Below are 57,317 nucleotides of genomic sequence, written 5' to 3' on the forward strand. Positions count from 1 at the left end.
GTCGAGGTCCTTGCCCAGGGTGAGCAGCTGGTCCAGGCGGCCGCCCGGGGAGATCTCCGTGGTGAGGTCGTCGTTGAGGAAGACGGGCGTCTGCTGCTCGCCCGGGCCGGTCTCAGCCGTCATGTGGACCGTGGAGATCAGCGGCCACAGAACCGTCGTCCGTGTCCGGGTGTCCGCCTCATCGGGCTGCCACGGCAGGAACGTCCGCTGGATTCCGAGCACCTGCTCGTACGGTTCCGCGGCGGTCTCGCCGGACAGGGAGACGCCGAACTGGTAGACGCCGTCCTGGCCGAGGTCCAGCTTGTCGACCGGTACGGAGATGGTGAACGGCTGGGCGACGCCCGGAGTGAGCCTCGAGAACTTCTCGACGTACTTGCCGCCGATCTCCGTCCCGTCGGCTCCCGGTACGTAGTCGGTGCGTGCGGCGACGTCGTCGATCCCCGAGCGGGTGGTCAGCAGCTGTCCCACCCGCAGGTCCACGTGGGCGTCGGTGACGGCCCGCTTGCCCTTGTTGAGCACTGTGCCGGACACGGTCAGCGTGTCGCCGTCCGTGGGGGCGCTGGGGGTGAGCGTGTCGACGGAGACGACCACCGGGTCCGACCCGGCGGCGTACGCGGGCTGTCCGGCGGGGAGCTGGAGGAGACCGGCCAGCAGGGGCGCTCCCGTGAGCAGCACTCCGGCCCGCCGGAACCACCGGCGTGCGGGAGAGGTAGTCAGCCTCGGGAAGTCTGCCGCCTCGGCCACGCGTTCGCCCGTCCCTAGTCGTCAGTGGTCGTCGGAATGTGCGTCCACGCATGGTAACGATGCGCGCTGAGGGGAAGTGCCGCGGACTGCTCCACAAGATCGTGGAACACCGTCCGGCTGTCCTCTATGTGCCTGTATTGATGGAGGAGTCCCCGCTGGCGGGCGTGGACGTTTTATGGAGGCGCGGGCCGTGGCCCGGGCCACGTACCCTTTTCTGTTGTGCCGAACGCCAACGAAGACAATTCCAGCGCCCTGAGCCAGGTGCAGCACCGCGCGGTGAGTGAGCTGCTGCGGGTGGCCCCGGTCGCCGACGACCTTGCCCGCCGTTTCCAGGAGGCCGGGTTCTCGCTCGCCCTGGTCGGCGGCTCCGTCCGGGACGCGCTGCTGGGCCGGCTCGGCAACGACCTGGACTTCACGACCGACGCCCGTCCCGAGGACGTACTGAAGATCGTGAGGCCCTGGGCGGACTCGGTGTGGGACGTCGGGATCGCCTTCGGGACCGTCGGGGCTCAGAAGGACGCCCGCGTCGGAGACGCTGATCGGCGCTTCCAGATCGAGGTGACCACCTACCGGTCGGAGGCGTACGACCGGACCTCGCGCAAGCCCGAGGTGTCGTACGGCGACTCCATCGAGGAGGATCTCGTCCGGCGCGACTTCACGGTGAACGCGATGGCCGTGGCGCTGCCGGAGAAGGAGTTCATCGATCCGCACGGTGGACGCGAGGATCTGGCACGGCGGGTGCTGCGTACCCCGGGCACGCCCGAGGCGTCCTTCTCCGACGACCCGCTGCGGATGATGCGGGCCGCGCGGTTCGCCGCCCAGCTCGACTTCGAGGTGGCCCCCGAGGTCGTCACCGCCATGACCGAGATGGCCGGGCGCATCGAGATCGTCTCGGCGGAGCGGGTACGGGACGAGCTGAACAAGCTGGTCCTGTCCGCGCACCCCCGCAAGGGCCTGACGTTGCTGGTGGACACCGGTCTCGCCGACCACGTGCTGCCCGAGCTGCCGGCCCTGCGTCTGGAGCGCGACGAGCACCACCGGCACAAGGACGTCTACGAACACACGCTGATCGTTCTGGAGCAGGCGATCGAGCTGGAGCAGGACGGCCCCGACCTCGTCCTCCGCCTCGCCGCGCTGCTGCACGACATCGGCAAGCCGCGTACGCGCCGCTTCGAGGAGGACGGGCGGGTCTCGTTCCATCACCACGAGGTGGTCGGGGCGAAGATGACCAAGAAGCGGATGACGGCGCTGAAGTACTCCAACGAGCTGGTGAAGGACGTCTCACGTCTGGTTGAACTCCACCTGCGCTTCCACGGGTACGGCACCGGGGAGTGGACGGACTCGGCGGTCCGCCGTTACGTCCGGGACGCGGGCCCCCTCCTCGACCGCCTGCACAAGCTGACCCGCTCGGACTGCACCACGCGGAACAAGCGCAGGGCCACGGCACTCTCGCGTGCGTACGACGGCCTGGAGGAGCGCATCGCCCAGCTCCAGGAGCAGGAGGAGCTGGACGCGATCCGTCCCGACCTCGACGGCAACCAGATCATGGAGATCCTGGGCGTCGGACCCGGACCGGCGATCGGGCAGGCGTACAAGTTCCTGCTCGAACTGCGGCTGGAGAACGGGCCGATGGAGCAGGAGGCGGCGGTGGCGGCGCTGAAGGAGTGGTGGGCCGAGCAGGGCTGAGGCCGTGAAACGGCGGTGATGTTTCACGTGAAACATCACCGCCGGAACGCGCAGAGGGCGATGTTTCACGTGAAACATCGCCCTCTGCGCGTGTGGGCCGCGTCAGCCCGGACTGCTCAGACCTCCTTGAGGCAGAGCACGACGTCGTGGCTGCTGCCCTGCTGGTAGTAGGAGATCGTCGCCTCGGTGACGGCCTCGCACTTGTCGGCGTCACTGGTGTTGTCGAACTTCTGGACAACCTTGTACTGGGCGTCACTGGAGGTGCAGTCGACCTCGTTGAGGTCGGGGCTCGTGTCCGTACCGTCGTTGTGCATGCAGGAGCCCACCGACGTCGTCTCGGCGTCACTCTGGCCGAAGTACCACTTGCCACCGGCGATGGCTATCGCGACGACGATGAACACGCCTATGCGCAGCAGCTTCTTGCTGAAGCGCTTGGCCGGCGCGGGCGGCGGGACCGGAGCTCCCTGGAACGGGGCACCCTGGTGCGGCGGGTACGGCGCCTGGGGCGCCGTCGGCTCGACAGGGGCAGGGGTGTTCGGGTTCTGGTCCTGCGGCGGAGTGGTCACTCGGGGGTCCCCCTTGGCTATGGGTGTGCTTGGTGCGAAGTAAGACGCACGTAAGTTACCGGGACCCACTGACAACTCTGTAGCTCAGAGAGTCTCTGTGGCCTTCATGTGACACTTACCGGTGTTCAAAGCGGGCCATAGCCCCAGCAATTGCCCCGTAGATAACGGCGATTGTGACCAACAGAGACACCGAGCGGCCGTCGGAGGGCAGCATCAGGGCCGCCACTCCGGCCGCGCCGACGAAGGCGACGTTGAACAGGACGTCGTAGAGGGAGAAGATCCGGCCGCGGAAGCCGTCGTCGACGGAGGACTGGACGATCGTGTCCGTGGCGATCTTCGAGCCCTGGGTGACGAGGCCCAGGACGAACGCCGCGATCAGCATGGGCACTTCGGTGAACGCCAGGCCGAGCACGGGCAGCAGGACCGCGGCCGCTCCGGCGCACACCATGATCCAGCCGACGGGACCGAGCCGTCCGGCCGCGGCCGGGGTCATCACGGCCGCGACGAAGAAGCCCGCCCCGGAGATCCCCACGGCGAGGCCCAGCAGGGCCAGCCCGTCGTCGGAGCCGTCCGACCAGGCGTACCGGCAGAGCATCAGCACCATGACCGTCAGGGCGCCGTAGCAGAACCGCATCAGCGTCATCGCGGCCAGCGACCAGGCCGCCTCTCTGCGCCCCGGTTCGGCGAGGTGCCGTACGCCTGCCGCCAGGCCGCGCGCGGTGCCGGTGAGCGCGGCCGCCAGCCGGGGCTGCACCAACTCGGGGTCGGGTCCCAGCAGTTCCCGGCCGAGGCGGAGGGAGGCGAGCGACGAACAGAGGTACAGGGCCGCGCCCAGGAGGACCACCGCGGCGTCGGAGTCGGAGGCCGCCAGTCGTACGACGAAGGCGAGTCCGCCGCCCGCCGTGGCCGCGAGCGTGCCGGCCGTCGGGGAGAGCGAGTTGGCGATCACCAGACGGTCGTCGTCGACCACGCGCGGCAGGGACGCCGAGAGTCCGGCCAGCACGAAGCGGTTGACGGCGGTGACGCAGAGGGCGGAGACGTAGAAGAGCCAGTCGGGGACATGGCTCAGCATCAGGACGGCGGTCAAGCATGCCAGCAGGGCGCGCAGCAGATTGCCGTACAGGAAGACCTGGCGGCGTCGCCAGCGGTCCAGCAGGACGCCCGCGAAGGGGCCGACCAGGGAGTACGGCAGCAGCAGGACCGCCATCGCGGAGGCGATCGCCGCCGCCGAGGTCTGCTTCTCCGGCGAGAAGACGACGTAGGTGGCGAGTGCGACCTGGTAGACGCCGTCGGCGCCCTGGGAGAGCAGCCGTACGGCGAGCAGGCGCCGGAAGTTCCTCAGACGCAGGAGTACGCGCAGGTCACGTACGACAGCCATGGGGCACAGCCTCACATACGAGGAGGGTCCCCGGGCGGATGACCCGGGGACCCTCGACGGGCAGGAGCGACAAGCCTGTGGGAGCTCGAACGGCGCTGGACTCCTCTCAGCGCACGACCTCAGCGCTCGACTTCGCCCTTGATGAACTTCTCGACGTTGTCCCGTGCCTCGTCGTCGAAGTACTGGACCGGCGGGGACTTCATGAAGTAGCTCGACGCGGAGAGGATCGGGCCGCCGATACCGCGGTCCTTGGCGATCTTCGCGGCGCGCACGGCGTCGATGATGACGCCGGCGGAGTTCGGGGAGTCCCAGACCTCCAGCTTGTACTCCAGGTTCAGCGGGACGTCACCGAACGCGCGGCCCTCCAGGCGGACGTACGCCCACTTGCGGTCGTCGAGCCAGGCCACGTAGTCGGACGGGCCGATGTGGACGTTGTCGGCGCCCAGCTCGCGGTCGCGGATCTGGGAGGTGACGGCCTGCGTCTTGGAGATCTTCTTGGACTCCAGGCGCTCACGTTCGAGCATGTTCTTGAAGTCCATGTTGCCGCCGACGTTCAGCTGCATCGTGCGGTCCAGGACCACGCCCCGGTCCTCGAACAGCTTCGCCATCACGCGGTGCGTGATCGTGGCGCCGACCTGAGACTTGATGTCGTCGCCGACGATCGGGACGCCAGCCTCGGTGAACTTGTCCGCCCACTCCTTCGTACCGGCGATGAAGACCGGGAGGGCGTTCACGAAGGCGACCTTGGCGTCGATGGCGCACTGGGCGTAGAACTTCGCCGCCGCCTCGGAACCGACGGGCAGGTAGCAGACGAGGACGTCGACCTGCTTCTTCTTGAGGATCTTGACGACGTCGACCGGTTCGGCCTCGGACTCCTCGATGGTCTCGCGGTAGTACTTTCCGAGACCGTCGAGGGTGTGGCCACGCCGGACCTTCACACCGGTGTTCGGTACGTCGCAGATCTTGATGGTGTTGTTCTCGGAGGCGCCGATGGCGTCCGCCAGGTCGAGGCCGACCTTCTTGGCGTCCACGTCGAACGCGGCGACGAACTCGATGTCCTTGACGTGGTAGTCCCCGAACTGCACATGCATGAGGCCCGGGACCCTGGACGCCGGATCGGCGTCCTTGTAGTACTCGACTCCCTGTACCAGCGACGCGGCGCAGTTGCCCACGCCGACGACGGCTACGCGAACCGAACCCATTCGGTTGCTCCCTGTGTGTACGAGTGAGGCCCTGGCAGGGGCCTCACGTGGCGGTGTCGTCGGACGGACCGGTCCGGGAGTCGTCCTCCCGGGACCGGGGCAGGCCGCCCGGCGCTCCAGATGTGGTGTCCTGCGAGTCGGGTTCCCCGGAAGCGGCACCCTTGAGGTCCCGTCCCGCCCGCTCGCTCTCGATCAGCTCGTTCAGCCAGCGCACTTCGCGCTCCACGGACTCCATCCCGTGGCGCTGGAGCTCGAGGGTGTAGTCGTCGAGGCGCTCCCGCGTACGCGCCAGAGAGGCGCGCATCTTCTCCAGACGCTCCTCCAGCCGGCTGCGACGGCCCTCGAGCACGCGCATGCGTACATCGCGGGACGTCTGCCCGAAGAAGGCGAAACGAGCGGCGAAGTGCTCGTCCTCGTACGCGTCCGGGCCCGTCTGCGAGAGCAACTCCTCGAAGTGCTCCTTACCTTCCGCCGTCAACCGATAGACGATCTTGGCGCGGCGCCCAGTGAGGGGAACGGCGAGCGCGTCCTCCGACGCGCCTCCGGACTCCTCGATCAACCAGCCGCTCGCGACGAGCGTCTTGAGGCAGGGGTACAGCGTGCCGTAGCTGAAGGCGCGGAACACACCCAGTGATGTATTGAGTCGTTTCCGCAGCTCATAGCCGTGCATCGGTGACTCGCGGAGCAGGCCGAGGACGGCGAACTCGAGGATTCCGGAACGCCGGCTCATCGTCGCCTCCTTTCTCCCACGGTCCGACCGTGACGTCTCCGGCACTGTTTATGCCGAGCTGATGTATCGACTCGATACATCTAGACGATAGAGCGGCCCTGTGGATGCGACAAGAGGGGAGGTGGTGAACGGGATCACATCACCGATTCGTAGGAAGCAAGTTGCCTGATTTGGGGTGAACTTCGGTGCTAGGCGGGTTTTGACGGTGCGTAGTCTGTGCGGCATGCAGTCCACCGGGAACCGAGTGACGTTTGGGGACGTCGTCGTGCTTGGTGCGGTACGGGTGAATGCGAACACGGCCGCATCCGTACTTGGGGGGGACCGGAAACCAGCCGCCGTTTCCAGGCGCGCGCGGGTGCGCCTGCCCAAGGAGTAATCGTTCGATGAGCGAGCACCGTCGCAAACCGCCGCAGCCGCAGGGAGGCGGACGTGCCGCGGCCCGACGCGGCCAGTCCGGCTCGTCCTCCGGCCGCCGTGCGGCACCGCGGGGCGCAACCGAGTCTCCTTCCGATTCCTACGGATCGGGTTCCTACGGGTTGGGTCCCTACGGAGCCGAAGGTGACGAGCGCCAGTCCGGAGGGCGCGCCGAGTCCCGGCGCGCCGCGCAGAGAAGTACTGGTGGACGTCGCAGAGGGGCCGAGGACGGCGGACGCCGCGGCGGTCCCAGCGGCCCGAACGGACCCGGGCGCGGCAGAGGCCGTGCGGCCGGTCCCCCGCCCAAGAAGCGCTTCATCGACTATCCGCGCGCGGGCAAGTACGGAGCGGCACGCTGGATGCCGTCCTGGCGGCAGGTGACGGGGCTGTTCATCGGCTTCGTCGGCAGCCTGGTGGCGGTGGCCGGTATCGGCTACGCCCTGGTGGGCGTGCCGGACGTCGCCAAGGCCGCCAACGCCCAGAACAACGTCTACTACTGGGCCGACGGCAGTCAGATGGTCGCGACCGGTGGTGAGACGAACCGTCAGATCATCGGCTACGAACAGATCCCCGCGTCGATGCGGTACGCCGTGATGTCGGCCGAGAACAAGACGTTCGAGACCGACAGCGGCGTCGACCCGATGGGTATCGCCCGGGCCCTGTTCAACATGGCCAAGGGCGGTCAGACACAGGGTGGTTCGACGATCACCCAGCAGTACGTGAAGAACGCCCGCCTGGACGACCAGTCGCAGACGCTCACGCGCAAGTTCAAGGAACTGTTCATCTCCATCAAGGTCGGCGCGAACGTCAAGAAGGAGGAGATCATGGCCGGTTACCTGAACACCGGCTACTTCGGTCGTGACTCCTACGGCCTTCAGGCGGCCGCGCGCGCGTACTTCAACAAGGACGCCAAGGACCTCACCCCCAGCGAGTGCGCCTTCCTGGCCGCGGTGCTCAAGGGCGCCACGTACTACGACCCGGCCGGCAACGTGGCCGTCGACCCCGTGAACGCCACTCCCGAGAAGAACCGCAAGCGGGTCGAGGAACGGTGGGAGTGGATCCTCAACGAGGAGGTCAAGGACGGGCGCATGACCGCGGTCGACCGGGCCAAGATCACGACCTTCCCGAAGATCCAGAGCCCGCGTTCCAACACCGCGCTGGGCGGCCAGGTCGGCTACCTCGTCGACCTCGCCAAGGGCTACCTCATCAACAACACCGACAAGACCGGGATCACCGCCGACCAGTTGCAGCAGGGCGGCTACTCGATCTACACGACCTTCGACAAGAAGAAGGTCGCGGCGTTGGAGAAGGCGGTCACGAAGGTCCAGAAGGCGAACATCAAGCCCAAGGAGCGCCCGGACACGGACAAGTACGTCCAGTTCGGCGGCGCCTCCGTGGACCCGGCGACGGGCGCGATCAAGGCCATCTACGGCGGTGAGGACGCGACCAAGCACTTCACCAACAACGCCGACACGACGGGCGCCCAGGTGGGTTCGACGTTCAAGACGTACGTACTCGCCGCCGCGATGAAGTGGGGCGTACGGGATCCGGAGCTGGGGGCGACGCAGGCACAGGACGAGCGGACCCAGGTCTCTCCGGAGAGCATCTACAGCGGCAAGAACAAGCTCAAGATCGAGAACTACGACGGCACGATCTGGAAGGACAAGGACGACAAGGAGTGGCTGCAGCGCAACGACGGCGACGAGTCGTACAACGCGCCCAGCTTCCGGATCGACCTGCGTGAGGCGATGCGGGTCTCCTCCAACTCCGCCTACGTCCAGCTCGGTATGGATGTCGGCCTGGACAAGGTCAGGGAGTCCGCCACCGATGCGGGCCTCCTCGACAGCAGCCTGGCCAGCGCCGACTTCCCGTCGTTCTCGATCGGTACCTCGGACCCGAGTGCGATCCGCGTGGCCGGCAGTTACGCGACCTTCGCGGCGAGCGGCAAGCAGAACAACCCGTACTCGGTCGAGAAGGTGACCAGCAAGGACGGCACGGTCTTCGATCACAGGAAGATCGCCAAGGCCAAGCAGGCGTTCACCGCCCAGGTCGCCGACAACGTCACCGACGTCCTCAAGACCGTGGTCGACGACGGAACGGGTACGGCGGCCCAGCTGACCGGCCGTGATGTGGCCGGCAAGACCGGTACCACCGACGGCAACAAGTCGGCCTGGTTCGTCGGCTACACCCCGCAGCTGTCCACCGCGATCAGCATGTTCCGGATGGACGACGACGAGACCAAGAAGAACCGCGAGTTCCTGGAGATGTACGGCACGGGTGGCCAGGAGAAGATCCACGGCGCCTCGTTCCCGGCCGAGATCTGGCACGACTACATGGAACAGGCGCTCAAGGGCACACAGGTGAAGAAATTCCCGACGCCCGAGCCCTACGGCGAGGTCGTCGACGAGGACCCGCTGCCGAGCCCGACTCCCTCCATCACCGAGACCGAGGAAGCCACCCCGACACCGAGCCCGACGCCGACCGACGAGATCGAGATCTCTCCGTCGCCCACACCCAGCCAGACCTGCGGCACCTTCGACGTCAACTGCGACGACACCGGAGGGACCGAGACGGGCGGCACGGACGACGGCACCACCGACGGCGGAGTGACATCGAGTCCATCGGCCACGGAAAGCGAGGAAGAAAGCAACGGCAACGCGAACGGGAACGGCAGCGGAGGCATCTTCGGCTGACCGAGCGGTTGGCCGAAACAGCGTCCGGCGCGGGTGTTTCACGTGAAACACCGATCCGATTCACGTTGTTTCACGTGAAACATGGGGCCGTCGCACCGACCAGGTGCGGCGGCCCTCGGCGTACTCCTAGGTGCGTACGGCAGGATGAGGCCCATGCCCAGTGCAGAGACGACGCAAGCGAGCGTGCGCGAGCCGGACCCGGTACGGCCGACCAAGGACGACGAGATCGCCGTGGCCGGCAGTGAGCTGATCGGCGGCCCCATCGGCCGCCGCGCCCTGTTGGGGACGTCCTGGTGGACTCCGGTACGGGTGGTAGCCCTCGTGGCGATCGGTATGTTCGCCCTCGGCCTGGTCCAGAAGGCGCCCTGCTACAACGGCGGCTGGTTCTTCGGGGCCAGCACGCAGTACACACACGCCTGCTACTCCGACATCCCGCACCTCTACCAGGGCCGTGGCTTCGCCGACGGCCTGGTGCCGTACTTCGACAAGCTCTCCGGCGACATGGAGTACCTCGAATACCCGGTGCTGACCGGCGTGTTCATGGAGGTGGCCGCCTGGCTCACGCCCGGCAGCGGCACCATCCAGCACCAGGAACAGTGGTACTGGTTCGTCAACGCCGGAATGCTGATGGTGTGCGCGGCGATCATCGCCGTATGCGTGGCGCGTACCCACGCGCGGCGCCCCTGGGACGGTCTGCTGGTCGCCCTGGCGCCCGCCTTCGCGCTGACCGCCACGATCAACTGGGACCTGCTGGCGGTCGCTCTGACGGCCGCGGCGATGCTGATGTGGTCCCGTGGGCGGCCCCTCGCCTTCGGCGTCCTGCTGGGGCTCGCCACGGCCGCCAAGCTCTATCCCTTCCTGCTGCTGGGCCCGCTGTTCGTGCTGTGCTGGCGCGCGGGCAAGTGGCGGCCGTTCGGCACGGCACTGGGGGGCGCCGTGGTCGCCTGGGTCGCCGTGAACCTGCCGGTGATGGTCTTCGCCTTCGAGGGCTGGTCGAAGTTCTACACGTTCAGCCAGGAACGGGGCGTCGACTTCGGTTCCTTCTGGCTGATCATCGCCCAGCGCTTCGACTATCCGTTCAGCACCGAAACCGTCAACACCTTCGCGACGCTGCTGATGCTGGCCTCGGCCGTGGGTGTCGCGGCACTCACGCTGACCGCCCCGCGCCGGCCGCGCTTCGCCCAGCTGGCCTTCCTGATCGTCGCGGCCTTCATCCTCACCAACAAGGTCTACTCACCCCAGTACGTCCTGTGGCTGGTCCCCCTCGCCGTACTGGCCCGCCCGAAGTGGCGGGACTTCCTGATCTGGCAGGCGTGCGAGGTCGCGTACTTCCTGGGGATCTGGATGTACCTCGCCTACACGACCAGCGGTGACGCCCACAAGGGCCTGCCCACCGAGGGCTACCAGTTCGCCATCGCCGCCCACCTCGTGGGCACGCTGTACCTGTGCGCCGTGATCGTGCGGGACATCCTCATGCCGGAGCGGGACGTGGTGCGCCGGGCCGGCGACGACGATCCGTCCGGGGGTGTGCTCGACGGCGCCGAGGACGTCTTCGTACTCGGCGCCGCCGCCCGTCCGCCGCGGCACGCCGCGCACTTCGACGGGCCTCAGGTGGAGTGGGGCAGCCGGCCGGTACGGGAGGACGAGGAGCGTTCGCTCTGAGCGAACGCGGCAGGGAAGGGCCATGCGAAAGGCCGTACACGGAGTCCGTGTACGGCCTTTCGCATGACGCGCGGCTGTGCGGTCAGCGGTCGACGATCCGGTCGAACTGCGTGGTGGTGTGCCGCAGATGGGCCACCAGTTCTTCGCCGACCTTCGGCTCCGGGGCGTCCGAGGGCACGAAGAGGATCGAGACCTGCATGTGCGGCGGCTCGGCGAACCAGCGCTGCTTGCCGCCCCAGACGAACGGGGAGAGGTTCCGGTTGACGGTGGCGAGACCGGCCCGGGCGACGCCCTTGGCGCGCGGCATGACGCCGTGCAGCGCCTTGGGGGCCTCCAGGCCCACTCCGTGCGACGTACCGCCCGCCACGACCACCAGATAGCCGTCCGAGGCCGCCTTCTGCTGCCGGTAGCCGAAGCGGTCGCCCTTGGCCACACGGGTGACGTCCAGGACCGCGCCGCGGTACTCAGTGGCCTCGTGGTCCCCCAGCCACAGCCGCGTGCCGATACGGGCGCGGAAGCGGGTCTGCGGGAACTGCTGCTGAAGCCGCCCGAGATCCTCGGCCTTGAGATGGCTGACGAACATGGTGTGCAGCGGCAGCCGGGCCGCCCGCAGCCGGTCCATCCAGCCGATGACCTCTTCCACGGCGTCCGAACCGTCGGTGCGGTCCAGCGGCAGGTGGATCGCGAAGCCTTCGAGGCGTACGTCCTCTATGGCGGCGTGCAGTTGGGGCAGTTCCTGCTCGGTCACACCGTGGCGCTTCATGGAGGACATGACCTCGATGACGACACGGGCGCCCACGAGGCCGTGCACGCCGTCCACCGACGACACCGAGCGGATGACGCGGTCGGGCAGCGGTACGGGCTCCTCGCCCCGTCTGAAGGGCGTCAGCACCAGCAGGTCGCCGCTGAACCAGTCCTTGGTCCGCGCGGCCTCGTACGTCGTACCGACGGCCAGGACGTCCGAGCCCAGCCGCGTGGCCTCCTCCGCCAGCCGCTCGTGCCCGAAGCCGTAGCCGTTGCCCTTGCAGACCGGGACGAGCCCCGGGAACTGCTCGGACACGTGCTTGTGGTGCGCACGCCAGCGCGCGGTGTCGACGTAGAGCGTGAGCGCCATGGCCGGGACCTGGAACCTTTCTCGTGGCTGCGATCTATTCAGGGGTACGAACGGAAATTCAGGGACATCAGCGGCGCGACATGTAGATGTCGAGTGCCTTGTGGAGCAGCTTGTTGAGCGGGAAGTCCCACTCGCCGAGATACTCGGCAGCCTGCCCACCGGTGCCGACCTTGAACTGGATCAGACCGAAGAGGTGGTCCGTCTCGTCCAGCGAGTCCGAAATGCCGCGCAGGTCGTAGACGGTGGCGCCCAGGGCGTAGGCGTCGCGCAGCATCCGCCACTGCATGGCGTTCGAGGGACGGACCTCACGGCCGATGTTGTCCGAGGCGCCGTACGAGTACCAGACGTGCCCACCGACGATCAGCATCGTCGCCGCCGACAGGTTCACTCCGTTGTGGCGGGCGAAGTAGAGCCGCATGCGGTTGGGGTCCTCGGTGTTGAGGGCCGTCCACATGCGCTGGAAGTACGACAGCGGGCGGGGCCGGAAGTGGTCGCGCACCGCCGTGATCTCGTACAGCCGCTGCCACTCCTCCAGGTCGTGGTAACCGCCCTGGACGACCTCGACACCGGACTTCTCGGCCTTCTTGATGTTGCGGCGCCACAGCTGGTTGAAGTTCTGGTGGACCTCTTCCAGCGAACGGTTCGCCAGCGGCACCTGGTAGACGTAGCGAGGCTGTACGTCGCCGAAGCCGGCCCCGCCGTCCTCGCCCTGCTGCCAGCCCATACGGCGCAGCTTGTCGGCGACCTCGAAGGCGCGCGGCTCGATGAAGTCGGCCTCGATGTCGCGCAGCCGCTTCACGTCCGGGCTCTGGATGCCGGCCTTGATGGACGGGGCGTCCCAGCGCCGGATGATCACCGGCGGGCCCATCTTCACGGAGAAGGCGCCCTGCTGCTTCAGGTGCGCCAGCATCGGCTGGATCCAGTCGTCGAGATTCGGCGCGAACCAGTTGATGACCGGGCCCTCGGGCAGATACGCGAGATACCGCTTGATCTTGGGCAGCTGGCGGTAAAGCACAAGACCCGCGCCGACGATCTCGCCGGTCCGGTCGTCGAACCACCCGAGGTTCTCGGAGCGCCACTCCGCCTTGACGTCGGCCCAGGCCGGAACCTGCATGTGGCTCGCCGACGGCAGGCTCTGGATGTACGCCAGATGCTGCTCTCGGCTGATCGTCCTCAGGGTCAGGCTCATTCGGGGCGCTCCTCGGGCTGGTGTGTCCCCATGGGTACAGGGGCTCCGGCTCTCGCGCCGAAGCCTACTGCGCCCTGCGAGCGCCTCGTCTGGCCGTATGGCACCTGTGCCCCGGTCCTGCGTCGGCCGGGGCACAGGTGCACGGTCCGCGTCAGCCGATCACGCCGCCGAAGAGGCCGCCGTGCGCCATGCCGAGGAAGAAGCCGATCGCTGCGGCGCCGAGGCCCAGAATCAGCCCGAAGCGTTCACGGGTCGTCTCCGAGACGAACTGTCCGTACGCGCCGGTGAGGATCCCCACCAGGCCGGTCCAGGAACTGAGCAGATGCAGACTGTGGAACATCGCCGTGACGAAGGCGGTCACCCCGAGCACCAGGGTCACAGCGAGGAGGCTGTCCTGGAGCGGATGGGGCTTGCCGTCGGTGGCGAAGAGGGATCCGGCGGTGTTGGGTCGCAATGCCTGTGCCATCTGGCACCTCCTGCGGAAGGCGGCGCATCGTAGCGCCATACACACCCGATGTGTACAGATTGACGGTCACAGGGGGCTGATTTCAACCGGAAGCCGCTGTGCGGGTACTCTGTACCGTCTGCACCGGTGTCTGCCCTGGCCATGACGAGGAATCCCTTCCGGGAACTCCGATTGTCAGTGGCCGCGGATACCGTTGCGTACGCATCAACAACCCTCCTGCCACGGAACGACCGTGGCCGCTGAGTCCAAAGGAGGTGGGTTCCACATGCGTCACTACGAAGTGATGGTCATCCTCGACCCCGAGCTGGAGGAGCGCGCTGTCGCCCCTCTGATCGAGAACTTCCTCTCCGTCGTCCGTGAGGGCAACGGAAAGGTGGAGAAGGTCGACACCTGGGGCCGTCGTCGTCTCTCGTACGAGATCAAGAAGAAGCCCGAGGGCATCTACTCGGTCATCGATCTGCAGGCTGAGCCCGCGATCGTCAAGGAGCTCGACCGCCAGATGAACCTGAACGAGTCGGTCCTCCGGACCAAGGTCCTCCGCCCCGAGACCCACTGAGCCTCCCGCTCAGCCGGTCCCGGGAATTCGAGTAGCAGCACCAAAAGCAGCCAGCAGCAAACCCGCCGAGAGGTTCCCCTATGGCAGGCGAGACCGTCATCACGGTCGTCGGCAATCTTGTCGACGACCCCGAGCTGCGCTTCACCCCCTCCGGTGCGGCGGTCGCGAAGTTCCGTGTCGCGTCCACGCCCCGCACGTTCGACCGTCAGACGAACGAGTGGAAGGACGGCGAAAGCCTGTTCCTGACCTGCTCGGTCTGGCGTCAGGCGGCGGAGAACGTAGCGGAGTCGCTCCAGCGAGGCATGCGCGTCATCGTGCAGGGCCGGCTGAAGCAGCGGTCCTACGAGGACCGTGAGGGCGTCAAGCGCACGGTCTACGAGCTGGACGTCGAGGAAGTCGGCGCCAGCCTGCGCAGTGCCACGGCCAAGGTCACCAAGACCGCCGGCGGTGCCGGCCGCGGTGGCCAGGGCGGTTACGGCGGCGGTGGCGGTGGCGGCCAGCAGGGCGGCGGCTGGGGTGGAAACTCCGGCGGCGCTCCGCAGGGCGGCGGCGCTCCGGCCGACGACCCCTGGGCGACCGGCGCTCCCGCCGGTGGCAACCAGGGCGGCGGCGGTGGCGGCTGGGGTGGAAGCTCCGGCGGCGCCAGCGGTGGTGGTGGCGGCGGCTACTCGGACGAGCCCCCCTTCTAGGCCTTCGGGCCGAGGGCGGGTCGTACCCACACTTCTTGATCACACAGGAGAAACACCATGGCGAAGCCGCCTGTGCGCAAGCCTAAGAAGAAGGTCTGCGCTTTCTGCAAGGACAAGGTCCAGTACGTGGACTACAAGGACACGAACATGCTGCGGAAGTTCATTTCCGACCGCGGCAAGATCCGTGCCCGCCGCGTGACCGGCAACTGCACGCAGCACCAGCGTGACGTCGCCACGGCCGTCAAGAACAGCCGTGAGATGGCGCTGCTGCCCTACACGTCCACCGCGCGATAAGGGAAGGGTGACCGACTAATGAAGATCATCCTGACCCACGAGGTCTCCGGCCTCGGTGCCGCGGGCGACGTAGTCGACGTCAAGGACGGCTACGCTCGCAACTACCTGATCCCGCGGAACTTTGCGATCCGCTGGACCAAGGGTGGCGAGAAGGACGTCGAGCAGATTCGTCGCGCTCGCAAGATCCACGAGATCCAGACCATCGAGCAGGCCAACGACATCAAGGCCCGCCTCGAAGGCGTCAAGGTCCGTCTGGCCGTCCGCTCCGGCGACGCCGGTCGTCTCTTCGGTTCCGTCACCCCGGCCGACATCGCCACGGCGATCAAGGCTTCCGGTGGCCCCGAGGTCGACAAGCGCCGCATCGAGTTGGGCTCCCCGATCAAGACGCTCGGCGCCCACGAGACGTCCGTGCGCCTGCACCCCGAGGTTGCCGCCAAGGTCAACATCGAGGTCGTCGCTGCCTGAGCCCAGCGCTCACTGAGCAGTTGTGGGGCCGCACCCTCCGGGGTGCGGCCCTTCTGCTTGAGCTGGGCGCACCCGATGTTTCACGTGAAACAGCAGGAATCCGGTCGATGTTTCACGTGAAACAGGGAGCCGAGGCGGTCTCAGCGGGTCGCGCCCGTGACCATCCAGCGGCCCGAGCGGGCTCGCAGCCACAGGGTCAGCATGCGGACGGCCATCATGAGAGTCATCGCTCCCCAGAGGGCGGTGAGGCCGCCGCCGAGATTCGGGACGAGCAGGGCCACCGGTGTGAAGGCGGCGAGGGTGACCAGCATCGCCCGGGCCAGATAGGGACCGTCGCCCGCGCCCATCAGTACGCCGTCAAGGACGTAGACGATCCCGCAGATCGGTTGTGCCAGCGCGACCACGAGCAGGGCCGGCAACGCGGCGTCCTTGACCACGGAGTCACTGGTGAACAGCGGCAGGAACAGCGAACGGCTGACGATCACCAGCAGACCGAGGACGACTCCCGTGGCGATGCCCCACTCGACCATGCGGCGGGAGGCTTCGCGGGCACCCTGGGTGTCGTTCGCGCCGAGGTATCGCCCGATGATGGCCTGCCCTGCGATGGCGATCGCGTCGAGCGCGAAGGCGAGCAGGCTCCACAAGGAGAGAATGATCTGGTGTGCGGCGACGTCCGCGTCTCCGAGTCGTGCGGCGACGGCCGTGGCGATCATCAGTATCGCCCGGAGGGACAGCGTGCGGACAAGGAGGGGTGCGCCCGCCTGGGCGGAGGCCCGTATCCCCTTGGTGTCGGGGCGCAGTGAGGCGCCGTGCCGCCGGGCACCGCGGACGACGACCGTGAGATAGGCCGCCGCCATGCCCCACTGTGCGATGACGGTGCCCCAGGCGGAACCGGCGATGCCGAGATCCGCGCCGTAGACGAGGCCCGCGTTCAGGGCGGCGTTGGCGACAAAGCCCGCGATGGCCACGTACAGCGGGGTCTTGGTGTCCTGGAGCCCGCGCAGAACGCCGGTGGATGCGAGGACGACGAGCATGGCCGGGATGCCGAGCGCCGAGATCCGCAGATAGGTGACCGCGTACGGGGCCGCGGTGTCCGAGGCGCCGAAGAGGTCCACGAGTGCGGGTGCCGAGGGCAGGACGACGGCGATGACGGCGGCGCCGAGCAGCAGGGCGAGCCAGATGCCGTCCACGCCCTGCCGGATGGCGGCTTGGAGATCACCTGCCCCGACGCGTCGGGCGACGGCGGCCGTGGTGGCGTACGCGAGGAAGACGAAGACGCTGACGGCTGTGGTGAGGAGGGCGGACGCGATACCGAGTCCGGCGAGTTGAGCTGTGCCGAGATGGCCGATGATCGCGCTGTCGACCATGACGAAGAGAGGCTCGGCGACGAGTGCGCCGAAGGCGGGGACGGCCAGTGCGACGATCTCTCGGTCGTGCCGGCGCCGGGTCGCCCTGGGTGCAGTTGGAGCCTGTGTCATGACCACCAATCTAATCTTCCACAGGTAAGAGATGCAATGTGGTTGTGACTATTACCTCTCCTCCTGGGGTGCGCGCCGCCGCGTGCCGTTCGCGGAGATCTTGGCCCAATGGGGAAACTTTTTCTTCTGCACAGCCGGTGGATGGGAAACATGCTGGTCAGAAGCGGTTTGTTGGAAGTCGCGAAAGCTTGTTCACAGGGCTGTCCACCGGGTCGTGCACAGGTTTTGCCGAGTTCTCCACAGCATCCGGGCCGTCGTCCACATGGCCTGTGGATAACCAGATTGGCTGACGGTGCCGACGGGCCTACGGTGGTGCGGCGCCCGCTCCCTTCCCTCGGCCTCGGAAACGTCACAAAACCGACGCGCCGGAACCGGAGTTGGGCCTCTTATTTGTCAGTGCCGTGCCGTAGAACAGAGAGGCACGGCGAGGTCCGCTCGGCGGACGGGAGGAGGTGGCTCGGTGAGTATTTCCGAGCCCTTGGACGACCCGTGGGCCGACAGCGGTCCCAGTGATCGTCTGCCCGCCTCCCGGCAGCGCCGCGAAGGGGGCCGGAGCCGCGACGAACAGCACGACCGCGGCCGCGAGAACGGCGCGTGGGAGAGCGAGGGCACGTCCTTCGAGCGGGTACCACCGCAGGATCTCGACGCCGAACAGTCCGTCCTCGGCGGCATGCTTCTGTCCAAGGACGCGATCGCCGACGTCGTCGAGGTTCTCAAGGGCCATGACTTCTACCGGCCCGCGCACGAGATCGTCTACGGGGCGATCCTCGACCTCTACGCGAAGGGTGAGCCGGCCGACCCCATCACGGTCGCGGCCGAACTCACCAGACGCGGCGAGATCACCAAGGTCGGCGGCGCACCCTATCTGCACGCGCTGGTGCAGACGGTGCCGACGGCGGCCAACGCCGAGTACTACGCGGAGATCGTGCACGAGCGCGCGGTCCTGCGGCGTCTGGTCGAGGCCGGAACCCGCATCACCCAGATGGGATACGCGGCCGACGGGGACGTGGACGAGATCGTCAACAGCGCCCAGGCCGAGATCTACGCGGTCACCGAGCAGCGCACCACCGAGGACTATCTGCCGCTCGGCGACATCATGGAAGGCGCGCTCGACGAGATCGAGGCGATCGGCTCGCGTTCGGGGGAGATGACCGGTGTGCCCACCGGGTTCACCGACCTCGACCAGCTCACCAACGGTCTGCACCCTGGACAGATGATCATCATCGCGGCCCGTCCCGCCATGGGTAAGTCGACGCTGGCGCTGGACTTCGCCCGTGCCTGTTCGATCAAGCACAACATGCCGAGCGTGATCTTCTCCCTCGAAATGGGCCGCAACGAGATCGCCATGCGTCTGCTGTCCGCCGAGGCACGCGTGGCCCTTCACCACATGCGCTCCGGCACGTTGACCGACGACGACTGGACCCGGCTCGCCCGCCGGATGCCGGACGTCTCGGCCGCGCCGCTGTACATCGACGACTCCCCGAACCTGTCGATGATGGAGATCCGTGCCAAGTGCCGTCGTCTCAAGCAGCGCGCGGACCTGAAGCTCGTGGTCATCGACTACCTCCAGCTGATGCAGTCCGGCGGCAAGCGTTCCGAGAGCCGCCAGCAGGAGGTCTCCGACATGTCGCGAAACCTGAAGCTCCTGGCCAAGGAGCTGGAGCTGCCGGTGATCGCGCTCTCGCAGCTGAACCGTGGCCCCGAGCAGCGCACGGACAAGAAGCCCATGGTCTCCGACCTGCGTGAGTCCGGCTCGATCGAGCAGGACGCGGACATGGTGATCCTGCTGCACCGCGAGGACGCGTACGAGAAGGAGTCACCGCGCGCGGGCGAGGCGGACATCATCGTCGGCAAGCACCGAAACGGCCCGACGGCGACGATCACGGTCGCCTTCCAGGGCCACTATTCGCGGTTCGTGGACATGGCCCAGACGTAGGGCCGGTGCAGGGGGCCTGCGACAAGGGGGAAATGCGCTCGACGCCGCGCGGCCCGGCCGATGGACTTGCCCCATGACAACACCTCAGGACGAACTTCTTCCCAGTACGCGGCGGGCGTTGCTGCACCGGATCGCGGTTGCCCAGAGTGAGGGGCGGGCGCCGTCGTTGGTCGCGGCGGTGGTGCGGGGCGGGGAGACGGTGTGGACGGGGGCGCGCAGCTCGGTTGACGGCCAGGTGCCCGACGCCGACGTGCAGTATCGGATCGGTTCGATCACCAAGACCTTCACCGCCGTACTGGTGATGCGGCTGCGCGACGAGGGGCTGCTCGATCTCGTCGACCCGCTGGAGAAGCATCTGCCGGGTACCGGTGCGGGGGAGGCCACCATCGCCGAACTGCTCGCGCACACCGGTGGGTTGGCGGCCGAGTCGCCCGCTCCCTGGTGGGAGCGGACGCCCGGATCGCTGCGCCCCGAGCTGGCCGATGTCCTCGGGGAGCGGCCGTTCCTGCATCCCGTGGGCCGGCGCCACCACTACTCGAACCCCGGGTACAGCCTGCTCGGCGCGCTGGTCGAGGAGTTGCGCGGTGCTCCGTGGGAGGACGTGCTGCGGCGTGAGGTGCTCGAACCCCTGGGGCTGGAGCGGACCAGCGGGCAGTCGCAGGCACCGCACGCGGGCGGGTGGGCGGTGCATCCCTGGGCCGACGTACTGCTGCCGGAACCGATCGAGGATCTCGGGCGGATGGCGCCGGCCGGTCAGCTCTGGTCCACCGCAGGGGACTTGGCGCGCTTCGCCGTTTTTCTCGCCGAGGGAGACGACCGGGTGCTGAGCGCCGCGTCCGTCGCGGAGATGCGTACACCGGCTGCTCCGCCCGAGGAGGCGGACGTGGCCGCAGGTTCGGCGTACGGCCTCGGTATGCAGGTCCAGTACCGGGACGGCCGGATGCTGGTGGGGCACGGCGGATCGCTGCCCGGCTTCCTGGCGAGCCTCACCATCGGCGTGGCGGACGACCTCGCGGCTGTCGTCCTGGCCAACTGCACCTCCGGTCCAATGGTGTCAGCGGTCGCCGCCGACCTGGTGAGGATCGTCGCGGAGGCCGAGCCGCGGATTCCCGAGCCGTGGCGACCGTTGCCCGAAGTCGACAGCTCCGTACTGGAGTTGACGGGCCAGTGGTACTGGGGGACCACCCCGTATGTCCTGCGACTGTCGGTCGACGGAGGCGTCTCCCTGGGGCCCTTGACCGGCATCGGCCGCCGCTCGCGCTTCCAGGCGAACGGCGACGGCACGTGGACGGGTCTCGACGGCTACTTCGCCGGAGAGCTTCTGCGGGCCGTACGGCGGCCGAACGGGACCGTGGACCACCTGGACCTCGGCTCCTTCGTCTTCGTGCGTCAGCCGTACGAGGAGGGGGCTTCTGTGCCGGGTGGGGTGGATCCGGAGGGGTGGCGCGGGATCAGTTAGGCGCCGGCCAGGGGAAAGCGTCATGTTTCACGTGAAACATGACGCTTTCCCGGTCAGAGCTGGAGTTTGAAGCCCACGTGCGAAGGCGTGAAACCGAGCCGTTCGTAGAAGCGATGGGCTTCTGTACGAGTGACGTCCGACGTCAGCTGGACCAACTGGCAGTTCTCGCGGCGTGATGTGTCGATCGCCCACTCGATGAGCTGCGTGCCCAGGCCGCTGCCGCGTTCGGCGGCGTGGACACGCACACCCTCGATGATCGACCGGGTCGCGCCCTTGCGGGAGAGCCCGGGAACGATCGTGAGCTGCAGCGTGCCGACCACCTGGTCCTCGCGGACCGCGACGACCAGGTGCTGGTTCGGGTCTGTGGCGAGACGGCTCAGCGCGGTGTAGTACGGGGTGAGGTCGTCCGGCGATTCGCGCTGCGCGCCCAGCGGGTCGTCGGCGAGCATGCCGACGACCGCAGGAATGTCCTCCGCCGTCACGGGCCGTATCTCAAGATCTCCCATGACCGCAGCCTATGTACGCGGGCAGATCCCCGTCTCGCCGCGGTCGTCAGCCCGCGGCCACTGCCAGTGGCGCGAACCGTCGCGTCCAGTCGCCCGGCAGTTCCGAGATCCCGTACGTCATCACCGCGTTGAAGCTCAGGGGCGCCAGCCCGCGCTCCTTCACCCACGCCAGCAGTTCTTCGTGCCGTACGTCGATGTCCGTTCGCAGCGGGCGGTCGGTGCGGGCGGCGAGTGAGGCGAGCAGTGCCTTCGCCGTCGCCGTGTCGCGGGCGATCAGCGGGCCGACGACCTGTGTGTCCGTGGTGGGCCAGGCCGCCGCGTAGCCGATGATCCGGCCGTTCTCCTCGGCCACGCGCAACTGGTCGGCGAAGGCGGGCAGCCGGGTGATGATGTGCGTGCGGTCGGTACCGAACACCTCCTCGTCCAGCCGGATGATCCTGGCGAGGTCCTCGGCCGTGGCCGCGCGGGTGCCGGCCTCTGACTCCGGCCCGTGCGGTGTGAAGTGCCCGCGCACCATCTCGGCCTTCCCGGTCACCTTGAAGCCGAGTTCCTCGTAGAGCGGGCGGCCGTACGGGGTCGCGTGCAGCGTCAGCGGAGTGGTGCCCATCGCGGCGATGACGTACTGCATCAGCCGCCGTCCGATGCCCTGACGGGCGTGCCGCTCGGCGACCAGCATCATGCCGATGGCGCCCAAGTCGGGGTTTCCGTACGGCCCGTACTCGGTGACGACACATGCGGCGACCAGCCCGCCGCCGGGGTCGTCGATGCCGTAGCCCTTCCCGGCTGTGAGGAGGAGGCCCCACTTGTGCTCTTCGCGGGGCCAGCCCCGGTTCTCGGACAGGTCGGCGCAGGCGGTGAGATCGCGGTGCGTCAGACGGCGGATGGGCAGATCAGCGGGGGAAGGAGTCGGCACGCAGGTCAGGCTGTCCGACCGGCGCCCCTGACGTCCACCTGTTTGCGGTCGGACGCGCGTTCTTTTGGCCATGTCGTGCCGGTCCGTACAGCGCGTGGACAGATGTTTCACGTGAAACGCTGAGCATCGGTCATCGGGCGACAGGCTCTAGCCTCGGCACACATGACGCGATTGCATCTCTTCGACCTCGACGGAACGCTGCTGCATGGCTCGGCTGCCCCTGTAGAGATATCCCGGCAACTGGGGCTGGACCGCGAAATAGCCGAGTTGGAGCGGGACTTCGCGATGCGACGCGTCGAGCCCGCGGAGTACGCCCGCCGTGTGCGTCTCCTCTGGGCGGAGCTGACCGAGGCGCATGTCGACGCGGCCTTCGTGGGAGCGCCGTGGCTCCTGCGGATCAGGGAGACCTGGGCCGAGATCAGGGACCGAGGGGAGTACTGCGCGGTCGTCCCTCTGTCGCCCTCGTTCTTCGTCGAACGGCTGACAGGATGGGGCGCGCACGCGGCGCACGGCTCGCGCTTCCCCGCAGTGCCCTTCACGGAGCCGCTGGATCCCACCGGCCTCCTGACACCCGCGGCCAAGGTGGAGATCGCGGACCGGCTCTGCGAGCGGTTCGGTCTGACCCGGGCGGACTGTGTCGCGTACGGCGATTCGTTCTCCGACGCGGAACTCTTCGGGGCGGTGCCGGTCTCTGTCGCGGTGAACGCGGACCGTCATCTGGCGGGCCTCGCGACGCACACGTACGCGGGGCGGGATTTGTGGGATGCCTATGAATTGGTGTGCGGCGCCCGGTAATTGAGGGAATTCATGGTTCGCCCCTTGCTCTTTCACGGTGAAGAAGGGCGGGACTTGTGCGCGCGGCGACGCCCGGTATGGTCGACTCCGGTTCATGTCCGCGTCGGGGCACGTATCCCGCACATGCGGCAGGAGCAGGGCAATGCAGCCTAACGGGACGGAGAGATCGAAGACTCGCATTTCCGGTTACACGGTGGAGGCGTTCGTCCATGGTGGGACGCTGCGGTGAGAGCACTGCGGCGATTGTCACACTCTGGCCTTACTTGTCCGTACGGGGCGGTAATCCGGGTTGAATATGGCCGCGTTGGACAGAGGCCGAACGGGGAAAAGCAAGCCGTCAGCGGGGGAACGCGGGCACATTCCGACCGAGGAAGTGCGCAGACCGACCGAAAGATGTTCGAGGCGAGGCAGACCATGGACGCTCCGACCACCACGTCCGCCGACAACGGCACTGCCGGCGGCAGCGGCGGGGGCGGCTGGTTCAAGCCGCGCAAGCAGCCGGAGGCGCCCCCGGGCGGCGAGCAGGAGGCGCCGGAAGGCAGTCGGCTGGCCGCGCTGCGTCCCGTGGGCAGGCCCGGTACGGGCGGCTCCCCGAGCCCCGCACCGGACGACGGCGTCCGTCCAGCCGTGACCGAGCCCGTGCCGGAGCAGGAACGAATACCCGCGCCGTCGACCCCCGAGCCCTCGGCGGGCCCTCCGACTCCCGCGCCCCTGCCTCCCCTGCCCCTCGCTCCCGCGTCACCGCTTCCCGCGCCCTTCGCTCCCGTGCCTCCGGCCACCGAAGCCCCGATGCCCCCGCCCTTCGCCCCGCGGCCCCAGGCATCAGTACCCCCAGCCTCAGTGCCCCCGGCTCCCGCCCCCGAGCCCACTCCCCCCGCGGCACCCGCCCGTCCCCGTCTGGAGCCGGTCTCCGTGGCCGCCACTTCCGAGCCCCGCCGCGAGGCGTCCTCGGACGCGGTGCTCATCCGGCGGACCATGGCCGTGGTCGGTCCTGTCGCCGACAAGACCACCTCGTACTTCTACGCGCTTCTCTTCGTCCGTCATCCCGAACTGCGCTCACTGTTCCCGGCCGCGATGGACACCCAGCGGGACCGGCTGCTCAAGGCGCTGCTCACCGCCGCCGAGCACATCGACAACACCGAGGTCCTCGTCGCGTATCTGCAGAACCTCGGCCGGGGCCACCGCAAGTACGGCACCCGGCCCGAGCACTACCCGGCCGTCGGCGAGTGCCTCATCGGCTCGCTGAGCCGGTACGCCGCCGAGATCTGGAACCCGGAGACCGAGGCGGCCTGGGTACGGGCGTACACGACGATGTCGCAGGTGATGATCGACGCGGCGGCCGTCGACGAACTGCGCGCTCCGGCCTGGTGGTACGGGGAGGTGGTCTCGCACGACCTCAGGACCCCGGACATAGCTGTCCTCACCGTCCGGCCCGACCAGCCGTACCCGTTCCTCGCCGGGCAGTACACGAGCCTGGAGACGCCCTGGTGGCCCCGCATCTGGCGGCACTACTCCTTCGCCTCGGCGCCCCGCTCCGACGGTCTGCTGTCCTTCCACGTGAAGGCGGTGCCCGCGGGCTGGGTCTCCAACGCGCTGGTGCACCGGGCCCGGCCCGGCGACATCGTCCGGCTCGGCCCGCCCGCCGGCACGATGACCGTCGACCACACCACCAACAGCGGCCTGCTCTGTCTGGGCGGGGGCACCGGCATCGCGCCCATCAAGGCACTGGTCGAGGACGTCGCCGAACACGGTGACCGGCGGCGGGTCGAGGTGTTCTACGGTGCCCGTACGGATGTCGACCTGTACGACATCGACACCATGCTGCGCCTCCAGCAGAACCACCCCTGGCTCGCCGTGCGCGCGGTCGTCGACGCGCAGGCGCATCTCCAGCTCCCCGACGCCGTACGGGAGTACGGGCCCTGGTACGAGTACGACGCCTATCTGTCGGGCCCGCCCGGGATGATCCGCAGCGGTGTGGACGCGCTGCGTCGCGCCGGTTTCCCCGCAGAGCGGATCCGCCACGACTCGGTGGAGGAACTGGTCGTCACCGGGAACTAACCCCGTGCGCTGTCAGCCCAGATCGGGCGCGTGCATCGCTCGTACGCCCTCGATGTTCCCGTCCAGGTAGTGGCGCAGCGACAGCGGTACGAGGTGGACGGAGGCGATGCCGACCCGCGTGAAGGGGATACGGACGATCTCGTACTCGCCGCAGGGCTCGTCGACTTCGGGGCCGTGGCGCAGCGAGGGGTTCATGGACTCCAGCCGGCAGACGAAGAAGTGCTGCACCTTCACGCCCGTGGCGCCGCCGTCAGCGCCGATGTGTTCGACGGTGTCCACGAAGCAGGGCACCACATCGGTGATCTTGGCGCCCAGCTCTTCGTGCACCTCACGGTGCAGAGCGTCGACGACAGTCGTGTCGTCCGGTTCGACCCCGCCGCCCGGAGTGAGCCAGTAGGGATCGACCCCCGGCTTGGTCCGCTTGATGAGGATCAGGTCATTGCCATCGAGCAGGATGGCGCGTGCGGTGCGCTTGACCACGGGTCGGACGGTCATGGGAGAAATGTGGCCCGGCTGGTTCCACGTGAAACATGTCGGCCCCTCATGAAGCGTTCTCGGCTCGGCAAAGGCGCTGGACCCACGCGAACGAAATGCCTGTTTCACGTGAAACATCGCAGAGGTCCGCGGAAGGATCACCGGGATTCATGGAGGCTCAGCCCCAGTCGGCGGCAGCGCGCTGGAGCCATTCGTGCGCCCGGGCGATATGGGGCATCGCCAGTGTGCCGGTGCGGACCACCAGGAAGTACGTCCGCAGTGGGGGCACCGCCGGATCGAGCAGGGCAACCACCTCGCCGCGCTCCAGGGCGGGCGCGCACAGATAGCGGGGCAGTACCGCGAGCCCCGCTCCCGCGGCGGCACACGTGAGCACCGCGCGCAGATCGGGCACGATGACGGTGCCCGAGGCCGCCGGGCGGGAGTCGAAGACGGAGGCCCAGTAGCGGGCGATGAAGGGCAGCGACTCGTGGACCTCCACCACAGGGAGGTTCTCCAGGACGGAGGCCCCCTTGCGGCGCAGTTTCCCGGGGCCGAAGTGGCAGGCCCAGCGCGGCGCGGCGACCAGGACGTGCTCCTCGTCGCAGAGCGCAGTCGCTGTCAGCAGGGAGCCGCGCGGACGGGCCGTACTGATGGCCAGATCATGATGCCCGGCCGACAGCCCCTCCAGAGTCTCCTCGGCATTGCCGAACGAGACCCGCAGCGCGAAGCCCTGGCCGTCGTCCCCGGTCAGTTCAGTGAGGGCGGGAAGCGCGCGCTCCGCGGTGAACTCCGGTGGCCCGGCCAGATGCAGTGTGCGGACGGAGGAGTCCTCGTCGAGTCCGGTCTCGGTGATCTCCACGAGTGCGTCGAGATGCGGCGCGGCCTTGTGCGCGAGTTCGTCGCCGATGGTCGTGGGGGTCACCCCACGGGCCTGACGCAGGAACAGAGGGCGCCCCAGCTGTCGCTCCAGGGTGCGGATCTGCGAGGTGACGGCAGGCTGCGAGAGGCCCAGCAGAGCGGCGGCACGGGTGAAGGAGCCGGCGCGGTGGACGGTCACGAAGGTGCGCAGCAAGGCCAGATCCATGCCGCGCCCTCCCCTTCTCCGCTTCTCTGCCCATTCCCGGCCCCCCTGGCCGCGCCCAACTATAAATAAGTCGATAGGTCTCTGTCGCTACAGTGATTGGACACTGACACAGAGTCAACTAGCCTTGCTTGCGCGGTTCTTCGCGCGCGGAACCGCGGCGGTCCGAGCCACGAGGGGGGAGGCTCGGACCGCCGTCGGGCAGAGCGGAACGCTTCTTCACTCCGTGCCGAGTGGTCGGTCCACCGACTCCTCCAGCGCACGCAGCACATCCGCCACCAGGTCCTCCGGGTCCTCGGCGCCGACCGAGAAGCGAACGAAGCCCTCGGGCACGGCGTCCCCGCCCCACCGGCCGCGCCGCTCGGCCGTGGACCGCACCCCGCCGAAGCTCGTCGCGTCGTCCACGAGCCGCAGCGCGCCGAGAAAACGGTCGGCACGCGCGCGCGTGGGCAGCACGAAGGAAACCACACACCCATAGCGCCGCATCTGCCGCGAGGCGATCTTGTGCGAGGGGTCCTCCGGAAGCCCCGGGTAGCGCAGGCCGGTCACCTCGGGCTGCCCGCGCAGGGCCTCGGCGAGGACCAGTGCTGTGGCGTCCTGCCGGTCGACGCGCAAGGGGAGCGTGGCGATCGACCGGTGCGCGAGCCAGGCCTCCATGGGCCCGGGAATCGCCCCGACGATCTTGCGCCACCGCCGTACGGCGGCCATGGCGGAGGCGTCCGCCCCGGTGACGTAGCCGAGGAGAACGTCGCCGTGTCCGGTGAGCTGCTTGGTTCCGCTGGCCACGGAGAAGTCGGCACCGAGTTCCAGCGGGCGCTGGCCGAGCGGTGTCGCCAGGGTGTTGTCGACGGCCACGAGACAGCCACGCGCGTGTGCCGCCTCGGCGAGCCGTCGGACGTCGCACACGTCGAGTCCCGGGTTCGACGGGGTCTCGATCCACAGCAGTCGCGCGCCGTCGAGAACGTCGAGCTGAGCGTCGCCGCCCGTCGGAGCGGTGCGCACCTCGATGCCATACGCCTCCAGTTGGGCCCGCACCAGGGGCAGCGCCTGGTAGCCGTCGTCGGGCAGGACGACGGTGTCCCCGGTGCGCAGCTGGGAGAAGAGCACCGACGACACGGCGGCCATGCCGGAGGCGAAGACGAGTGTCTCGACGCCGTCCCGCCCCGGAGCCTCCAGCTCGCCGATGGCGCGCTCCAGCAGCGTCCAGGTCGGGTTCTCGTCGCGGCCGTAGGTGTAGGGGCCGGTGGGGGCACCTGGCAGGTGGTAGTGGGCCGCGAACACCGGGCCGGGGAGGGCCGGTTCGTACTTGACCGGCTCGGGCAGCCCCGCCCGCACCGCGCGCGTGCCGTCACCCGTACCCGGGTTCGCGCGTCCGTCCGAATCCTCGTCCGCAGCCGGATCGTTCATGCCGCCCGTCCCTCCACTTCCGCCTGTACCGCGACGAGCAGGCCCGCGCTCGCCGCCTCCACCATCTCAAGGCACTCCTCGAAACCGTCCATACCCCCGTAGTACGGGTCCGGGACGTCGAGATCGGCGCCCGCCGCCGGATCGTAGGAGCGCAGCAGGCGTACCTTCGCCGCGTCCTCAGGAGTGGGCGCGAGGCGGCGCAGCGCCTTCAGGTGGCCCGCGTCGAGGGCTATGACGAGGTCGAGGCGGGCGAACCACGCGGCCCGGAACTGGCGGGCCGCGTGGTCGCCTTCGTAGCCGGCCGCCGCCAGCACGGAGACCGTGCGCGGGTCCGCGCCGTCGCCCTCGTGCCAGCCGCCCGTGCCGGCGCTGTCGACCTCGACCAGGCCTGCCAGCCCGGCTTCGTCCACGCGCGCGCGGAAGACGGACTCGGCCATCGGGGAGCGGCAGATGTTGCCGGTGCACACGAAGCAGACGCGGTAGGTCATCGGGCTTCCTCAGTCCTCGTCGGGCAGGACGATGTGCAGCGCCCAGGAGACGATCGAGATGATCAGGCCGCCCAGGACGGCCGTCCAGAAGCCGTCCACGTGGAAGCTCAGGTCGAACTTGTCGGCCAGCCATGAGGTGAGCAGCAGCATCAGGGCGTTGACCACCAGGGTGATCAGGCCGAGCGTGAGGATGAACAGCGGGAAGGTGAGCACCTGGAGGATCGGCTTGACCAGGAAGTTCACCAGGCCGAACAGGAGCGCGACGACAATCAGTGTGCCGATCTTCTTGCCCGTGCTGTCACCGGTCAGGGTGATCTTGTCCAGCACCCACACGGCCACGCCGAGGGCGCCCGCGTTGGCGATCGTCTTGACTACGAAATTCTTCATGTGTCTGATCGTGGCAGACGAGATCGGTTACGAGCGTGGGCGAGGGCGATGAAGGCATTCCGGTTGGATGAACTGGAGGCGGAACGTGCCGCCAACGACGGCGCCTACCTGCAGTTCCTGCACGAACGGAACATGTCGGTCGGCCTCTACGCGCTGGACGCGGGCGAGCACGACCCGCAGCAGCCCCACAGCCAGGACGAGGTGTACTTCGTGGTGAGCGGGCGCGCCGCGATCACCGTCGGCATGGAGACGACCCAGGTGGCGCGTGGCAGCGTCGTGTACGTGCCGGCCGGGGTGGCCCACAGGTTCCACCACATCAGCGAGGATCTGCGGGTCATGGTGATCTTCTCTCCGCCCGAGAGGTGACCTGCGGCCTCAGGGTTCCCTAGGGGTTCGATCAGGGGAGGACAAGGGATGCGAGGCCACCGCCGGGCCCCCTCCGCCCCTAGCATCGAAGGCGGAACATCGAATGTCCCGGCACGAGCGAAGGGCACAGGCCCCGGCGGATGCGACGGGCGGAGAAGTAAGGAAAAGGGCGATGCGAGAGATCTTCGCGGGAATGCCGTGGTGGGTGAAGTGGGTCGCGGTGCCGGTCATCGCCCTCGTCGTGTTCGGCGGTCTGATAGCGACCGTCGTCGGCTTCGTCATCGGCCTGCTCTTCAAGGCGCTGGTCTTCGTCGCCCTGGTCGGCGGACTCATCTACGTCGTACGGAAGTTCATGTCGAGTTCGTCGTCGCGCAGCGACTGGTGACCGGCGAGGGGTGATCGGCGCACGGGAGCGGGACAACGCGGGCGCCGGTAACAGGATTCGCCGGTTCCCTCGGGCGGGGGAAGTTTCCCGTACGGGCCGTCTGCGCGCGGCGACAGGCGGTTAGAGTCCGGAACCCGACGCGGGGACGGCCCCCGCGGACGGCGCATCCCCTCCTTCCGTGTCTCTCCGCACGGGCAGCCCCCTCGCCTTCGAGAGTGACCCTCGTCATGGTCGACACCGCACCCGCGGAACCACAGGCTCCACCCGTACAGCGCCGGCCCGAGCAGCGGGCCGCGCCCTCCCCGGGGACCCGCGTCCGGCCCACCGAGAGACCCGCACCGGCACCCCTGCCCGCCCTCGTACCGGCACCTGTCCCCGTGCTCGTACCGCCCGCCGAACCGCACCCCACGGCGACCCTCATCGGCTCCGTGCAGCGGGCGATGCGACTGCTGGAGTCCGTCGCCGCACATGAACACGGCGCTCCCGCCAAGCAGCTGGCCCGCGAGACCGGCCTCGCCCTCCCGACCGCCTACCACCTGCTGCGGACGCTCGTCTTCGAGGGCTATCTGCGGCGCGAGAAAGGGCTGTTCTTCCTCGGCGAGGCGGCCGAGCAGTTGGGCAGCAGCGGTGCGCAGCAAAAGCGGCGCAGCACGGTGGTGGACGCACTCGCGCACTGGCGGGACGCGATCGGCGTGCCCGTGTACTACGCGGTGTACCGCGACGGCGAGGTCGAGGTCATGTGCGTCTCCGACACCCCCGCCAACCCGGCGGTCGAGGAGTGGGCGGACTTCCGCGAAACCGGACACGCACACGCCGTCGGACAGTGCCTGCTCTCGCAGTTGGACGAGCACGACCGCCGCGACCATCTCGAACGTCACCCCGTGCAGGCGGTCACCCCCTACACGGTGCGTGACAGCCACGCGCTGCTGCGCCGCCTCGACCGGATGCGGCGGATGGAAGTGGTCGTGGAGCGGCAGGAGTACGCGCTGGGGACGGTCTGCGCGGCGATTCCGATCACCATCGGATCCACGGCAGCCACTTTGGCCATTTCTCTACCTTCCAGCCAGGCTGATCGACTGCTAATCGCGGCACAGCAGTTGCAAACAGAGGTCGGAAGACTGCTCGGGTCGCTTGCGATCTCTATCAGTATCTGAAAACTCACTCCTTGTGATCCACCGTGTACTTTCAGCAAGATGCGAGCAGTATCAGAGCGATGATTCCAGGCCAGTTCACGGCAAGTGACGGGGTAGGCGATGCGCGAGTCGGTGCAGGCAGAAGTCATGATGAGCTTTCTTGTCTCGGAGGAGCTCTCCTTCCGCATTCCGGTGGAGTTGCGCTACGAGACCTGTGATCCCTATGCCGTCCGGCTGACCTTCCATTTGCCTGGCGACGCCCCTGTGACCTGGGCCTTCGGGCGCGAGCTGCTGATCGACGGCGTGGGGCGGCCGTGCGGGGACGGAGATGTGCGGATCTCGCCCGCCGACGCGGATGTCCTGGGCGAGGTGCTGATCCGGCTTCAGGTCGGCGGCGACCAGGCGCTGTTCCGCTCCGGTGCGGCGCCGCTGGTGGCGTTCCTCGACCGCACGGACAAGCTTGTGCCGCTGGGGCAGGAGCGTTCCCTCGCCGACTTCGACGCCCACCTCGACGAGGCGTTGGTCCGCATCCTGGCGGAGGAACAGAGCGCCGGCTGAGCGGATCGGCGACGGAGCCCCCGGCGGTGACGTAACGCTTCTCCTCCTCGCCGGGAGGAGAAGCGCGCCCGGCCGCCGTACGTCGGTGCAGACGCGAGCCGGTGTGCCCGGCCTCCGTCAGTGCTTGCGGCGACGGCCCTTCCCGGCGCGGGCCGGGGCCGACTGGGCCGCCGCCCCTGCTCCTGCTCCCGCGCCTGCCGGCGCGGGAGTTCCGGGCCCGGCCCCCGTTGCCGCTTCCGCAGCCGGAGACGCCGTGCCCGGGCGGTCGGCCGAGACCATCAGGGCCGCCAGGAGCGTGGTCACCGGCACGGACGCCACCAGGCCGATCGAGCCCACCAGGGTCCGTACGATCTCCTCCGCGACGAGTTCGCTGTTGGCGACCGTCCCGACGCTGCTCTGCGCAATGGAGAAGAGCAGCAGCAGCGGCAACGCGGCGCCCGCGTAGGCGAGGACGAGGGTGTTGACGACGGACGCGATGTGGTCGCGCCCGATACGGATGCCTGCGCGATACAGCCCACGCCACCCCATTGTCGGATTGGCCGCGTGGAGCTCCCAGACCGCCGATGTCTGCGTCACCGTCACATCGTCGAGGACACCTAGTGAACCGATGATGACGCCCGCGAGCAGCAGGCCGCTCATGTCGATGGACGGATACAGGCCATGGATGAGGCCCGTGTTGTCGTCCGTGTTGCCGGTGAGCGCGGCCCAGTCGATGAACCCCGAGCCGAGGACGCCGATCAGCACCAGCGAGATCAGGGTGCCGAGCACCGCCACGGACGTACGGGCCGAGAGGCCGTGGCACATGTAGAGCGCGATCAGCATGATGGCGCTGGCGCCGATGACCGCCACGACCAGCGGATTCGAGCCCTGGAGGATCGCCGGCAGGATGAAGAAGGTCAGCACCATGAAGCTGACGGCCAGTGCGACCAGCGCCATCACACCGCGCATACGGCCGACGACCACGACGGCGAGCGCGAAGATGCCGGCCAGCAGGGCCATGGGGAGCCTGCGGTTCACATCGGTGACCGAGTACTGCAGGTCCCTCGGCGCGGAGGGCTCGTAGGCGACCACGACCTTCTCGCCCTGGTGCAACTGCCGTGACTGGTCCGGCTGGACGATCTCCGTGAACGTACGGCCCTCGTCGTCACCGGTGTCGACCCGGATCGTCGCCCTCTTGCAGTCGCCGGTCGCCTGCTGCTGCGCGGAGGAGCCCTCGGCGGTGGACGTGTCGCCGGTCGGGGTGTCCCCCGAGGCGTTGACGGACTTGCAGTCCACCGCGACGACCTTGGTGACCGTCGCCTCCTGGGTCTGCCGGTCGAAGCCGACGCCGGTGCGCTCGTGCGCCGGGGCGCCGCCGGGCCACAGCACCGCGAGCCCGACCACGACCGCTGCGGCGAAGGGGATCAGGATCGCGCCGATGATCTTCCGCAGATGAATGGAGACAGGGGCGGCCGGGCCATGGCTGTGACTGTGGCCGTGCGAGGAACCGTGCTTGTCGTCGGGCCCGTGGGAGTCGTCGGACCCGGGTCCGTGCCCGCCGCCATGCTCGCCACCCGGTCCTGCCCCGTGCCCGCCACTTTGTCCGGGGTCATGGACACCACCGGAGTTGCCGCCAGGCCCGCCACCGTGACCGTCACCGGGACCATGCCCGTGCCCAGGGCCGGCGCCGTGTCCCGGGCCGGCGCCGTGATCGTGCCCACCGCCTGCCCCGGCGCCAGGACCTCGCCTGCCACCGGACACGGGAAGCGGGCCGAACTGACCGGTCCCGGGCCCCTCAGCTCCGTACCCGGGGCCTGGGCCCTGGCCGCCCGGGCCCGTTCGGCCGCCTTGACCCGCCCCCGATCCGGGCCCGTAGCCGCGATCGATCCGCTGACCGGGCCCGTGTCCGGGACCGGCACTCGGTCCGGCCGCTCCGCCGGCGCCGCTGCCCGTTCCGGCTCTGGTTCCGGGCGCACCACCGGGTCCGCCGGGGCCGTCGCCCAGCCGGAACCTGCGCTGCGGGCCGGTGTCGTCGCCATTTCCGCTGCCCGGCCCGGAGGCGCGCCCGGCACTGCTTCCGCGCGGTGGCTCGGAGGGCGGGTACGGGGGTCCTTGCGTCGTGGTCACCGCCCGATCATCGCAAGAACGACAGGGGCCCTCTGTTCACCTCGCCCAAATTGACGCTAGCGTGGAGGCACCTTTGCACACGCGGGAGCTCGGAGCACCGGGCTGAGAGGGCGCTGACCTCCGTCTTTGCGATGTTTCACGTGGAACATGTGGAACGAGTGATGTTTCACATGAAACATCGGCAGACGGAAGCCGCTGCGTCGACCGCTGAACCTGTTACCGGGTAATGCCGGCGTAGGGAGTAGGTCTCATGACCATCAAGGACGTACGCACGCCTGCCTCCGGCCAGGACGAACAGCCCCTTCAGGGCGAACCGTCCCAGGAGGCCGGGAAGTCCATCGGCTGGCACAAGGGGTATGTCGGCGGCTCGCGCCCCGACCTGCGGGTGCCGGTCCGTCAGGTGCACCTCACCAATGGGAAGTCGGTCACGCTGTACGACACGTCGGGCCCGTACACCGATCCGCTGGTCGACACCGACGTCCGCAGGGGGCTGGCGCCGCTGCGCGACAACTGGATCATCGCTCGCGGCGACACCGAGGAGTACGCGGGCCGTCCCGTCCGTCCGGAGGACGACGGGATCAAGCACACCTCGCCGCGCGGCGGGCTCAGGAACCTCGACGCGGTGTTCCCGGGAAGGCCCCGGCAGCCGCGCCGGAGCCGGACCGGACAGGCGGTGACGCAACTCGCGTACGCCCGCCGCGGGGAGATCACGCCCGAGATGGAGTTCGTGGCCGTCCGGGAGAACATCGACCCCGAGGTGGTCCGTGAGGAGATCGCCGCCGGGCGGGCGGTGCTGCCCGCCAACGTCAACCACCCGGAGATCGAGCCGATGATCATCGGCAAGCGGTTCCTGGTGAAGGTCAATGCCAACATCGGCAACTCCGCGGTCACCTCCTCCATCGAGGAGGAGGTCGAGAAGATGACCTGGGCGACGCGCTGGGGCGCCGATACGGTCATGGACCTGTCCACCGGCCGCAATATCCACACCACCCGTGAATGGGTGCTGCGCAACTCCCCCGTTCCGATCGGCACGGTGCCGCTCTACCAGGCGTTGGAGAAGGTGGACGGCAGGGCCGAGGAACTGACCTGGGAGATCTACAAGGACACGGTCGTCGAACAGGCCGAGCAGGGCGTCGACTACATGACGGTGCACGCGGGCGTCCGCCTGGCGTACGTACCGCTCACCGCGAACCGCAAGACCGGCATCGTCTCGCGCGGTGGTTCGATCATGGCGGCGTGGTGCCTGGCGCACCACAAGGAGTCGTTCCTGTACACGAACTTCGAAGAACTGTGCGAGATTTTCGCCGCGTACGACGTCACGTACTCGCTCGGCGACGGCCTTCGGCCCGGCTCGATCGCGGACGCCAACGACCAGGCACAGTTCGCGGAGTTGCGGACGCTGGGGGAACTCAACACGATCGCGAAGCGTTTCCAGGTACAGACGATGATCGAAGGCCCGGGACACGTCCCGATGCACAAGATCAAGGAGAACATCGACCTACAGCAGGAGATCTGTGATGAAGCTCCGTTCTATACGCTCGGCCCGCTGACGACAGACGTCGCGCCTGCGTACGACCACATCACTTCCGGCATCGGTGCCGCGATGATCGCCTGGTGGGGCACGGCCATGCTCTGCTATGTCACGCCCAAGGAGCACTTGGGCCTGCCCAATCGTGACGACGTCAAGACCGGCGTCATCACCTACAAGATCGCCGCCCACGCAGCCGACCTCGCCAAGGGGCACCCAGGTGCGCAGGAATGGGATGACGCGCTCTCCGACGCCCGCTTCGAGTTCCGGTGGGAGGACCAGTTCAACCTGGCCCTCGACCCGGACACGGCACGCGAGTTCCACGACGAGACCCTGCCGGCCGAGCCCGCCAAGACGGCCCACTTCTGCTCGATGTGCGGGCCGAAGTTCTGCAGCATGAAGATCTCGCACGACATCCGCCGAGAACACGGCAGCACACCGGTGGAGATCGAGCAGGGCATGGCGCAGAAGTCGAAGGAGTTCGCGGCCGCGGGCAACCGGGTCTATCTGCCGATCGCGGACTGACACCGGCATGGGGGCTGTGCGGAAGCCCAGGTGGTCAGGCGGCTTCGCTGCCGCCCGCTCCACCTGAGTCCTGCGCTCGGACCACCGGCCGGTCACTCCGGCGGGTGGTCCGGGCCTCCGAAGTCGGGGCTGGTGAAGTCCGGGCTGGTGAAGCTCGGGCGGTGGCTCCTCGTGGGGCCGTCATCGGGGCTGCTGAAGCCGGGCCGGTTGTAGCCGAGGTTCGGCATACGGCCGGTGGTGGGTTCCGGAGCCGGTTTGCGGTTCATGGCCGCCGTACCGGGGTCGGCGAGGGCCTCGCGGAGGAACGGCAGGATGCCGCGCTCCAGCAGGGCCTCGCGCCAGGCTTCCCTGGCCTGCGCCACCTCCCCGGTCAGTTCGCCGTACGCCCCGGCCTCCTCCTGGTCCGGGCTGTTGCGCAGGGCGGTGAGCAGCAGGCCGACCGCGGCGACGAGTATCGCTGCCGCGGTCACCGCACCGAACACCCATCCGGTGGTGAGCATGGTCTTGGCGAAGGCCGGCTCGGGGTCGAGCATCTTGAGGATGTAGCCCACGAGCAGGAAGATCGCCGCGGCCGTGCCCGCGAGAACGGGAGCCAGGACCGCGACGACGGCGACGGCGCCCGCCCCGGCGGTCTCGGCGGTGACCTCGCCCATGCCGGTGGCGAACCCCATGGCGCTCGGGCCCGGCTCGGTGGAGCCGGTGCCGCGGACGGTCGGGTTGGACGGCGCCGGGTGGCGCAGTTCGTCGCGGACCTTCACGTAGTGCTGGTATTCGGCCGCCGCGGCGACCGTGATGAGTGCCGTGGCGTTCAGTGCCATGGTGCGCAGTTGTTCGGGGTTCAGCCGCTGACCGACGGCGGCCAGGTCCGGGCGGTGTGGGGCGGAGCGCAGCGCCTCATCGAGGATCCGCTCGTATTCCTGGCGGTCCTCGTTCAGCAGGTGCTGCGGAACGCTGTTCATGTGCATCCCCCGATGCTCCGTAGGGCTTGGGGCTCGGCATGCTGACGAGCCGTCGGGCAGAAACGGAGGGGAGCCTGCTACGGATAAGCCGATGGTAGAGCGGCGACGGCGCGCGGTGACAGGGGGTTTGAAGAAATTGCCGTGTGACTGTCCCCCGCCCGATGCGGTTCACCGCCGGGGGACGCCTGCCCCAGGAACGCCCGGATATCCGTCAGAGATCCAGCGGAAGTTCCTGGACCAGCAGTTTTCCGGCCATGGTCACGCCGCCGTCCATCGCGATGGCGAGTCCGTCGGCGTAGACATGCGGATGTTCGATGTTCGGACCGGAACTGTCCTCGCCGTCGTCCTCGGTGCCGACTTCGCCCACCAGATAGGGGATGGGGCTGTGGCCGTGAACGATGCGGGTGCCGCCGTACGTATCGAGAAGGGAGCGTACGGCCTCGGCACCGCCCTCGTCGCGGAAGGAGAAGCGCTTGGTGAACTTGCGGAACAGATCCCACACCTCGTCCGCGTCGTTGCGCGTGATCGTCTCGCGGACGGTGTCGTTGACCGCCTCGATCGAGTCGCCGTAGTCGAGGTAGGCGGTGGTGTCCGAGTGCACGAGCAGATGGCCGTCGACCTCCTCGATCGCGTCGAGGCGGGCCATCCACTGGAGATGGTGGTCCTGCAGCCGGTCCATGTCGGTCTTCTGGCCGCCGTTGAGCAGCCAGGCCGCCTGGAAGGTGGCCGTGCCCGCGCCCGAGTTGACGGGGGTGTCACCGAACCGCTTGGCGCCGAGGAGCAGCAGCTCGTGGTTGCCCATGAGGGCCTTGCAGTAGCCGCCGGCCGCGGCCGCCTCGGCGGACAGCCGCATCACCAGGTCGATGACGCCGATGCCGTCCGGGCCGCGGTCGGTGAAGTCGCCGAGGAACCAGAGCCGGGCGGTGCCCGCGGACCAGTTGCACTCGCTGTCGATCAGGCCCTGCTCCTGGAGTGCGCCCACCAGTTCGTCGAGGTAGCCGTGGACGTCCCCGACGACGAACAGGGGTCCCGGGCCGTCGGCGGCCAGGTCGGCGGGGTCGACGGTCACCTGAAGCGTGTCACCGCGGTTGATGACGGGCAGGTCGCGCTGGGTCGGCGTGTACCCGTCGGGATACTCGTCCAGGTCCGGCAGGGTCTGCACGCCCTCCGCGGCCTCCTGGACCTCGGTGTCGGCCGTCCCGGCTGGGATGTCGCCGGGGGCCGTGCCGTCGGCGTACGGACCGGTCTCATGGACGTACGCGGGCACCCGGAAGTCGCGCGACGTCGCCGTCCGCGTCACCTCGGGTCCCTGACCGGCCCCCTGAGTCATCGACCCCTCCACCATCGCGCCGCATCTGCACCGCATCGGACTGCCTGGTCGCAGCGGCCCGCGGTGTCGTGGGCCCATCATAGGAATGCGGATCGCGCCATGTGATGACCCAGGGGTGGTGAATCGGCGAAGGAGCCCAGTTCACCGCGGCTTTCGCCCCGATTCGGAGGGGCTTTCCCGTACGGGGCCGCCCTGGACTCCCCTGCTTCGTACTTTGCTCCACCCCTCGGACACCGACGCTTCGTACGATCATGACACCGGCGCCCGTGAACTGTCCCGAGGCCGGTGCCCGCGTTCCTGAACGGGGCCGGGCTCCCGATTCCCCTACGGGGCCGACCCCTCGTACGGCCCCGCTCCCCGGGAGCCCGCCCCGCACAAGCCCACGTTCCCCGCCCCTCGTCACCGCTCCCGGCTCAGCCTTCCTCGGGCGACCGCGGCGGACTGACCGTCGTACGCGGCGGACGGCGCTGCGAGGACGTCCGCACGATCAGTTCCGTCGGTATCACCTGCTCGACCGGCAGGTCCGAATCGACGTTCTCGATGGCGTCGATCAGGAGCTGGACCACCGCCGTGCCGATGCGGCGCGGCTTCAGGGAGAGCGTGGTGATCGGCGGCTCGGTGTTGGCGTACACCGTGGACTCGCTGCAGCAGACCAGCAGCAGGTCGTCCGGGACGCGCAGGCCGTAGCGGCGGGCCGCGGCGAGCAGGTCGGTGCCGTTCGGGTCGAAGAGGCCGTAGACGGCGTCCGGACGGTCCGGACGGGCCAGCAGCCGGTCGGCGGCCACGGCTCCCGCGCACGGGTCGTGCGCCGGGTAGGACTCGTACACCGGGTCCTGGCCGACCCGCTCGCACCAGTGCAGGTACGCCGTGGTCGAGAGGTGGGTGTACGTGTCGGTGGAGGTCCCCGTCAGGAGGCCGATCCGGCGGGCGCCGGCGGCGGCCAGGTGGTCGAGGATGCCCAGGACGGCCGCCTCGTGGTCGTTGTCCACCCACGCGGTGACCGGGAGCGAGCCCGCAGGGCGGCCGTCGGAGACGACCGGCAGGCCCTGCCGGACGAGTTCGCTGACCACCGGGTCGTGGTCGGACGGGTCGATGACGACCGTGCCGTCCAGGGCGACGTTCGACCACACGTCGTGGCGCGAGGTCGCGGGGAGGATGACCAGGGCGTAGCCCCGGGCGAGCGCGGCCGAGGTGGCGGCTCTGGCCATCTCCGCGAAGTACGCGAACTCGGTGAAGGTGAAAGGTTCATCCCCGTACGTCGTCACGGTCAGGCCGATCAGTCCTGACTTGCCGGTACGGAGGGTTCGGGCCGCGGCCGACGGGCGATAGCCCAGCCGGTCCGCGACCTCACGGACATGGCGTCGGGTGGCGTCCGGAAGCCGGCCCTTTCCGTTGAGGGCGTCGGAGACGGTCGTGATCGAGACCCCGGCGGCGGCGGCCACGTCTCTGATGCCTGCCCGTCCCGGCCGACTGCCTCGTCGGGTTGTCTCCGCGCGGCTCACCTGGTGCTTCCCTGCTGCTGTCATGGCGAGCCGATAGTAGGGCTCATGCGGTGGGGTAGTGCGGACGCATATGCAGCCGTTGACAGGCACGTTTCTGCATGGTCAAAACTCATCAACTGCCTTAGAAAGAAAGTCAGTTGAACGATATTACTGCCCTACGTGACTTGTCCGCGCGCATAGGCCTGCCAAGTGACCGATGTTTCGAAGAGGTCTCAACTCACCTCTACGAGGGATGCGCGCCACGGCGTGAGCCACCGGCGCGTGCCGAAAGGCGCGATGCGCCCCCTAATTCGTACAACTTTGTACGGTGGTACCCCTGATGCCTGTGTGACAGGTGGGGTTGCGTTCCGGACACGACCGACCCGTACCTGGTGGCGCCGAATCCTCATAAGGTGAGGAGCATTGGTAGCTGGTGGTCACGAGGAGGACTGTGGTGAGCGAGACGAGCCCCAAGCTGCGCGCCGAGCTGGAGGGTATCCCCACCTACAAGCCGGGCAGGCCGGCCGCGGCCGACGGTCCGGTGGCCTACAAACTGTCCTCGAACGAGAACCCGTACCCGCCGCTGCCCGGCGTGCTGGAGACCGTGACGGCCGCGGCCGGGGCCTTCAACCGCTACCCGGACATGGCCTGTACGGGGCTCATGAACGAGCTGGCCGAACGTTTCGCCGTGCCCGTCTCCCACATCGCCACCGGCACCGGCTCGGTCGGCGTCGCACAACAGCTGGTCCAGTCGACGAGTGGGCCCGGCGACGAGGTGATCTACGCCTGGCGGTCCTTCGAGGCCTATCCGATCATCACGCAGATCAGTGGCGCCACGTCTGTCAAGGTTCCATTGACGCCCGGGGACGTGCACGACCTCGACGCGATGGCGGACGCGATCACCGACCGGACCCGGCTGATCTTCGTCTGCAACCCCAACAACCCGACGGGTACGGCCGTACGGCGGACCGAGCTGGAGCGGTTCCTGGACCGGGTGCCCAGCGATGTGCTGGTCGTACTGGACGAGGCCTACAAGGAGTTCGTGCGGGACATCGAGGTGCCGGACGGGGTCGTGCTCTACCGCGACCGGCCGAACGTCTGTGTGCTGCGGACCTTCTCCAAGGCGTACGGCCTCGCCGGGCTGCGGGTCGGGTTCGCGATCGCGCACGAGCCGGTGGCGGCTGCGCTGCGCAAGACGGCGGTGCCGTTCGGGGTGAGCCAGCTCGCGCAGGACGCCGCGGTGGCCTCGCTGCGGGCCGAGGACGCGCTGCTCGGCCGGGTCGGTTCGCTGGTGTCCGAGCGCACCCGGGTGGTCGACGGGCTGCGCGGCCAGGGCTGGACGGTGCCCGACACCCAGGCGAACTTCGTGTGGCTGCGGCTGGGGGAGCGCACGGCGGACTTCGCGGCGGTGTGCGAGCGGCACGGCGTGGTCGTACGGCCATTCGCGGGTGAGGGTGTGCGGGTGACGGTCGGGGAGACCGAGGCGAACGACATCTTCCTGAAGGTGACGGAGGGCTTCCGCAAGGAGATCTAGGGCACATTCGGATGCCGTTTCAGCTGTTCAGAGCTGTTGAGGGGGTCGCTGCCGAGCGGGCGGGGCCCCCTCTTCATCTCCTGAGGAAACGGTGCTGCATAATTGCTTGTGAATGTGAACGCGTTCACAAGCGTTCGGTAAGGAGGGGCACGTGGACCTGGCTCTGGCGCCGGAGACCCTGGCGCGATGGCAGTTCGGCATCACCACCGTCTACCACTTCCTGTTCGTCCCGCTGACGATCTCCCTGGCCGCGCTCACCGCCGGCCTTCAGACCGCCTGGGTGCGCACGGAGAAGGAGAAGTACCTCAAGGCCACCAAGTTCTGGGGCAAGCTCTTCCTGATCAACATCGCCATGGGTGTCGTCACCGGCATCGTGCAGGAGTTCCAGTTCGGTATGAACTGGTCCGACTACTCGCGCTTCGTCGGCGATGTCTTCGGCGCCCCGCTCGCCTTCGAGGCGCTGATCGCCTTCTTCTTCGAGTCCACCTTCATCGGGCTGTGGATCTTCGGCTGGGACAAGCTGCCGAAGAAGATCCACCTGGCCTGCATCTGGATGGTCTCGATCGGCACGATTCTGTCGGCGTACTTCATCCTCGCGGCCAACTCCTGGATGCAGCACCCCGTCGGCTACCGGATCAACGAGCAGAAGGGGCGCGCCGAACTCACCGACTTCTGGCTGGTCCTCACCCAGAACACCGCGCTGACCCAGGTCTTCCACACCCTCTCCGCGGCCTTCCTCACGGGTGGCGCGTTCATGGTCGGCATCGCCGCCTTCCATCTGACGCGCAAGAAGCACATCGACGTGATGAAGACCTCGCTGCGGCTCGGCCTGGTCACCGTCGTCATCGGCGGTCTGCTCACCGCGATCAGCGGCGACACCCTCGGCAAGGTCATGTTCAAGCAGCAGCCGATGAAGATGGCCGCCGCCGAGGCCCTGTGGGACGGTGAGGCGCCCGCGCCCTTCTCCGTCTTCGCCTACGGGGACGTGGACAAGGGCCACAACAAGGTCGCCATCGAGATCCCGGGCCTGCTGTCCTTCCTCGCCAACGACGACTTCAGCTCGTACGTCCCCGGTATCAACGACGTCAACAAGGCCGAGCAGGAGAAGTTCGGGCCCGGCGACTACCGGCCCAACATCCCGGTCGCCTACTGGGGCTTCCGCTGGATGATCGGCTTCGGTATGACGTCCTTCGCGATCGGTCTTGCCGGACTCTGGCTGACCCGCAAGAAGTTCATGCTGCCGCAGCATCTGCGGGTCGGCGACGACGAGGTGCCCCACCTCTCGCTGCTCCCCGGCAAGGCCCTCGGCCCGACGCTCACCAAGTGGTACTGGCGCATCGCCATCCTCACCCTGGGCTTCCCGCTGATCGCCAGCTCCTGGGGCTGGATCTTCACCGAGATGGGCCGTCAGCCCTGGGTCGTGTACGGCATCTTCCAGACCCGGGACGCGGTCTCCCCCGGGGTCTCGCAGGGCGAGATCCTCACCTCGATGATCGTCTTCACCTCGCTCTACGCGATTCTCGCCGTCATCGAGGTCAAGCTCCTCGTGAAGTACGTCAAGGCCGGACCGCCCGAACTGACCGAGGCCGACCTCAACCCGCCCACGAAGATCGGCGGCGACCCACAGGACGCCGACAAGCCGATGGCCTTCTCCTACTAGGCCCAGGGAGCTGGAATCGCCATGCAACTTCACGACGTCTGGTTCGTGCTCATCGCCGTCCTGTGGATCGGCTACTTCTTCCTGGAGGGCTTCGACTTCGGGGTCGGTGTCCTCACCAAGCTGCTCGCCCGCGACCGGGCTGAGAAGCGGGTCCTCATCAACACCATCGGGCCCGTCTGGGACGGCAACGAGGTGTGGCTGCTCTCGGCGGGCGGCGCGACCTTCGCCGCCTTCCCCGAGTGGTACGCCACCCTCTTCTCCGGCTTCTATCTGCCGTTGCTCCTCATCCTGGTCTGCCTGATCCTGCGGGGCGTCGCTTTCGAGTACCGCGTGAAGCGGCCCGAGGAGAACTGGCAGCGCAACTGGGAGACAGTGATCTTCTGGACCTCGCTGCTGCCCGCGTTCATGTGGGGTGTGGCCTTCGCCAACATCGTGCGCGGGGTGAAGATCGACGCGGACTTCAACTACGCCGGGAATCTCGCCGATCTGCTCAACCCGTACGCCCTGCTCGGCGGCCTGGTCACCCTGTCGCTGTTCACCTTCCACGGCACGGTGTTCGTCGGTCTCAAGACCGTCGGGGACATCCGGGAACGGGCGCGGAAGCTGGCGGTTCGCGTCGGACTCGTGGCCGCCGTCGTCGCGCTCGTCTTCCTGAGCTGGACCCAGGCCGACAAGGGTGACAGTGGCTCCCTGGCCGCGATGATCGTGGCCGTGCTCGCCCTCGTCGCCGCGCTGGGGGCGGCGCAGAAGGGGCGTGAGGGCTGGGCGTTCGCGTTCTCCGGGGTCACTATCGTGGCAGCCGTCGCGATGCTGTTCCTGACGCTCTTCCCGAACGTCATGCCGTCCTCGCTCAACCCGGACTGGAACCTCACGGTCACCAACGCCTCGTCGAGCCCGTACACGCTGAAGATCATGACGTGGTGTGCGGGGATCGCCACCCCGCTGGTCCTGCTCTACCAGGGCTGGACGTACTGGGTGTTCCGCAAGCGGATCGGCACGCACCACATCGCCGAAGCCGCGCACTGAGTTGTCCCTGGCTGTGTCGACTGTGTCCGCAGGAGGTGGTTTCACGATGTTTCACGTGAAACATCGCGAAACCACCTCCCTGGACCGAAGGGCATGTTTCACGTGAAACCAATCGATCCGCGACTCCTCCGGTACGCCGGTGCCACCCGCCGTTTCCTGCTCGCGGTCGTCGGCCTGGGTGTCGTCGGCGCCGGGCTGGTCATCGCGCAGGCCATGCTCATCGCCGAGGTGGTGGTCGGCGCCTTCCAGCACGGACTGTCGGTCAATGAACTCCGTACGCCTCTCCTGCTGTTGGTGGCCGTCGCCGCCGGCCGGGCGGTGGTCTCCTGGCTCACCGAGCTGGCCGCGCACCGGACGAGCGCGGCCGTGAAGTCGGAGCTGCGCGGGCGGCTGCTGGAGCGGTCCGTCGCGCTCGGTCCCGGGTGGCTGAGCGGGCAGCGGACCGGGTCGCTGGTCGCCCTCGCGACGCGGGGAGTCGACGCGCTCGACGACTACTTCTCGCGCTATCTCCCGCAGTTGGGGCTCGCGATCGTGGTGCCCGTGGCCGTGCTGGCCCGGATCGTCACCGAGGACTGGGTGTCGGCGGCGATCATCGTCGGTACCCTGCCGCTGATTCCGGTCTTCATGGTGCTGATCGGCTGGGCCACGCAGTCCCACATGGACCGTCAGTGGCGGCTGCTGTCCCGGCTGTCGGGGCACTTCCTCGATGTCGTGGCCGGGCTGCCGACGCTGAAGGTGTTCGGCCGGGCCAAGGCGCAGGCCGAGTCGATCCGGCGGATCACTGGTGAGTACCGGCAGGCGACGATGCGGACCCTGCGGATCGCCTTCATCTCGTCCTTCGCGCTGGAACTGCTGGCGACGCTGTCCGTGGCGCTGGTCGCGGTGACCATCGGTATGCGGCTCGTGCACGGCGAGATGGACCTGTACATCGGGCTCGTCATTCTCATCCTCGCGCCCGAGGCGTATCTGCCGCTGAGGCAGGTGGGTGCCCAGTTCCACGCGGCGGCGGAGGGGCTGGCCGCAGCGGAGGAGATCTTCGCCGTCCTGGAGACGCCGGTGCCGGAATCCGGGACCGGGGCGGTTCCGGAGGGCGGGCTGGCCTTCGAGGGCGTGACCGTCCGGTATCCCGGGCGGTCGGTGGACGCGGTGGCCGACGTGTCCTTCGCGGTGGAGGCCGGGGAGACGGTCGCGCTAGTCGGGCCGAGCGGCGCGGGCAAGTCGACGCTGCTGCACACCCTGCTCGGGTTCGTACGGCCGGCGGAGGGGCGGGTGTTCGTCGGGGGAGCCGATCTCGCCGGCCTCGATCTGGAGCAGTGGCGTTCGCGGGTGGCCTGGGTGCCGCAGCGGCCGCATCTGTTCGCCGGGTCGATCGCCGAAAACGTACGGCTGGCCCGCCCGGACGCCGACGACACCGCCGTACGGAGGGCACTGGCCGACGCCGGTGCGCTGGAGTTCGTGGACGCGCTGCCCGAGGGCATCGACGCAGTGCTCGGTGAAGAGGGGGCCGGGCTCTCCGCAGGGCAGCGACAACGGCTCGCGCTGGCCCGGGCGTTCCTCGCGGACCGGCCTGTGCTGCTGCTCGACGAGCCGACGGCCGCGCTGGACGGGGAGACCGAGGCCGAGGTCGTGGCCGCCGTACGACGGCTTGCGGTCGGGCGGACGGTACTGCTGGTCGTGCACCGGCCAGCGCTCCTGGGTGTGGCGGACCGGGTGGTGCGGCTGGAGGAGGCTGTCGCCCCCTCGCACCTGCCCGGTGCTGAGCCGACAGGCGGTTTCTCGGGCGGCGATGGGCTCCTCGCCGGTGGTCCGCAACTGCCCGTGCTCGACGACGAAGAACCCGTACCCGCCGCTCCCGCAGGGCGACTTGGTGTGCTCGCGCGGGTGCGGGCCATGTCCGGGGCCCGCCGTGGCCGGTTCGGGCTCGCGCTGCTGCTCGGGAGTCTCGCGCTCGGCAGTGCCGTCGGGCTCATGGCGACCTCCGGGTGGCTCATCTCGCGGGCCTCGCAGCAGCCGCCCGTGCTGTATCTGATGGTCGCCGTGACGGCCACGCGGGCCTTCGGGATCGGGCGGGCCGTCTTCCGGTACGCCGAGCGGCTGGTGTCGCACGACGCCGTACTGCGGATGCTGGCCGACACCCGGGTCGCCGTCTACCGCCGCCTTGAGCGGCTGGCGCCCGCCGGACTGCGGACGACCAGGCGCGGCGACCTGCTGTCGCGGCTCGTCGCCGATGTGGACGCCCTCCAGGACTACTGGCTGCGCTGGCTGCTGCCCGCGGGCGCCGCCCTCGTCGTCTCCGCCGCCTCCGTCGGGTTCACGGCCTGGCTGCTGCCCGAGGCAGGGGCCGTGCTCGCCGCCGGGCTGCTCGCGGCCGGTGTCGGCGTGCCCCTCGTGACCAATGCCGTGGCCCGGCGCGCGGAACGCCGGCTCGCCCCGGCCCGCGGCGCACTCGCCACGCACGTGGCCGACCTGCTCACCGGAACCGCCGAGTCGACGGTCGCGGGCGCCCTGAACGCACGTACCGAGGAAGTCCGGCGGGCCGACTCCGCGCTCACCCGGATCGCCTCGCGCGCCGCCACCGCCACCGCGCTCGGCGACGGACTCACCGCGCTGCTGTCCGGACTGACCCTCGCGGCCACCGCCCTCGTGGGTGCCCAGGCGGTCGCCGACGGGCGGCTCGGCGGTGTGGTGATGGCCGTCGTCGTCCTCACCCCCCTGGCCGCCTTCGAGGCCGTCCTCGGGCTGCCGCTCGCCGTGCGGTACCGGCAGCGGGTACGCAGGAGCGCGGAGCGCGTGTACGAGGTCCTGGACGCGCCCGAGCCCGTACGCGAACCCGAGCAGCCGCGTTCCGCGCCGCTGTCGCCGTTCCCGGTCGTCGTCAAGGAGCTGGCCGCCCGTCATGCCGGGCAGGACCGGGACGCGCTCGCCCGGCTCGACCTCACCCTCGACGAAGGGCGCCGGATCGCCGTGGTCGGCCCGTCCGGGTCCGGCAAGACGACCCTCGCGCAGGTGCTCCTGCGGTTCCTGGACGCGGATGCCGGCTCCTACACGCTGGGCGGCGTGGACGCGTACACGCTCGACGGCGACGACGTGCGGCGGCTGGTCGGGCTCTGCGCCCAGGACGCGCACCTCTTCGACAGTTCCGTGCGGGAGAACCTGCTGCTGGCGCGGAAGGACGCGACCGAGGACGATCTGCGCGGCGCCCTCGCGCGGGCGCGGCTGCTGGACTGGGCCGAGTCGCTGCCCGACGGGCTCGACACACTGGTCGGCGAGCACGGGGCACGCCTGTCCGGCGGGCAGCGGCAGCGGCTGGCGCTCGCCCGGGCGCTGCTCGCGGACTTCCCGGTGCTGGTCCTCGACGAGCCCGCCGAACACCTCGACCTGCCGACCGCCGACGCGCTCACCGCCGATCTGCTGGACGCGACCAAGGGCCGTACGACGCTGCTCATCACGCACCGGCTGGCCGGTCTCGACGCCGTGGACGAGGTGATCGTGCTGGACGGCGGGCGGGTCGTGCAGCGGGGGACGTACGCGGAGCTGGTCGCGGTCGACGGGCCGCTGCGGGGGATGGCGGAGCGGGAGGCGGAGTCCGAGAGGCTGGCGCTGGTGGCGGCGGGAAGCTAGCGGCGCACTGTTCGACTTTCGGTGACAAACGGTACTAATTAGGCTCGGGGGATGTCCGATCCCCCGCTTCGTCCCGAGCCGTGCGTCCCGCAGTTGCTGGAGGCGATGCGGGCCGTCGGGAGCGGGCTCGGGCCGCATGCCACGCTGGAGCGGATCTGTGCGACGGCGATCGCCCTGGTGGACACCGAGCGAGCGGACATCGAGGTCCTCGCCGAGGACGGTGACGGCTTCGCCGACCGCGCTCACCAGGGCGTCGAGGGCGTCGACGAGGAGACCGCCCGGTGGGTCGAGCCGATCCGGGTGCACGGCGAGGTCTTCGGGAACCTGTACCTGGGCGACAAACGCGGCGGGGGGCCGTTCACCGAGCACGACCTGACCCTGGTCCGCGTGCTGGCCACCGAGGCGGGCATCGCCATCGGCAACGCCCGTCTGTACGAGGCCGCCCGGCAGCGCGAGCGCTGGATCGACGGATCCGTGGCCGTGACGACCGCGCTGCTCTCGGGCGGCGACATCGACGACTCCCTGCGGATCGTCGCCGAACAGGCCCGCCGGCTCTCCGGGGCCGCCGCCGGGATCGTGCTGCTGCCCACCGCCGAGGGCGGTCTGGAGATCGTCGCCGTGGACGCGGAAGGCCCCCTCGACGCGCTAGGCGTGATCGTCCCGCCGGAGAGCGAGATCGTCGCCGAACTCCTCGACGGCGAGCCGGTGTTCGTCGAGGACGCGGCCACCGACCCCCGGCTGGCCCTCGGCACCGGCCTCACCCGCGACTACGGCCCCACCATGCTGCTGCCCCTCCAGAGCGACGGCCGCGTCGTCGGCAGCCTCGCCATGCCCCGCGCGCGGGGAGAGCGCGCGTTCACGGAGACCGAGCGTGCCCTCGCCGTCCAGTTCGCCGCACAGGCCGCGCTCGCGCTGATGATGGCCGAGGCACAGCGCGACCGGGAACGGCTCGCGGTGTACGAGGATCGCGACCGGATCGCCCGTGACCTGCACGATCTCGTCATCCAGCGGCTGTTCGCCACCGGGATGATGCTGGAGAGCGCCCAGCGCGGATCGGTCGCGCCCGGAGTGCGGGACGGTGTCGGCAGGGCCGTCGACGAACTCGACGTCACCATCCGGGAGATCCGCACCGCGATCTTCGCCCTCGAGGACGACCCCGGCGAGGTCCCGTCCGAGTTGTCCACGCGGGTGGAGCGGGAGGTCCACATGGCGTCCGTGGCGCTCGGCTTCAAGCCCTCGCTCCGGGTGGCAGGCCCGGTCGACACCGCCGTCGGCGAGCTGACCGGCAAGAACCTCGTCGCCGCCCTGCGCGAGGGGCTGTCCAACGCCTTCCGCCATGCCGGGGCGTCCCGGATCGACGTCGTGGTCGACGCGAACGTGACCCTGGCGGACTGCCGCCCGGGCGTACGGCTGACCGTCGCCGACGACGGGGTCGGCATCCCTGAAGGCGGCCGACGCAGCGGTCTGAGGAACCTGCGACGGCGCGCCGAGTCGCTGGGCGGCGACAGTCGGCACGGCCCGGGCACCGGTCCGGACGGCGGCGGTACGACGGTCGTGTGGCAGGCGCCGTACTGAGGCTGTCACGGAGCCCGTTGCTGAGCCGTTCGTGGCAACGGGTCCCCCAGGCGTACGAGTTGAACAGGCAGCCCACCCGGTTTGGGGTAGACGATCGCTGACATGGGCTCACGTCGCCGTCATCCGCTGCTCGTTCCGGTTCTGCTGTGCGCGTTCGTGGTCCTGGTCGCCCGGCCCACGAACGCCTCGGGCGAAGGCGCCGACCCCGACTCCGCCACCGACTCGGGTCTCAGCGCCGAGGTGACCCGGCTGTACGCGGATGCCGCCGTGGTGACGCAGCAGTACGAGGCCGGACGGCGCGAGGCCGAGGCGGAGGGGGCCAAGGCACGGCGGTACGAGGAACTTCTCGTCCGCGAACGGCGTGACATCGCCGTCCTGCACGAGGACCTTGGCCGGATCGCCCGCGGCCAGTACCGCAGCGGCGGCGGTCTGCCGCTCACCGCGCAGATGCTGCTCGCGGACAGCCCGGAAGAGCTGATGCGGGGTCAGCGGGCCGTGTGGCAGGCCGACCTCGCCGTCAACAACGCGATCGACAAGAGCCGGCGCGCGGAGGCACGGCTCGCCGCCGACGAGGCGAAGGCGGCAGCGCACTGGCAGAAGCTGGAGCGGCGCAACGGCGAGATCGCCAAGCTGAAGCGGATCATCGAGGACAAGCTCGAAGAGGCCCGCTGGACGCTGCAGGGCCGCGCCGACGCCTCGGTCGCGGCGGGCTCCTGCCGGGGCGCAGTCCGGCTCGACCAGCCGGACCCCGGGACCATGCCGGAGTACGTCACGCCCGTGGAGACGTACGAGCTGTCCGCGAGTTTCGGCAGCGGCGGCGACCGCTGGGCCAACGGGCACACCGGGCAGGACTTCGCGGTACCGATCGGCACTCCGGTGCGGGCGGTCGGCGCGGGCACGGTCGTGTCGGTGTCGTGCGGGGGCGCCTTCGGCATCGAGATCGTGATCGAGCACCCCGGCGGCTACTACACGCAGTACGCGCACCTCGCCGCCGTCACCGTCGACCAGGGCCAGCGCGTGACCCCGGGCCAGTGGATCGGCCAGACCGGCACGACCGGCAACTCGACCGGCCCGCACCTGCACTTCGAGGTACGCGTCACCCCGGAACTGGGCTCCGGGGTGGACCCGGCGGCATGGCTCTCGGCACGCGGGGTGCAGCTGTAGGAGGTGGGCGGGGCGCCGGTAAGGGGCGGGCGCCAGGACGGGCGCCTCTTACCGCTGCCCGTACGGCGGCTCCCTCAGCCGCGTTCCGCGAGAAGTCGCTCGATCACGATGGCGACCCCGTCCTCGTTGTTCGGCGCCGTCTGCCCGGAAGCCGCCGCGAGGACGTCGGGATGCGCGTTGCCCATCGCGTACGAGCGGCCCGCCCAGGTGAGCATCTCGACGTCGTTCGGCATGTCCCCGAAGGCGACGACCTCCTCGGCCGAGATGCCCCGCTCCGCGCAGGACAGGGCCAGCGTGCTCGCCTTGGAGACACCGGGGCCGCTGATCTCCAGCAGGGCGCTGGGGCTGGACCGCGTGACGGTGGCCCGGTCGCCGATCGCCAGCCGGGCGGTGGTGAGGAACGCGTCGGGGTCGATCGTGCGGTGGAACGCGAGGATCTTGAGCACCGGCTCACCGTCGCTCGGCCCGCCCGGGGCCAGCAGCTTCTCGGCGGGCGCCCGATTGTCCGGCACCTCCATGTGCAGCTTCGGATACTCCGGCTCCTGGTGGAAGCCGTACGTCTGCTCCACGGCGTACACGGTCCCCGGCGCGGCATCGCGCAGCAGGCGTACGGCGTCCAGCGCGTTGTCCCTGGCCAGCTCCCGCACCTTCACGAAGCGGTGGGCGCCGGGGCCGCCGTGCAGGTCGACCACGGCGGCACCGTTGCCGCAGATCGCCAGACCGTGGCCGTGGACGTGCTCGCTGACGACGTCCATCCAGCGGGCCGGGCGGCCTGTGACGAAGAAGACCTCGACGCCCGCGGCCTCGGCGGCGGCCAGAGCGGCGACCGTGCGCGGGGAGACCGACTTGTCGTCGCGCAGCAGAGTGCCGTCGAGGTCGGTGGCGATCAGCCGGATCGGGACGGTGGCGGCGGGGGTCTCGGGCTCTCGGGTCGCTGAGGTCACCCGGCCATTCTCGCGTATGAGCGTGCACGACCGTGCGGGAGCCCGCACAGGTGAGTGGCCGCCCCTGGGGTCCGGGTCAGCCCAGCTGTGCCAGTGCCTCCGTGGCGATGCGCTCGAAGACCTGCTGGTCGGCCGCGAAGTCGGAGTCGGGGATGGGCCAGTGGATCACGATCTCGGTGAAGCCCAGCTCCTGGTGCCGGCCCGCGAAGTCGACGAACGCGTCCACGGACTCCAGCGGGCGGCCCCGGTCCGGGGTGAACCCGGTGAGCAGGATCCTGTCGAGCCCGTTCACGTCCCGGCCGATCGCGGCACACGCGTCGGCCAGCCTCTCGGCCTGGCCGCGCAGCGCCTGCACCGACTGCTCGGGCGTGCCGCTCTCGAACAGCCGCGGGTCGCCGGTGGTCACCCACGCCTGCCCGTGCCGCGCCGCGAGGTCCAGCCCGCGCGGCCCGGTCGCGGCCACCGCGAAGGGCAGCCGGGGGCGCTGCACACAGCCGGGGATGTTGCGCACCTCGTGTGCCGAGTAGTAGTCGCCCTGGTACGAGACGCCGTCCTTGCCGTCCTCGGTCAGCAGCTTGTCGAGCAGCGCGACGAACTCACCGAACCGGTCGGCACGCTCCCGGGGTGTCCACGGGTCCTGGCCCAGCGCGGTCGCGTCGAAGCCGGTGCCGCCCGCGCCGACACCGAGGGTGATCCGGCCGTTCGCCACGTCGTCGAGCGAGATCAGGTCCTTGGCCAGCGTCACCGGGTGCCGGAAGTTCGGCGAGGTCACCAGGGTGCCCAGCCGCACCCGGTCGGTGACAGCGGCGGCGGCCGTGAGCGTCGGCACGGCACCGAACCACGGGCCGTCCCGGAAGGTGCGCCAGGACAGATGGTCGTAGGTGAACGCGGTGTGGAAACCGAGCTGCTCCGCACGCTGCCAGGCCGAACGGCCACCCTCGTGCCAACGGCGGTAGGGCAGGATCACAGTGCTCAGACGCAGACTCGTACTCATGGATCAGAGCCTAGGCGCCGTTCATGTTTCACGTGAAACAGTCACCGAGCGCTCCCGGGCGGTCACCGGACGCGAGCGCTGAGCCACGGGCTGAGGCCGAGCAGCGGGATGTACTCCTTGTAGGTGCGGTCGCCGGGCAGCGGTACCACCAGGTGGTGGGCGGGCAGGAAGCGGCGGGCCGTGACGAACGCCAGGCCGTCGTAGACCGAGCGGAGGAACGCGGGGACGTCGTCGCGCGGGATGTCGGGGCACTCGACACCCTCGACCGTGATCAGCGCGTCGTCGTCGGGGAAGAGGCGGACGGTCACCCGGGGGACTCCGCCGAACTCGGCGAAGGCCTCGTGCGGGAGCGAGCCGTCCGGGTCCGTGGTGACGCCGACACCCGCGGCCGTGCGCCGGGAGGTCTGGTCGGCGCCGATGTCGTGGCTGACCTCGATCTCACGGGCGTACTCGGCGGCGAGGGCGCGCAGGGCGGTGACGGCGGCCTCGGTGGTGGGCAGGTGGTCCATGCCCTCGATCATGCCGGTGCTCGTGTCGTACGGGGTCAGTGCGGGCCGGGAAAACGCAGATAGCGCGGCGGTACGGCCTCCGTGAGCCATACGCCGTTCGCGCTGACGTGGAAGGCGTGGCCGTCGCGGTGCATCGCGGCCGCGTCCACCGAGAGCACGACGGGCCGGCCTCGGCGGGCGCCGACCCGGGTCGCGGTCTCGCGGTCGGGCGAGAGATGCACGGCGTGCCGGTTCATGGGCCGCAGTCCCTCGGCGCGGATCGCGTCCAGGAAGCGGTCCACCGTGCCGTGGTAGAGGTACGCCGGCGGGGTCGCCGGGGGCAGCCCGAGGTCGACCTCGACGCTGTGGCCCTGGCTGGCGCGGATCCGGGTGCCGTCGACCGCGAAGCGCTTCTTGTCGTTGGCGGCGACCACATGGTCGAGTTCGGCCCGCGTGAACCGGAAGTTGTGGGCGGCGCACGCGGCGATCAGTTCGTCGATCTCGACCCAGCCGGCCTCGTCGAGTACGAGCCCGATCCGCTCCGGCTGATGCCGCAGATGCTTGGACAGGTACTTCGACACCTTCACGGTGCGTCTTTCATCCATCTCGTTCTTGGTCGTCCTGCTTTCGTTCATCCCTCAAGGGTGCCGGGTGAGACCGTGATCACGCATTTGATTTTGGTCCGGAGGTTTGATCCACAGCCAAGTGCAGTTATCCACAGGGGAATTGGAGAAACTGTGGACAACGGACAGGCCGTCACAGCGGTGGGTTCACCCGAGCCAGCGCCCTCAACGCCCCTGGCAGGAAACGGGACATGAGATGCGCGCCCCGGGCCTCCGGTGTCACCGGGGCGACCGCCTCGTTGCGGACCACCGCGCGCAGGATCGCCGAAGCGACCTTCTCCGGCGGGTAGTTGCGCAGCCCGTACAGCCGAGCCGTCCGCTTCTGCTTACGGGACTGCTCCTCGGCGTCGACTCCCGTGAAGCGCGCGGTCGTCGTGATGTTCGTGTTGACGAAGCCGGGGCAGATCGCCGAGACACCGATGCCCTGTCCCGCCAGCTCCGCGCGCAGGCACTCGCTGAGCATCAGCACCGCGGCCTTCGAGGTGCTGTACGCGGGCAGCGCCTTGGAGGGCTGGTACGCGGCGGCCGACGCGATGTTCACGATGTGCCCGCCCTGGCCGCGCTCGGCCATCTGCTTCCCGAAGAGTCGGCAACCGTGGATCACGCCCCACAGGTTGACGTCCAGGACCTTCCTCCAGTCCTCCGGGGTCGTGTCGAAGAAGGACCCGGAGAGCCCGATCCCCGCGTTGTTCACCAGCACGTCCACGACGCCGTACTCGGTGGCGACCTTCTCGGCGAGCTTCTCCATCGCCTGCTCGTCCGTGACGTCGACGACCTCCGCCCAGGCCTCCGGGGCGCCGATCAGACGGGCCAACTCGGCCGTGCGGGCGGCACCTTCGGCGTCCCGGTCGACGGCCACCACGCGGGCGCCCGCCTCGGCGAACGCGAACGCTGTGGCCCGTCCGATGCCGCTGCCCGCCCCGGTGACCAGGACCAGCTGCCCGCCGAAACGCTGCGCGTGCTTGCCCGTCGCCGTCTCCGGGAGCCGTCCGCCCTCGTTGGCGGTCACGAACTCACCGATCCAGGCGGCCACTTGGTCGGGCCTGGTGCGCGGGATCCAGTGCTTGGCGTCGAGCGTGCGGCGCACCAGCCGGGGCGCCCACCGCTCCAGTCCGTCGTACAGCCGCTCGGAGAGGAACGCGTCCCCCAGGGGCGTGATGAGCTGCACGGGCGCGTGTGCGTACGCGTCCTCGCGCGGCCTGCTCAGCCGGGACCGTACGTTGTCCCGGTACAGCCAGGCGCCGTTGGCCGCGTCGGACGGCAGAGAGGCCGTCGGGTAGGCGTCGGCGGAGATCTTCTCGACGCGGGCCAGCATCTTCGGCCAGCGCTTGCCGAGGGGGCCGCGCCAGGCGAGTTCGGGCAGTACGGGCGTGTGCAGCGCGTACACGTACCAGGACTTGCCGCCCTGGCCCAGGAGTTGGGCGACCGCGCGCGGGGTGGGCCGCTTCAGGTGCCCCTTCGTCCAGTGGCCCAGGTGGTCCAGGGACGGCCCGGACAGCGACGTGAAGGACGCGATCCGGCCCTCGGTGCTCGCGACGGTGACGAACTCCCAGGCCTGCACCGAACCCCAGTCGTGCCCCACCAGATGCACCGGCCGGTCCGGGCTCACCGCGTCCGCGACCGCCAGGAAGTCGTCGGTCAGCTTCTCCAGGGTGAAACCGCCGCGCAGCGGACGCGGCGCCGTCGATGCGCCGTGGCCCCGCACGTCGTACAGGACGACATGGAAGCGGTCGGCGAGCCGTGCGGCGACCTCGGACCACACCTCCTTGGTGTCCGGATAGCCGTGCACGAGGATCACCGTGGGATCGGTGGGGTCGCCCGACTCCGCGACGCACAGCTCGATCCCGCCCGTCCGCACCCGGCGCTCACGCGCCCCGTCGAGAGTCACTCGTCCTCCGTCCGGCGCTCACGCGCGTCCTCAGGGGTCACGACCGTCACTTCGCCTCCGCCCAGCGCCGCACATGCGGCAGATCGTCGTCCAGCCAGAACGCGCTCTCCCGCGGGTCCGCGGAATCCGTGACGACCAGGATCTCCTCGAACTTCGCGCCCGTGCCCCGGAACCCGAGATGCGGCTCGACCGCCCACAGGCCCGGCTGCGGCGGATGGTCCGAGAAGCGGTACGGCGACCACAGGGGCGACCAGCCCTCGCGGTGGCCGCGCAGCGCGTCGCCCGCCAACCCCTTCAGGGACTGTGTCCCGAACCCGAACAGCCGGGGTGACCAGGGCCGTTCCCGCACCCGGTCGACCTTGTGCGCGATCACCCCGAAGGGATACGCGCGATGCCGGTTGGCGTAGCCCTGGCGGACCATGAGGCGGTCCACGTCCTCGTAGATCTCGCGCAGCGGGCGCCGCTCGCGCACCTCGCGCAGGATCAGCTCACGGTGGGCTTCAAGGTCGGCCATCAGCCGGTCCTGCACCGGGTTGACGCCGAGCGAACCGGAGTAGCCGATGTCCGCCGCGAAACCCTGGTGCACCGGGGCCATGTCCAGGATGAACGGCATCCCTGGCTCCAGCCGACGGCCGGTCGGGAAGAACTGGAGCGGGATACGGAAGTTCACGAACGCCGTGCGGTCCCCGAACCAGGCGAAGGGCAGATGGAACCAGTCCCGCACGCCGCGCTCGCGCAGCCACTCCCGCTGCATCCGGGCCGCCTCGCGCTCGGTGATCCCCGGTTCCAGGCGTGCCGCGACAGCCTCCGCGCACTCGTACGCCAGCCGCTGCACCCGCCTGAACCCGGCCAGTTCCGCGGCGAGTTCGCCTGTTTCCGCCGTCGCCATCGCCCGCCGCCACCGTCCCCATCGACCGCGCTACCCGCCCGTAACCTGACCTCGCGAATCTGGCACTTGTTAGAGCCCGCGTCAACAGTCGAACGCCTGTCTGTGGACAACCGCACCGACAACCGCACCGACAACCCGACGACCTCCCCGGTGATGTGGAAACTCAGGGGCCGGTTGTTCGACCTCAGGGGGACCCCTACGGGCCCGTACGACCAGAGATGGATGCCGAGACAGCTCTTCGGGCTGACGACCGGTGTGGTGTGCGCCACTACCGTCGAGGACGTGACTGTGATCGCGACCGAAAGCCTGAGCAAGCGGTTCCCCCGGGTGACCGCGCTCGACCGGCTCTCCATGGACATCGGACCCGGTGTGACCGGACTCGTCGGCGCCAATGGCGCCGGCAAGTCCACCCTGATCAAGATCCTGCTGGGTCTGTCTCCCGCCACGGAGGGCCGGGCCAAAGTGCTCGGCCTGGATGTCGCCACCGAAGGCGGCGCCATCCGTGAGCGCGTCGGCTACATGCCCGAGCACGACTGCCTGCCGCCCGACGTCTCGGCCACCGAGTTCGTCGTCCACATGGCACGCATGTCCGGGCTCCCGCCGGCCGCAGCCCGGGAGCGCACCGCGGACACCCTGCGCCATGTCGGCCTGTACGAGGAGCGCTACCGCCCCATCGGCGGCTACTCGACCGGTATGAAGCAGCGCGTGAAGCTCGCCCAGGCCCTGGTCCACGACCCGCAGCTGGTCTTCCTGGACGAGCCGACCAACGGCCTCGACCCGGTCGGCCGCGACGAGATGCTCGGTCTGATCCGCCGGATCCACACCGACTTCGGCATCTCGGTCCTGGTCACCTCGCACCTCCTCGGTGAGCTGGAGCGGACCTGCGACCACGTGGTGGTCGTCGACGGCGGCAAGCTCCTGCGGTCCAGCTCCACCACGGACTTCACGCAGAACACGGCCGTCCTCGCCATCGAGGTGACCGACACCGACGACCACCCGGACGGCACCCGCGCGGTGCGCGAGGCGCTCCACGCGCGCGGGGTGGACACCCACGACGGCAGCGGCCTGCCCGGCGCCGGGCACATCCTGCTGCTCACCGCCCAGGGCGAGGACACCTACGACCTCGTCCGGGACACCGTCGCCGACCTCGGCCTCGGCCTGGTGCGCATGGAACAGCGCAGGCACCACATCTCCGAGGTCTTCACCGACAGCGACGAACAAGGCGGCGACGTGGCGCAGAACCTGGGCAAGGAGGCGGTCGGCCATGGCGGTTGAGCAGACCCCGGCACAGTCCCCGGCACCGGCGGGCGCCCAGTCCCGCATCCACAACATCGGCTACCGCTCGTACGACGGCCAGCGCCTGGGCCGCGCCTACGCCCGCCGCTCCCTCTACTCGCAGTCCCTGCGCGGCGCCTACGGCCTCGGCCGCTCGGTCAAGTCCAAGGTGCTGCCGATGCTGCTCTTCGCGGTGATGTGCGCCCCGGCGCTCATCATGGTGGCGGTCGCGGTCGCCACGAAGGCCAAGGAACTGCCCGTCGAGTACACGAACTACGCGATCATCATGCAGGCGCTCATCGGCCTGTACGTCGCCTCGCAGGCACCCCAGGCCGTCTCCCGGGACCTGCGCTTCAAGACCGTACCGCTGTACTTCTCGCGCCCGATCGAGACCGCCGACTACGTCCGCGCGAAGTTCGCGGCACTGGCCTCGGC

Annotated in this window: 50 protein-coding genes and 1 riboswitch (2 of these 51 running past the window's edge); of the genes, 24 read left to right on the top strand and 26 right to left on the bottom strand. The window is 69.2% G+C overall.

What is annotated here, in order from left to right; genetic code table 11:
• Positions 1-744, bottom strand: partial view of a DUF6049 family protein gene (locus tag OG787_RS24185; RefSeq protein WP_369029128.1) — the 5' end (the start) only. 1,638 nt of this gene lie to the left of the window's left edge; 744 of the gene's 2,382 nt are visible here — the first part of the coding sequence; it begins with the start codon at positions 742-744; the stop codon falls past the left edge of the window.
• Between the two features lie 219 nt (positions 745-963).
• On the opposite strand from OG787_RS24185, the gene OG787_RS24190 reads away from it, so the two are divergent.
• Entirely contained in the window at positions 964-2,430 is a 1,467-nt protein-coding gene (locus OG787_RS24190; protein WP_405536350.1) for a CCA tRNA nucleotidyltransferase, read from the top strand.
• Between the two features lie 116 nt (positions 2,431-2,546).
• On the opposite strand, the gene OG787_RS24195 is transcribed toward OG787_RS24190, so the two are convergent.
• The 4 genes from OG787_RS24195 to OG787_RS24210 all read right to left on the bottom strand — a co-directional run bounded on the left by OG787_RS24195 (position 2,547) and on the right by OG787_RS24210 (position 6,306).
• Positions 2,547-2,996: a hypothetical protein gene (locus tag OG787_RS24195; RefSeq protein ID WP_369029126.1), complete on the bottom strand. Its 450-nt coding sequence runs from the start codon at positions 2,994-2,996 to the stop codon at positions 2,547-2,549.
• Between the two features lie 115 nt (positions 2,997-3,111).
• Positions 3,112-4,374, bottom strand: coding sequence for an MFS transporter (locus tag OG787_RS24200; protein WP_369029125.1), 1,263 nt, complete (start codon positions 4,372-4,374; stop codon positions 3,112-3,114).
• Between the two features lie 119 nt (positions 4,375-4,493).
• Positions 4,494-5,576, bottom strand: coding sequence for an inositol-3-phosphate synthase (locus OG787_RS24205; RefSeq protein ID WP_105970254.1), 1,083 nt, complete (start codon positions 5,574-5,576; stop codon positions 4,494-4,496).
• Positions 5,577-5,619: 43 nt separating this feature from the next.
• A complete protein-coding gene (locus OG787_RS24210) occupies positions 5,620-6,306 on the bottom strand; it encodes a PadR family transcriptional regulator (protein ID WP_369029124.1) in 687 nt (228 codons plus the stop codon).
• A 383-nt stretch (positions 6,307-6,689) separates the two neighbouring features.
• On the opposite strand from OG787_RS24210, the gene OG787_RS24215 reads away from it, so the two are divergent.
• Together OG787_RS24215 and OG787_RS24220 are read left to right on the top strand one after the other, a co-directional pair.
• Positions 6,690-9,413: a transglycosylase domain-containing protein gene (locus tag OG787_RS24215; RefSeq protein WP_369029123.1), complete on the top strand. Its 2,724-nt coding sequence runs from the start codon at positions 6,690-6,692 to the stop codon at positions 9,411-9,413.
• Positions 9,414-9,566: 153 nt separating this feature from the next.
• A complete protein-coding gene (locus OG787_RS24220; RefSeq protein ID WP_405536351.1) occupies positions 9,567-11,075 on the top strand; it encodes a glycosyltransferase family 87 protein in 1,509 nt (502 codons plus the stop codon).
• A gap of 82 nt (positions 11,076-11,157) precedes the next feature.
• Here OG787_RS24220 and OG787_RS24225 read toward each other — a convergent pair whose 3' ends face one another.
• The 3 genes from OG787_RS24225 to OG787_RS24235 all read right to left on the bottom strand — a co-directional run bounded on the left by OG787_RS24225 (position 11,158) and on the right by OG787_RS24235 (position 13,844).
• Positions 11,158-12,189 (bottom strand): alanine racemase, encoded by a 1,032-nt coding sequence (locus OG787_RS24225; protein ID WP_369029121.1) that lies wholly within the window; start codon positions 12,187-12,189, stop codon positions 11,158-11,160.
• A 67-nt stretch (positions 12,190-12,256) separates the two neighbouring features.
• On the bottom strand, positions 12,257-13,378 hold the full coding sequence (femX, locus tag OG787_RS24230; protein ID WP_235476844.1) for a peptidoglycan bridge formation glycyltransferase FemX: 1,122 nt from the start codon (positions 13,376-13,378) through the stop codon (positions 12,257-12,259).
• 151 nt (positions 13,379-13,529) lie between these two features.
• Positions 13,530-13,844, bottom strand: coding sequence for a hypothetical protein (locus tag OG787_RS24235; RefSeq protein WP_369029120.1), 315 nt, complete (start codon positions 13,842-13,844; stop codon positions 13,530-13,532).
• A 265-nt stretch (positions 13,845-14,109) separates the two neighbouring features.
• Between OG787_RS24235 and rpsF the strand changes: the two genes are divergently transcribed.
• The 4 genes from rpsF (at position 14,110) to rplI (ending at position 15,848) form a co-directional block, all read left to right on the top strand.
• A complete protein-coding gene (rpsF, locus tag OG787_RS24240; protein WP_006381649.1) occupies positions 14,110-14,400 on the top strand; it encodes a 30S ribosomal protein S6 in 291 nt (96 codons plus the stop codon).
• Positions 14,401-14,480: 80 nt separating this feature from the next.
• Positions 14,481-15,089 (top strand): single-stranded DNA-binding protein, encoded by a 609-nt coding sequence (locus tag OG787_RS24245; RefSeq protein ID WP_369029119.1) that lies wholly within the window; start codon positions 14,481-14,483, stop codon positions 15,087-15,089.
• A 57-nt stretch (positions 15,090-15,146) separates the two neighbouring features.
• Positions 15,147-15,383: a 30S ribosomal protein S18 gene (gene rpsR, locus OG787_RS24250; RefSeq protein WP_006381652.1), complete on the top strand. Its 237-nt coding sequence runs from the start codon at positions 15,147-15,149 to the stop codon at positions 15,381-15,383.
• Between the two features lie 18 nt (positions 15,384-15,401).
• The gene (gene rplI / locus OG787_RS24255) at positions 15,402-15,848 is read left to right on the top strand and encodes a 50S ribosomal protein L9 (RefSeq protein WP_006381650.1); all 447 of its coding nucleotides are present in this window, start codon (positions 15,402-15,404) and stop codon (positions 15,846-15,848) included.
• A gap of 140 nt (positions 15,849-15,988) precedes the next feature.
• On the opposite strand, the gene OG787_RS24260 is transcribed toward rplI, so the two are convergent.
• Positions 15,989-17,332 (bottom strand): MATE family efflux transporter, encoded by a 1,344-nt coding sequence (locus OG787_RS24260; RefSeq protein WP_369029118.1) that lies wholly within the window; start codon positions 17,330-17,332, stop codon positions 15,989-15,991.
• A 454-nt stretch (positions 17,333-17,786) separates the two neighbouring features.
• Here OG787_RS24260 and dnaB point away from each other — a divergent pair, with 454 nt between their 5' ends.
• Positions 17,787-19,262, top strand: coding sequence for a replicative DNA helicase (gene dnaB / locus OG787_RS24265; protein ID WP_369029117.1), 1,476 nt, complete (start codon positions 17,787-17,789; stop codon positions 19,260-19,262).
• A gap of 73 nt (positions 19,263-19,335) precedes the next feature.
• Positions 19,336-20,721 carry a serine hydrolase domain-containing protein gene (locus OG787_RS24270; RefSeq protein WP_405536352.1) on the top strand — a complete coding sequence of 462 codons (1,386 nt, stop codon included), beginning with the start codon at positions 19,336-19,338 and terminating at the stop codon, positions 20,719-20,721.
• A gap of 53 nt (positions 20,722-20,774) precedes the next feature.
• Here OG787_RS24270 and OG787_RS24275 read toward each other — a convergent pair whose 3' ends face one another.
• Positions 20,775-21,227 (bottom strand): N-acetyltransferase family protein, encoded by a 453-nt coding sequence (locus OG787_RS24275; protein ID WP_369029110.1) that lies wholly within the window; start codon positions 21,225-21,227, stop codon positions 20,775-20,777.
• A 46-nt stretch (positions 21,228-21,273) separates the two neighbouring features.
• Positions 21,274-22,140, bottom strand: a complete 867-nt coding sequence (locus OG787_RS24280) for a GNAT family N-acetyltransferase (protein ID WP_405536353.1) — start codon at positions 22,138-22,140, stop codon at positions 21,274-21,276.
• A 162-nt stretch (positions 22,141-22,302) separates the two neighbouring features.
• On the opposite strand from OG787_RS24280, the gene OG787_RS24285 reads away from it, so the two are divergent.
• Positions 22,303-22,935, top strand: coding sequence for an HAD family hydrolase (locus OG787_RS24285; RefSeq protein ID WP_405536354.1), 633 nt, complete (start codon positions 22,303-22,305; stop codon positions 22,933-22,935).
• Positions 22,936-23,349: 414 nt separating this feature from the next.
• Complete coding sequence (locus tag OG787_RS24290) at positions 23,350-24,993, top strand: globin domain-containing protein (protein ID WP_369029107.1); 1,644 nt, start codon at positions 23,350-23,352, stop codon at positions 24,991-24,993.
• 12 nt (positions 24,994-25,005) lie between these two features.
• Here the strand turns inward: OG787_RS24290 and OG787_RS24295 are convergent, their stop codons facing one another.
• From OG787_RS24295 to OG787_RS24315, 5 genes are all read right to left on the bottom strand, one after another.
• Complete coding sequence (locus tag OG787_RS24295) at positions 25,006-25,488, bottom strand: NUDIX domain-containing protein (protein WP_235476854.1); 483 nt, start codon at positions 25,486-25,488, stop codon at positions 25,006-25,008.
• 157 nt (positions 25,489-25,645) lie between these two features.
• A complete protein-coding gene (locus OG787_RS24300) occupies positions 25,646-26,551 on the bottom strand; it encodes a LysR family transcriptional regulator (protein ID WP_369029106.1) in 906 nt (301 codons plus the stop codon).
• Between the two features lie 216 nt (positions 26,552-26,767).
• On the bottom strand, positions 26,768-27,955 hold the full coding sequence (locus tag OG787_RS24305) for a cystathionine gamma-lyase (protein WP_405536355.1): 1,188 nt from the start codon (positions 27,953-27,955) through the stop codon (positions 26,768-26,770).
• Entirely contained in the window at positions 27,952-28,443 is a 492-nt protein-coding gene (locus OG787_RS24310; RefSeq protein WP_405536356.1) for a low molecular weight protein-tyrosine-phosphatase, read from the bottom strand. The genes OG787_RS24305 and OG787_RS24310 overlap by 4 nt, the downstream gene beginning before the upstream one ends.
• A gap of 9 nt (positions 28,444-28,452) precedes the next feature.
• Entirely contained in the window at positions 28,453-28,830 is a 378-nt protein-coding gene (locus OG787_RS24315) for a phage holin family protein (protein ID WP_369029103.1), read from the bottom strand.
• Positions 28,831-28,878: 48 nt separating this feature from the next.
• Here OG787_RS24315 and OG787_RS24320 point away from each other — a divergent pair, with 48 nt between their 5' ends.
• The 4 genes from OG787_RS24320 to OG787_RS24335 all read left to right on the top strand — a co-directional run bounded on the left by OG787_RS24320 (position 28,879) and on the right by OG787_RS24335 (position 31,272).
• Positions 28,879-29,196, top strand: a complete 318-nt coding sequence (locus OG787_RS24320; protein WP_405536357.1) for a cupin domain-containing protein — start codon at positions 28,879-28,881, stop codon at positions 29,194-29,196.
• Positions 29,197-29,368: 172 nt separating this feature from the next.
• Complete coding sequence (locus OG787_RS24325; protein ID WP_006373816.1) at positions 29,369-29,581, top strand: DUF5326 family protein; 213 nt, start codon at positions 29,369-29,371, stop codon at positions 29,579-29,581.
• A gap of 215 nt (positions 29,582-29,796) precedes the next feature.
• Complete coding sequence (locus OG787_RS24330) at positions 29,797-30,735, top strand: IclR family transcriptional regulator (protein ID WP_405536358.1); 939 nt, start codon at positions 29,797-29,799, stop codon at positions 30,733-30,735.
• Positions 30,736-30,834: 99 nt separating this feature from the next.
• On the top strand, positions 30,835-31,272 hold the full coding sequence (locus OG787_RS24335; protein ID WP_235476861.1) for an SsgA family sporulation/cell division regulator: 438 nt from the start codon (positions 30,835-30,837) through the stop codon (positions 31,270-31,272).
• A 117-nt stretch (positions 31,273-31,389) separates the two neighbouring features.
• On the opposite strand, the gene OG787_RS24340 is transcribed toward OG787_RS24335, so the two are convergent.
• Entirely contained in the window at positions 31,390-33,012 is a 1,623-nt protein-coding gene (locus OG787_RS24340; RefSeq protein WP_405536359.1) for a YibE/F family protein, read from the bottom strand.
• Between the two features lie 437 nt (positions 33,013-33,449).
• A riboswitch (TPP riboswitch) is annotated at positions 33,450-33,636 on the top strand.
• Here OG787_RS24340 and thiC point away from each other — a divergent pair.
• Positions 33,629-35,431, top strand: a complete 1,803-nt coding sequence (gene thiC, locus OG787_RS24345; protein WP_405536360.1) for a phosphomethylpyrimidine synthase ThiC — start codon at positions 33,629-33,631, stop codon at positions 35,429-35,431. It overlaps the preceding riboswitch by 8 nt.
• A gap of 92 nt (positions 35,432-35,523) precedes the next feature.
• Here thiC and OG787_RS24350 read toward each other — a convergent pair whose 3' ends face one another.
• The 3 genes from OG787_RS24350 to OG787_RS24360 all read right to left on the bottom strand — a co-directional run bounded on the left by OG787_RS24350 (position 35,524) and on the right by OG787_RS24360 (position 39,246).
• Entirely contained in the window at positions 35,524-36,396 is an 873-nt protein-coding gene (locus OG787_RS24350) for a hypothetical protein (protein ID WP_405536361.1), read from the bottom strand.
• A gap of 205 nt (positions 36,397-36,601) precedes the next feature.
• Positions 36,602-37,735: a metallophosphoesterase gene (locus OG787_RS24355; RefSeq protein ID WP_405536362.1), complete on the bottom strand. Its 1,134-nt coding sequence runs from the start codon at positions 37,733-37,735 to the stop codon at positions 36,602-36,604.
• A gap of 398 nt (positions 37,736-38,133) precedes the next feature.
• Positions 38,134-39,246, bottom strand: coding sequence for a LacI family DNA-binding transcriptional regulator (locus tag OG787_RS24360; protein WP_369029097.1), 1,113 nt, complete (start codon positions 39,244-39,246; stop codon positions 38,134-38,136).
• Positions 39,247-39,655: 409 nt separating this feature from the next.
• Here OG787_RS24360 and hisC point away from each other — a divergent pair, with 409 nt between their 5' ends.
• From hisC to OG787_RS24390, 6 genes are all read left to right on the top strand, one after another.
• Positions 39,656-40,735, top strand: a complete 1,080-nt coding sequence (hisC, locus tag OG787_RS24365; protein WP_405536363.1) for a histidinol-phosphate transaminase — start codon at positions 39,656-39,658, stop codon at positions 40,733-40,735.
• Between the two features lie 151 nt (positions 40,736-40,886).
• Complete coding sequence (locus OG787_RS24370) at positions 40,887-42,395, top strand: cytochrome ubiquinol oxidase subunit I (protein ID WP_405536364.1); 1,509 nt, start codon at positions 40,887-40,889, stop codon at positions 42,393-42,395.
• 21 nt (positions 42,396-42,416) lie between these two features.
• Positions 42,417-43,421: a cytochrome d ubiquinol oxidase subunit II gene (cydB, locus tag OG787_RS24375; protein ID WP_369029094.1), complete on the top strand. Its 1,005-nt coding sequence runs from the start codon at positions 42,417-42,419 to the stop codon at positions 43,419-43,421.
• Between the two features lie 93 nt (positions 43,422-43,514).
• Positions 43,515-47,042 (top strand): thiol reductant ABC exporter subunit CydD, encoded by a 3,528-nt coding sequence (gene cydD / locus OG787_RS24380; RefSeq protein WP_405536365.1) that lies wholly within the window; start codon positions 43,515-43,517, stop codon positions 47,040-47,042.
• A gap of 51 nt (positions 47,043-47,093) precedes the next feature.
• A complete protein-coding gene (locus OG787_RS24385) occupies positions 47,094-48,617 on the top strand; it encodes a GAF domain-containing protein (protein ID WP_405536366.1) in 1,524 nt (507 codons plus the stop codon).
• 102 nt (positions 48,618-48,719) lie between these two features.
• Entirely contained in the window at positions 48,720-49,781 is a 1,062-nt protein-coding gene (locus OG787_RS24390; protein WP_369029091.1) for a M23 family metallopeptidase, read from the top strand.
• A 74-nt stretch (positions 49,782-49,855) separates the two neighbouring features.
• Here OG787_RS24390 and OG787_RS24395 read toward each other — a convergent pair whose 3' ends face one another.
• The 6 genes from OG787_RS24395 to OG787_RS24420 all read right to left on the bottom strand — a co-directional run bounded on the left by OG787_RS24395 (position 49,856) and on the right by OG787_RS24420 (position 55,607).
• Positions 49,856-50,725: a Cof-type HAD-IIB family hydrolase gene (locus tag OG787_RS24395; RefSeq protein WP_369029090.1), complete on the bottom strand. Its 870-nt coding sequence runs from the start codon at positions 50,723-50,725 to the stop codon at positions 49,856-49,858.
• Between the two features lie 76 nt (positions 50,726-50,801).
• Entirely contained in the window at positions 50,802-51,719 is a 918-nt protein-coding gene (locus OG787_RS24400) for an LLM class flavin-dependent oxidoreductase (RefSeq protein ID WP_369029089.1), read from the bottom strand.
• 62 nt (positions 51,720-51,781) lie between these two features.
• Complete coding sequence (locus OG787_RS24405) at positions 51,782-52,240, bottom strand: hypothetical protein (protein WP_369029088.1); 459 nt, start codon at positions 52,238-52,240, stop codon at positions 51,782-51,784.
• Between the two features lie 23 nt (positions 52,241-52,263).
• Positions 52,264-52,812 carry an RNA 2'-phosphotransferase gene (locus OG787_RS24410; protein ID WP_405540572.1) on the bottom strand — a complete coding sequence of 183 codons (549 nt, stop codon included), beginning with the start codon at positions 52,810-52,812 and terminating at the stop codon, positions 52,264-52,266.
• 151 nt (positions 52,813-52,963) lie between these two features.
• Positions 52,964-54,718 (bottom strand): SDR family oxidoreductase, encoded by a 1,755-nt coding sequence (locus OG787_RS24415; RefSeq protein ID WP_405536367.1) that lies wholly within the window; start codon positions 54,716-54,718, stop codon positions 52,964-52,966.
• 46 nt (positions 54,719-54,764) lie between these two features.
• A complete protein-coding gene (locus OG787_RS24420) occupies positions 54,765-55,607 on the bottom strand; it encodes a M24 family metallopeptidase (RefSeq protein ID WP_369029085.1) in 843 nt (280 codons plus the stop codon).
• 222 nt (positions 55,608-55,829) lie between these two features.
• On the opposite strand from OG787_RS24420, the gene OG787_RS24425 reads away from it, so the two are divergent.
• Together OG787_RS24425 and OG787_RS24430 are read left to right on the top strand one after the other, a co-directional pair.
• Positions 55,830-56,882, top strand: coding sequence for an ABC transporter ATP-binding protein (locus tag OG787_RS24425; RefSeq protein ID WP_369029084.1), 1,053 nt, complete (start codon positions 55,830-55,832; stop codon positions 56,880-56,882).
• Positions 56,872-57,317: the 5' portion of an ABC transporter permease gene (locus tag OG787_RS24430; RefSeq protein ID WP_405536368.1), read on the top strand. It continues 472 nt past the right edge of the window; 446 of the gene's 918 nt are visible here — the first part of the coding sequence; the start codon lies at positions 56,872-56,874; its stop codon lies off the right edge, out of view. Before OG787_RS24425 ends, OG787_RS24430 begins: the two co-directional genes overlap by 11 nt.

Origin of the sequence: Streptomyces sp. NBC_00075 (assembly GCF_045041225.1) — a bacterium.
Taxonomy (GTDB): domain Bacteria; phylum Actinomycetota; class Actinomycetes; order Streptomycetales; family Streptomycetaceae; genus Streptomyces; species Streptomyces adonidis.

Excerpts from the sequence above, each read along its gene's own strand:
- OG787_RS24200 (WP_369029125.1), bottom strand. The coding sequence starts at position 4,374 with ATGGCTGTCGTACGTGACCTGCGCGTACTCCTGCGTCTGAGGAACTTC.
- OG787_RS24205 (WP_105970254.1), bottom strand. The coding sequence starts at position 5,576 with ATGGGTTCGGTTCGCGTAGCCGTCGTCGGCGTGGGCAACTGCGCCGCG.
- OG787_RS24210 (WP_369029124.1), bottom strand. The coding sequence starts at position 6,306 with ATGAGCCGGCGTTCCGGAATCCTCGAGTTCGCCGTCCTCGGCCTGCTC.
- OG787_RS24215 (WP_369029123.1), top strand. The coding sequence starts at position 6,690 with ATGAGCGAGCACCGTCGCAAACCGCCGCAGCCGCAGGGAGGCGGACGT.
- OG787_RS24220 (WP_405536351.1), top strand. The coding sequence starts at position 9,567 with ATGCCCAGTGCAGAGACGACGCAAGCGAGCGTGCGCGAGCCGGACCCG.
- OG787_RS24225 (WP_369029121.1), bottom strand. The coding sequence starts at position 12,189 with ATGGCGCTCACGCTCTACGTCGACACCGCGCGCTGGCGTGCGCACCAC.
- femX (WP_235476844.1), bottom strand. The coding sequence starts at position 13,378 with ATGAGCCTGACCCTGAGGACGATCAGCCGAGAGCAGCATCTGGCGTAC.
- OG787_RS24235 (WP_369029120.1), bottom strand. The coding sequence starts at position 13,844 with ATGGCACAGGCATTGCGACCCAACACCGCCGGATCCCTCTTCGCCACC.
- rpsF (WP_006381649.1), top strand. The coding sequence starts at position 14,110 with ATGCGTCACTACGAAGTGATGGTCATCCTCGACCCCGAGCTGGAGGAG.
- OG787_RS24245 (WP_369029119.1), top strand. The coding sequence starts at position 14,481 with ATGGCAGGCGAGACCGTCATCACGGTCGTCGGCAATCTTGTCGACGAC.
- rpsR (WP_006381652.1), top strand. The coding sequence starts at position 15,147 with ATGGCGAAGCCGCCTGTGCGCAAGCCTAAGAAGAAGGTCTGCGCTTTC.
- rplI (WP_006381650.1), top strand. The coding sequence starts at position 15,402 with ATGAAGATCATCCTGACCCACGAGGTCTCCGGCCTCGGTGCCGCGGGC.
- OG787_RS24270 (WP_405536352.1), top strand. The coding sequence starts at position 19,336 with ATGACAACACCTCAGGACGAACTTCTTCCCAGTACGCGGCGGGCGTTG.
- OG787_RS24275 (WP_369029110.1), bottom strand. The coding sequence starts at position 21,227 with ATGGGAGATCTTGAGATACGGCCCGTGACGGCGGAGGACATTCCTGCG.
- OG787_RS24285 (WP_405536354.1), top strand. The coding sequence starts at position 22,303 with ATGACGCGATTGCATCTCTTCGACCTCGACGGAACGCTGCTGCATGGC.
- OG787_RS24290 (WP_369029107.1), top strand. The coding sequence starts at position 23,350 with ATGGACGCTCCGACCACCACGTCCGCCGACAACGGCACTGCCGGCGGC.
- OG787_RS24295 (WP_235476854.1), bottom strand. The coding sequence starts at position 25,488 with ATGACCGTCCGACCCGTGGTCAAGCGCACCGCACGCGCCATCCTGCTC.
- OG787_RS24300 (WP_369029106.1), bottom strand. The coding sequence starts at position 26,551 with ATGGATCTGGCCTTGCTGCGCACCTTCGTGACCGTCCACCGCGCCGGC.
- OG787_RS24305 (WP_405536355.1), bottom strand. The coding sequence starts at position 27,955 with ATGAACGATCCGGCTGCGGACGAGGATTCGGACGGACGCGCGAACCCG.
- OG787_RS24310 (WP_405536356.1), bottom strand. The coding sequence starts at position 28,443 with ATGACCTACCGCGTCTGCTTCGTGTGCACCGGCAACATCTGCCGCTCC.
- OG787_RS24315 (WP_369029103.1), bottom strand. The coding sequence starts at position 28,830 with ATGAAGAATTTCGTAGTCAAGACGATCGCCAACGCGGGCGCCCTCGGC.
- OG787_RS24320 (WP_405536357.1), top strand. The coding sequence starts at position 28,879 with ATGAAGGCATTCCGGTTGGATGAACTGGAGGCGGAACGTGCCGCCAAC.
- OG787_RS24325 (WP_006373816.1), top strand. The coding sequence starts at position 29,369 with ATGCGAGAGATCTTCGCGGGAATGCCGTGGTGGGTGAAGTGGGTCGCG.
- OG787_RS24335 (WP_235476861.1), top strand. The coding sequence starts at position 30,835 with ATGCGCGAGTCGGTGCAGGCAGAAGTCATGATGAGCTTTCTTGTCTCG.
- thiC (WP_405536360.1), top strand. The coding sequence starts at position 33,629 with ATGACCATCAAGGACGTACGCACGCCTGCCTCCGGCCAGGACGAACAG.
- OG787_RS24350 (WP_405536361.1), bottom strand. The coding sequence starts at position 36,396 with ATGCACATGAACAGCGTTCCGCAGCACCTGCTGAACGAGGACCGCCAG.
- OG787_RS24355 (WP_405536362.1), bottom strand. The coding sequence starts at position 37,735 with ATGGTGGAGGGGTCGATGACTCAGGGGGCCGGTCAGGGACCCGAGGTG.
- OG787_RS24360 (WP_369029097.1), bottom strand. The coding sequence starts at position 39,246 with ATGACAGCAGCAGGGAAGCACCAGGTGAGCCGCGCGGAGACAACCCGA.
- cydB (WP_369029094.1), top strand. The coding sequence starts at position 42,417 with ATGCAACTTCACGACGTCTGGTTCGTGCTCATCGCCGTCCTGTGGATC.
- cydD (WP_405536365.1), top strand. The coding sequence starts at position 43,515 with ATGTTTCACGTGAAACCAATCGATCCGCGACTCCTCCGGTACGCCGGT.
- OG787_RS24385 (WP_405536366.1), top strand. The coding sequence starts at position 47,094 with ATGTCCGATCCCCCGCTTCGTCCCGAGCCGTGCGTCCCGCAGTTGCTG.
- OG787_RS24390 (WP_369029091.1), top strand. The coding sequence starts at position 48,720 with ATGGGCTCACGTCGCCGTCATCCGCTGCTCGTTCCGGTTCTGCTGTGC.
- OG787_RS24400 (WP_369029089.1), bottom strand. The coding sequence starts at position 51,719 with ATGAGTACGAGTCTGCGTCTGAGCACTGTGATCCTGCCCTACCGCCGT.
- OG787_RS24405 (WP_369029088.1), bottom strand. The coding sequence starts at position 52,240 with ATGATCGAGGGCATGGACCACCTGCCCACCACCGAGGCCGCCGTCACC.
- OG787_RS24410 (WP_405540572.1), bottom strand. The coding sequence starts at position 52,812 with ATGGATGAAAGACGCACCGTGAAGGTGTCGAAGTACCTGTCCAAGCAT.
- OG787_RS24420 (WP_369029085.1), bottom strand. The coding sequence starts at position 55,607 with ATGGCGACGGCGGAAACAGGCGAACTCGCCGCGGAACTGGCCGGGTTC.
- OG787_RS24425 (WP_369029084.1), top strand. The coding sequence starts at position 55,830 with ATGCCGAGACAGCTCTTCGGGCTGACGACCGGTGTGGTGTGCGCCACT.